Source organism: Candidatus Fusobacterium pullicola (assembly GCA_018883725.1).
In the GTDB taxonomy this organism is placed as follows: domain Bacteria; phylum Fusobacteriota; class Fusobacteriia; order Fusobacteriales; family Fusobacteriaceae; genus Fusobacterium_A; species Fusobacterium_A pullicola.
On record JAHLFN010000019.1, the window covers coordinates 1 to 57671 of the forward strand.

General features: G+C 30.1%; 57 protein-coding genes and 6 tRNA genes (1 of these 63 running past the window's edge). 61 read left to right on the forward strand and 2 right to left on the reverse strand.

Translation table 11 applies throughout. The annotated features are described in order from the left end of the window. The 10 genes from IAA47_02355 to IAA47_02400 all read left to right on the forward strand — a co-directional run. Positions 1 to 252 (forward strand): transporter substrate-binding domain-containing protein (locus tag IAA47_02355; protein MBU3841823.1); only part of this gene is annotated, 252 nt, incomplete at its 5' end. 274 nt (positions 253 to 526) lie between these two features. Beyond that, positions 527 to 1396, forward strand: coding sequence for a DUF4402 domain-containing protein (locus IAA47_02360; GenBank protein MBU3841824.1), 870 nt, complete (start codon positions 527 to 529; stop codon positions 1394 to 1396). 15 nt (positions 1397 to 1411) lie between these two features. Beyond that, positions 1412 to 2149, forward strand: coding sequence for a fimbria/pilus periplasmic chaperone (locus IAA47_02365; GenBank protein MBU3841825.1), 738 nt, complete (start codon positions 1412 to 1414; stop codon positions 2147 to 2149). A 16-nt stretch (positions 2150 to 2165) separates the two neighbouring features. Beyond that, entirely contained in the window at positions 2166 to 2648 is a 483-nt protein-coding gene (locus IAA47_02370) for a hypothetical protein (GenBank protein MBU3841826.1), read from the forward strand. Positions 2649 to 2669: 21 nt separating this feature from the next. After that, complete coding sequence (locus tag IAA47_02375; GenBank protein ID MBU3841827.1) at positions 2670 to 3167, forward strand: spore coat protein U domain-containing protein; 498 nt, start codon at positions 2670 to 2672, stop codon at positions 3165 to 3167. Positions 3168 to 3235: 68 nt separating this feature from the next. Then, positions 3236 to 3709, forward strand: a complete 474-nt coding sequence (locus IAA47_02380; GenBank protein ID MBU3841828.1) for a hypothetical protein — start codon at positions 3236 to 3238, stop codon at positions 3707 to 3709. A gap of 274 nt (positions 3710 to 3983) precedes the next feature. Then, positions 3984 to 6605, forward strand: a complete 2622-nt coding sequence (locus IAA47_02385; protein MBU3841829.1) for a hypothetical protein — start codon at positions 3984 to 3986, stop codon at positions 6603 to 6605. Between the two features lie 25 nt (positions 6606 to 6630). Beyond that, on the forward strand, positions 6631 to 7539 hold the full coding sequence (locus IAA47_02390) for a toxin-antitoxin system YwqK family antitoxin (protein MBU3841830.1): 909 nt from the start codon (positions 6631 to 6633) through the stop codon (positions 7537 to 7539). 13 nt (positions 7540 to 7552) lie between these two features. Further along, positions 7553 to 7996, forward strand: a complete 444-nt coding sequence (locus IAA47_02395; protein MBU3841831.1) for a hypothetical protein — start codon at positions 7553 to 7555, stop codon at positions 7994 to 7996. After that, positions 7993 to 8736 carry a molecular chaperone gene (locus IAA47_02400; GenBank protein MBU3841832.1) on the forward strand — a complete coding sequence of 248 codons (744 nt, stop codon included), beginning with the start codon at positions 7993 to 7995 and terminating at the stop codon, positions 8734 to 8736. Before IAA47_02395 ends, IAA47_02400 begins: the two co-directional genes overlap by 4 nt. Positions 8737 to 8741: 5 nt before the next feature. Here IAA47_02400 and IAA47_02405 read toward each other — a convergent pair whose 3' ends face one another. Beyond that, entirely contained in the window at positions 8742 to 9206 is a 465-nt protein-coding gene (locus IAA47_02405; protein ID MBU3841833.1) for a transposase, read from the reverse strand. Between the two features lie 209 nt (positions 9207 to 9415). Between IAA47_02405 and IAA47_02410 the strand changes: the two genes are divergently transcribed. Then, on the forward strand, positions 9416 to 11497 hold the full coding sequence (locus tag IAA47_02410; GenBank protein MBU3841834.1) for an HD domain-containing protein: 2082 nt from the start codon (positions 9416 to 9418) through the stop codon (positions 11495 to 11497). 22 nt (positions 11498 to 11519) lie between these two features. Beyond that, positions 11520 to 12908, forward strand: coding sequence for a hypothetical protein (locus IAA47_02415; GenBank protein MBU3841835.1), 1389 nt, complete (start codon positions 11520 to 11522; stop codon positions 12906 to 12908). A 335-nt stretch (positions 12909 to 13243) separates the two neighbouring features. On the opposite strand, the gene IAA47_02420 is transcribed toward IAA47_02415, so the two are convergent. Then, entirely contained in the window at positions 13244 to 14122 is an 879-nt protein-coding gene (locus IAA47_02420) for a mechanosensitive ion channel family protein (protein MBU3841836.1), read from the reverse strand. Between the two features lie 295 nt (positions 14123 to 14417). Between IAA47_02420 and IAA47_02425 the strand changes: the two genes are divergently transcribed. The 49 genes from IAA47_02425 to ugpC form a co-directional block, all read left to right on the forward strand. Continuing rightward, positions 14418 to 15341, forward strand: a complete 924-nt coding sequence (locus IAA47_02425; protein ID MBU3841837.1) for an ABC transporter substrate-binding protein — start codon at positions 14418 to 14420, stop codon at positions 15339 to 15341. Between the two features lie 15 nt (positions 15342 to 15356). Then, complete coding sequence (locus tag IAA47_02430) at positions 15357 to 16208, forward strand: ABC transporter permease (GenBank protein ID MBU3841838.1); 852 nt, start codon at positions 15357 to 15359, stop codon at positions 16206 to 16208. After that, the gene (locus IAA47_02435; protein MBU3841839.1) at positions 16201 to 16992 is read left to right on the forward strand and encodes an ABC transporter ATP-binding protein; all 792 of its coding nucleotides are present in this window, start codon (positions 16201 to 16203) and stop codon (positions 16990 to 16992) included. The genes IAA47_02430 and IAA47_02435 overlap by 8 nt, the downstream gene beginning before the upstream one ends. Before the next feature lie 126 nt (positions 16993 to 17118). Next, positions 17119 to 17964 carry a WYL domain-containing protein gene (locus IAA47_02440; protein ID MBU3841840.1) on the forward strand — a complete coding sequence of 282 codons (846 nt, stop codon included), beginning with the start codon at positions 17119 to 17121 and terminating at the stop codon, positions 17962 to 17964. 246 nt (positions 17965 to 18210) lie between these two features. Next, positions 18211 to 20400, forward strand: coding sequence for an anaerobic ribonucleoside-triphosphate reductase (nrdD, locus tag IAA47_02445; GenBank protein MBU3841841.1), 2190 nt, complete (start codon positions 18211 to 18213; stop codon positions 20398 to 20400). 21 nt (positions 20401 to 20421) lie between these two features. Further along, on the forward strand, positions 20422 to 20928 hold the full coding sequence (gene nrdG, locus IAA47_02450; protein MBU3841842.1) for an anaerobic ribonucleoside-triphosphate reductase activating protein: 507 nt from the start codon (positions 20422 to 20424) through the stop codon (positions 20926 to 20928). A gap of 204 nt (positions 20929 to 21132) precedes the next feature. Beyond that, a complete protein-coding gene (locus tag IAA47_02455; protein MBU3841843.1) occupies positions 21133 to 21357 on the forward strand; it encodes a FeoA domain-containing protein in 225 nt (74 codons plus the stop codon). Between the two features lie 96 nt (positions 21358 to 21453). Further along, the gene (locus IAA47_02460) at positions 21454 to 21684 is read left to right on the forward strand and encodes a ferrous iron transport protein A (protein MBU3841844.1); all 231 of its coding nucleotides are present in this window, start codon (positions 21454 to 21456) and stop codon (positions 21682 to 21684) included. Between the two features lie 21 nt (positions 21685 to 21705). Then, the gene (gene feoB / locus IAA47_02465) at positions 21706 to 23904 is read left to right on the forward strand and encodes a ferrous iron transport protein B (protein MBU3841845.1); all 2199 of its coding nucleotides are present in this window, start codon (positions 21706 to 21708) and stop codon (positions 23902 to 23904) included. Between the two features lie 40 nt (positions 23905 to 23944). Beyond that, positions 23945 to 24139 (forward strand): FeoB-associated Cys-rich membrane protein, encoded by a 195-nt coding sequence (locus IAA47_02470; protein ID MBU3841846.1) that lies wholly within the window; start codon positions 23945 to 23947, stop codon positions 24137 to 24139. A gap of 232 nt (positions 24140 to 24371) precedes the next feature. Further along, the gene (locus tag IAA47_02475) at positions 24372 to 25616 is read left to right on the forward strand and encodes a TolC family protein (protein MBU3841847.1); all 1245 of its coding nucleotides are present in this window, start codon (positions 24372 to 24374) and stop codon (positions 25614 to 25616) included. Beyond that, positions 25613 to 26728 (forward strand): efflux RND transporter periplasmic adaptor subunit, encoded by a 1116-nt coding sequence (locus IAA47_02480; GenBank protein MBU3841848.1) that lies wholly within the window; start codon positions 25613 to 25615, stop codon positions 26726 to 26728. The genes IAA47_02475 and IAA47_02480 overlap by 4 nt, the downstream gene beginning before the upstream one ends. Continuing rightward, entirely contained in the window at positions 26703 to 27380 is a 678-nt protein-coding gene (locus tag IAA47_02485; protein MBU3841849.1) for an ABC transporter ATP-binding protein, read from the forward strand. Before IAA47_02480 ends, IAA47_02485 begins: the two co-directional genes overlap by 26 nt. After that, entirely contained in the window at positions 27377 to 28606 is a 1230-nt protein-coding gene (locus tag IAA47_02490) for an ABC transporter permease (GenBank protein MBU3841850.1), read from the forward strand. Before IAA47_02485 ends, IAA47_02490 begins: the two co-directional genes overlap by 4 nt. 89 nt (positions 28607 to 28695) lie before the next feature. Then, complete coding sequence (locus IAA47_02495) at positions 28696 to 30804, forward strand: transpeptidase family protein (protein MBU3841851.1); 2109 nt, start codon at positions 28696 to 28698, stop codon at positions 30802 to 30804. A gap of 11 nt (positions 30805 to 30815) precedes the next feature. Beyond that, complete coding sequence (priA, locus tag IAA47_02500) at positions 30816 to 33125, forward strand: primosomal protein N' (GenBank protein MBU3841852.1); 2310 nt, start codon at positions 30816 to 30818, stop codon at positions 33123 to 33125. A gap of 28 nt (positions 33126 to 33153) precedes the next feature. Beyond that, the gene (gene def / locus IAA47_02505; protein MBU3841853.1) at positions 33154 to 33663 is read left to right on the forward strand and encodes a peptide deformylase; all 510 of its coding nucleotides are present in this window, start codon (positions 33154 to 33156) and stop codon (positions 33661 to 33663) included. Positions 33664 to 33673: 10 nt separating this feature from the next. Continuing rightward, positions 33674 to 33955 carry a septum formation initiator family protein gene (locus IAA47_02510; protein ID MBU3841854.1) on the forward strand — a complete coding sequence of 94 codons (282 nt, stop codon included), beginning with the start codon at positions 33674 to 33676 and terminating at the stop codon, positions 33953 to 33955. 10 nt (positions 33956 to 33965) lie between these two features. Continuing rightward, complete coding sequence (gene glpX / locus IAA47_02515; GenBank protein ID MBU3841855.1) at positions 33966 to 35018, forward strand: class II fructose-bisphosphatase; 1053 nt, start codon at positions 33966 to 33968, stop codon at positions 35016 to 35018. A 93-nt stretch (positions 35019 to 35111) separates the two neighbouring features. Next, positions 35112 to 35594: a hypothetical protein gene (locus tag IAA47_02520; GenBank protein MBU3841856.1), complete on the forward strand. Its 483-nt coding sequence runs from the start codon at positions 35112 to 35114 to the stop codon at positions 35592 to 35594. Positions 35595 to 35873: 279 nt separating this feature from the next. Further along, positions 35874 to 36872: a bile acid:sodium symporter family protein gene (locus tag IAA47_02525; GenBank protein ID MBU3841857.1), complete on the forward strand. Its 999-nt coding sequence runs from the start codon at positions 35874 to 35876 to the stop codon at positions 36870 to 36872. Positions 36873 to 36893: 21 nt separating this feature from the next. Next, positions 36894 to 37979, forward strand: a complete 1086-nt coding sequence (locus IAA47_02530) for an iron-containing alcohol dehydrogenase family protein (GenBank protein ID MBU3841858.1) — start codon at positions 36894 to 36896, stop codon at positions 37977 to 37979. Positions 37980 to 38068: 89 nt separating this feature from the next. Further along, positions 38069 to 38144 (forward strand) — tRNA-Gly (locus IAA47_02535). 10 nt (positions 38145 to 38154) lie between these two features. Further along, positions 38155 to 38229 (forward strand) — tRNA-Glu (locus IAA47_02540). Positions 38230 to 38232: 3 nt separating this feature from the next. Next, positions 38233 to 38308, forward strand: a tRNA-Val gene (locus IAA47_02545). A gap of 6 nt (positions 38309 to 38314) precedes the next feature. Further along, a tRNA-Asp gene (locus IAA47_02550) sits at positions 38315 to 38391 on the forward strand. Between the two features lie 10 nt (positions 38392 to 38401). Beyond that, positions 38402 to 38477: transfer RNA gene (locus IAA47_02555), tRNA-Thr, on the forward strand. A 19-nt stretch (positions 38478 to 38496) separates the two neighbouring features. After that, positions 38497 to 38580, forward strand: a tRNA-Leu gene (locus IAA47_02560). Between the two features lie 211 nt (positions 38581 to 38791). Next, entirely contained in the window at positions 38792 to 39901 is a 1110-nt protein-coding gene (locus IAA47_02565; protein MBU3841859.1) for a M20/M25/M40 family metallo-hydrolase, read from the forward strand. Between the two features lies 1 nt (position 39902). Beyond that, entirely contained in the window at positions 39903 to 40748 is an 846-nt protein-coding gene (gene mreC / locus IAA47_02570; protein ID MBU3841860.1) for a rod shape-determining protein MreC, read from the forward strand. After that, complete coding sequence (locus tag IAA47_02575; protein ID MBU3841861.1) at positions 40735 to 41265, forward strand: hypothetical protein; 531 nt, start codon at positions 40735 to 40737, stop codon at positions 41263 to 41265. Before mreC ends, IAA47_02575 begins: the two co-directional genes overlap by 14 nt. Further along, positions 41258 to 41974, forward strand: coding sequence for a DNA repair protein RecO (gene recO / locus IAA47_02580; protein ID MBU3841862.1), 717 nt, complete (start codon positions 41258 to 41260; stop codon positions 41972 to 41974). The genes IAA47_02575 and recO overlap by 8 nt, the downstream gene beginning before the upstream one ends. Beyond that, positions 41967 to 42440 (forward strand): PTS sugar transporter subunit IIA, encoded by a 474-nt coding sequence (locus IAA47_02585; GenBank protein ID MBU3841863.1) that lies wholly within the window; start codon positions 41967 to 41969, stop codon positions 42438 to 42440. Before recO ends, IAA47_02585 begins: the two co-directional genes overlap by 8 nt. Positions 42441 to 42449: 9 nt before the next feature. Continuing rightward, the gene (gene nrdR / locus IAA47_02590) at positions 42450 to 42914 is read left to right on the forward strand and encodes a transcriptional regulator NrdR (protein ID MBU3841864.1); all 465 of its coding nucleotides are present in this window, start codon (positions 42450 to 42452) and stop codon (positions 42912 to 42914) included. Next, positions 42915 to 43847 carry a methionyl-tRNA formyltransferase gene (gene fmt / locus IAA47_02595; protein ID MBU3841865.1) on the forward strand — a complete coding sequence of 311 codons (933 nt, stop codon included), beginning with the start codon at positions 42915 to 42917 and terminating at the stop codon, positions 43845 to 43847. A 13-nt stretch (positions 43848 to 43860) separates the two neighbouring features. Beyond that, positions 43861 to 44712, forward strand: a complete 852-nt coding sequence (gene folD, locus IAA47_02600; GenBank protein ID MBU3841866.1) for a bifunctional methylenetetrahydrofolate dehydrogenase/methenyltetrahydrofolate cyclohydrolase FolD — start codon at positions 43861 to 43863, stop codon at positions 44710 to 44712. Between the two features lie 16 nt (positions 44713 to 44728). Further along, positions 44729 to 45178: an ACT domain-containing protein gene (locus IAA47_02605; protein ID MBU3841867.1), complete on the forward strand. Its 450-nt coding sequence runs from the start codon at positions 44729 to 44731 to the stop codon at positions 45176 to 45178. Positions 45179 to 45207: 29 nt separating this feature from the next. Further along, positions 45208 to 45660 carry an acetyl-CoA carboxylase biotin carboxyl carrier protein gene (gene accB / locus IAA47_02610; GenBank protein ID MBU3841868.1) on the forward strand — a complete coding sequence of 151 codons (453 nt, stop codon included), beginning with the start codon at positions 45208 to 45210 and terminating at the stop codon, positions 45658 to 45660. 81 nt (positions 45661 to 45741) lie between these two features. Continuing rightward, positions 45742 to 47034 (forward strand): hemolysin family protein, encoded by a 1293-nt coding sequence (locus tag IAA47_02615; GenBank protein ID MBU3841869.1) that lies wholly within the window; start codon positions 45742 to 45744, stop codon positions 47032 to 47034. Then, positions 47018 to 47689: a DUF502 domain-containing protein gene (locus IAA47_02620; protein MBU3841870.1), complete on the forward strand. Its 672-nt coding sequence runs from the start codon at positions 47018 to 47020 to the stop codon at positions 47687 to 47689. The genes IAA47_02615 and IAA47_02620 overlap by 17 nt, the downstream gene beginning before the upstream one ends. Next, positions 47679 to 48458 carry a tetratricopeptide repeat protein gene (locus tag IAA47_02625; protein ID MBU3841871.1) on the forward strand — a complete coding sequence of 260 codons (780 nt, stop codon included), beginning with the start codon at positions 47679 to 47681 and terminating at the stop codon, positions 48456 to 48458. Before IAA47_02620 ends, IAA47_02625 begins: the two co-directional genes overlap by 11 nt. 50 nt (positions 48459 to 48508) lie before the next feature. Then, positions 48509 to 49021 carry an adenine phosphoribosyltransferase gene (locus tag IAA47_02630; GenBank protein MBU3841872.1) on the forward strand — a complete coding sequence of 171 codons (513 nt, stop codon included), beginning with the start codon at positions 48509 to 48511 and terminating at the stop codon, positions 49019 to 49021. Between the two features lie 131 nt (positions 49022 to 49152). Beyond that, positions 49153 to 51336 (forward strand): bifunctional (p)ppGpp synthetase/guanosine-3',5'-bis(diphosphate) 3'-pyrophosphohydrolase, encoded by a 2184-nt coding sequence (locus tag IAA47_02635; GenBank protein MBU3841873.1) that lies wholly within the window; start codon positions 49153 to 49155, stop codon positions 51334 to 51336. Positions 51337 to 51348: 12 nt separating this feature from the next. After that, complete coding sequence (gene tgt / locus IAA47_02640) at positions 51349 to 52515, forward strand: tRNA guanosine(34) transglycosylase Tgt (protein ID MBU3841874.1); 1167 nt, start codon at positions 51349 to 51351, stop codon at positions 52513 to 52515. 224 nt (positions 52516 to 52739) lie between these two features. Beyond that, positions 52740 to 54095 (forward strand): CehA/McbA family metallohydrolase, encoded by a 1356-nt coding sequence (locus IAA47_02645; GenBank protein ID MBU3841875.1) that lies wholly within the window; start codon positions 52740 to 52742, stop codon positions 54093 to 54095. A gap of 3 nt (positions 54096 to 54098) precedes the next feature. Beyond that, positions 54099 to 54968: a sugar ABC transporter permease gene (locus IAA47_02650; GenBank protein ID MBU3841876.1), complete on the forward strand. Its 870-nt coding sequence runs from the start codon at positions 54099 to 54101 to the stop codon at positions 54966 to 54968. A gap of 1 nt (position 54969) precedes the next feature. Next, positions 54970 to 55809 (forward strand): carbohydrate ABC transporter permease, encoded by an 840-nt coding sequence (locus IAA47_02655; GenBank protein MBU3841877.1) that lies wholly within the window; start codon positions 54970 to 54972, stop codon positions 55807 to 55809. 38 nt (positions 55810 to 55847) lie between these two features. Beyond that, positions 55848 to 57140, forward strand: coding sequence for an ABC transporter substrate-binding protein (locus IAA47_02660; protein ID MBU3841878.1), 1293 nt, complete (start codon positions 55848 to 55850; stop codon positions 57138 to 57140). A 43-nt stretch (positions 57141 to 57183) separates the two neighbouring features. Then, positions 57184 to 57671, forward strand: the beginning of a protein-coding gene (ugpC, locus tag IAA47_02665; GenBank protein ID MBU3841879.1) for a sn-glycerol-3-phosphate ABC transporter ATP-binding protein UgpC. It continues 643 nt past the right edge of the window; the window shows 488 of its 1131 coding nt (coding positions 1–488); the start codon lies at positions 57184 to 57186; its stop codon lies beyond the right edge, outside the window.

Consider the following 57671-nt stretch of genomic DNA (forward strand, 5'->3'; position numbering starts at 1 on the left):
TTAAATCTGGTAAATGATGTTGCTAAACGTTTATCTGATGCTTGTTTTGAAGATAGTGTATTTATAAAATATAATATAGCAAATGGTGTTAATGTAAAAACACCAATAAAAGAAGAGAAAATAAAAGAGTGCGGAGTAATGGTTTTAAAAGGAGAAAATAAAGAGTTAATTGAGAAAATAAATAATGGTTTAGTTAACTTAAAAGCAAATGGAGTATATGATAAAATTATTGCTAAGTATTTAAATAATTAACAGATTTAAAAGAAAAAAATAAAAATTTCAAATTATATTATAAAATTAGTTAAGATTATGAAAAATAGCCAACTTTCATAATCTTTTTTTTATTCTCTGTTTTATCATATATATATTAAATTTATCATATATATTAAAGCTTGACTTTTTTTTTTTTTTGATACACTAAGTAAGTCGAAATAAGATTATAAAAAAAAATACAAAAAAATTTACATGGTATATGAGAGGGCATATTTTCAATTGGGAATTACTTTTGAAATTTAAAAAGGTGGGAGTGATAAAAAGCGTGAAAAAACAGTTGATTATTTTTTTCCTTTTTGTTTTTAACTTGTTAAGTTATTCCAAAATATATAAAAGTGAAGTTGTAAATATTTCAACAAATGAAAGCTTGATTATTGGAAAAACAAGTAGATTAAATTTTAATATGGTTATGCAAGTAGAAGGTGAAAATATTACACAGGATGATTTTTGCTCTTTTTTTAAGGAGCAAGGGAATGATTTTGTAAAAATTAGTAACTTAGAAATAAAGAATAATAAGTATAAAAAAAGAGGGAATAATATTTATTTTTCAGAAATAAATGATCGTTTAAGTGAAAAGTTAGAGTTACCTATTACAGGAACGCTTATATTTAACTGGAACAAAAATACACGAAGTGTTGTCAATAGAATAGAGGAAATAAATATAGGATATGTTAATAGCGAACAGAACCCTATCCTTTTGTCTATAAATCTTTCAGATTTAGATCCAATTGCAAATATAAAGGTTGAAGTTATTGATGATATGGACTTGGGAACTGTCTTTTCTGGAGAAAAATTAAGTACAAAGAATGTAAATAGTAATGGAACTCCAGCTAAGATAAGAATAGAGGGAGAGAATAATAAAAAAATTAAAATAAGCATTCCTGAAAGTATGAGTATTGTCAATAGTAAAAACGATACCTTAGCTGTTAAATTAGGGTTTAGAGAGAATAATAGCAATGTTTTAGAAAAGACTTTAAATAGTAATACTGGAAAAATTAAAGATGACCAAACTATTATTCTTGATGATGTTTTAATAGACGGAGAGTGTCAAAGTAATAAAAATAGTAATGGGACATATGAGGGTAGTTTTGTAGTCAGAGTTGAATACTGTTTAGATAGTTAAAAAAGGGAGAGAAAGATGAAAAAGATTATAGTAGGGATATTTATAATATTAACAACTATTACAAATGCAATAAGTTTTACTGTTTATCCAACGAGATTTGAAATTGATTCAAAATCAGTAGGTATTTATGAGGCAGAGGTAGTGAATAATACAGAGGAGCCATTAAGAGTAACTATGTATACTGAAGAGGATGATAATTTTGGAAAGGAACATAATATTAATGAAAATATTGTGGTAGTTCCTAAAAATATTGCTTTGAAGCCAGGAGCTTCACAAACAGTAAGATTTAGATTTAAACCAGATAAAAATAAAACAGATGGAGAGTATAAATCTAACATTATTTTTAAGGAGATTCCTCTAGATATAAAATCAGTAAGTAAAGCAGAAAATAATGAGAATATGACAAGTAATGTTAGATTTATTACTGAAATGGCTGTACCTGTTTATGCTTTGGGAGATAATTTAATTAGAGAGGGAGAATTAAAAAATATTAAAATAAATATACAGGGTTCAGTCATGAATATCGAGGCACAAACTGTTTCAAAGGGAAACAGCAAAATAGAGTTTTCATACTCAATAAAGGAAGTAAATGGATCATATAAAACTGATGGAATACTTGGATATAGTTTAAGAAATGGGGAAAGTAAGATTTCAACTTCTATACCTTTAGAAGAAAAACTAAAAGGAAAGAAGTTAGAGATAAAAATCTATGATACACAAAAAGAATATTACAAAAACAAAGTAAACTTTTAAAATTTAAGGAGGAAGAATGAGAAAAACATTATTATTATTAGGAGCATTAGGAGTATTTGCATCTTTATCAGCAGCAAACGATATTGATGTATCAGGAAACCTAGAGATAAAAGCTGAGGTTGTTACTCCACTAAAATTAACTTTAAGTCCATTAGATTTTGGAATTGTAGCACAAGGAGGAACTAAAACAGCTTCAAATCCAGGAGCAATCAAAATAGAAGGACAAACAGGAAGAAACGTAAATATTTATTTCACATCAAATGGAGTAGATAATAACTTACTTGCAAATAATGTAACACTAAACCATGAAAGAGTAGAAGGGCAAACAATAAATTATGTACCTGATGTTACTCTTAACGGACAAAGATTAACAAATCAAACAATCGCTTTAAGTTCTGGAATTGCAGAGTTAAAAGTTGGAGGAAGCGTAACAGCTGCTTCTGATGCTGCAATAGGAAATTATAATACTGATGTTGTTGTAAGAGTAGCTTATAACTAATAGATATTTTTGGAGGTTATCATGAAAAAAAGTTTATTAATATTAGGATTATTAGCAGTTTGTGGAATAGCAAATGCTGCCGATACTACAATGGATGTTACTGCTAAAGTTGTAGGAAGTGCTTTAGAAGTAAATACAACTGCAGTAAATTTTGGAGAAATTGCTAGAAATGCAACAAAATCTCAACCAGATACTCCAGGAAGAGTTTCTATATCTGGAGATGCAAATAGCCGTGTATCTGTAACTATATTAAATACTTACAATGGAACTGCTGATGGAGCAGTTGTTTTATCAAGAGTTGCTGACCCAAGCGACTATAGAAAGTTAACATATACTCCTTACTATACAGTAAACGGAACACAAATAACAGCTGGTGAATTACAACATACAGGTATAACACTAGATGGAAATGGAAGTAAAGAGATTAATGTAGCAGGAACTTTACAAGCTCCTCAAAACATAGAAGTAGGAGATTACTCTGCTCAAATGACGATTAAGGTAGCTTATAAATTACAATAAAGGTAATTTGGCATAAAAAGCAGTAGTCTTACTACTGCTTTTTATCCTAAAAAGACTAAAGGAGACATATGAGACAAATATTATTATTAACATTGTTATCTATATTTTTTAGTAAAACTTATAGTGAAGAGGCTTTGGTTAGAGTAAGTGCTAAAATTTTAATTCCATTAAAAGTTGAGGTTACTCAACATTTAAATTTTGGAGATATATTTAAAGGCGGAAAAAATTTTTCTGCTAAAGATACTGGAGAGTTAAAGGTAAGTGGAAATGGTAGAGTTAGACTCCTTTGGAAAGATAGTTTAAATACAGAATATCAATCTATAGAAAAGGGATTGAAAGTAGCTTTAAGTAATAACAAAGGGAATAGCTTTAATGTAACAGTTTCTCCAACTTCACTTGGAAATTTACACGATTTTACTGTAACGGAAAATAATGATAAAATTGTGAAGATAGGTGGAAGGATAGATTCGTTGGATAAATCTTTACCAGAGGGAGACTACAGTGGAAGTATTCTTATTAGAGCAGAGTATTTAAATGATTGAGTTTAATATTGGGAATATATGTTGAATTATAAAAATTATGGAAAAAATATTAAGTAGAGTTTTTTTGAAATTAAATTAAGTAGAAATAATATGATTAATATAATTTATACCTTTATTTAAAAAATTTTGAAAAAATTTTAAGGATTGCTAGAAAAAATCAGCTTTACTACCTATCTATTTATTCCATTATTAAATAATTAAATTTTTAATTAGTAAAATAGGGAGACTGATATTATGAAGTATCAAATAAAAAATTTAAAGATAGATGAAAAGAGTGAGAATAAAGTTAGCTAGTATTGTATTGGTTTTACTGCTAGCTCTTGACGTAAAAACCTATTCCCAAATTGATACTGAATCCCTAGAAACAACATATATACAGATAAGAGTAAAGAAATTAAGAGATGATTTTTTTGAAGTAAAATACAATTTTTCTACTGATGAATACTATATTGGATTAAATACTCTTTTCTATTTATTAGAAATTTTTACCTTGGATATAGACAGTGCAAAGCGAGAAGTATCAGGAAATTTAGATGGTAAAAAGATAGATGTTAGATTTCCTGTTGATAAAAGCTTTGAAATGAATGGAGAGTTATATGTTGCTCCGGAATTATTAAAAGAATATTTAAACTTCTCACAAGTGAGTTACAACCCAAATATACTTTCTTTGGAATTACAGCCTAGTTTTACTTTAGCTTATGAACAAAGAGAAAAAGGAAAACTTGAGAGAATGCGTTTGGATAGAAAAGCTGGAGAAAAGGTTAAAAATTATAATTATGAGATGAAAGGGAAAATTTTAAGACCAGGTCTATTAAAATTAAACTATTCAATTCCCAATATTGATGAGCAATATTATTATTTAGATTATGAGTATGGGACAGAGCTTCTATATGGGCAATATTATATGAATGGAACCATAAAGCCAGAGAGTGAAATAGGGGATGTCAAGTTAGTATACTCTAATTTTTGGAAAAATAATACAATTACATTGGGAACTTACTCACCACAAACTCCAAATTTTATAAATCTATCTTCTAATCTGATTGGAGTTAATATAAATGCTGATTCAACCTATGCTAGAAAAGAAAACGGAGTAACCATAATAAAAGGAGAGGCTTTAAATGCTGACTCTGTTGAGATTTATAGAAATAATATACTTATAGATTACGTATCTGTAATTAATAATCAATTCCAATTTGAAATAAATGATGGAATATTAAATTCAGATTATCTCTTAAAAATATATCATAATGATGGAAAGATAGAGGAAAGATGGGTTTATTCTTTAGGAGATGAAGAAGCATTAGAAGCTGGAAAAAGTAAATTTATTTTACAATTAGGTAAAAATAGAAATGATAGTAATTATCAGAATATAGTTGGAGGATATTATGGAATTTCTGATAATATAACTGTTGGTAGTGAGTTTTATAATTTGAAATTAGATACAGAAGAAAATTTTAATTTTTTAGAAAATACTATTCTATTTAAGAGTCACGGTTTAAGCTATCCACTTTTAATAAATTATAAAAATTATTATATATTAGATGATAACGAGCTTTCACAAGAAATAGCAATACTCCAAAAATTTCATAATTTCAATTTAAAGTTTGAAAGAGATGAGTATTCAAGTATTATTACTCAGAAAAATAATACAAAGCATTCAACTTCTTTTTCGATTAATACTTCTCGTTGGAATACATCTTTTGATATCGGAATACAAAAGAAAAGAGTAATAGAAAATGGAGATAATGAAGTAGACCAAAAAAGTCTTTATGGTGCTATTTATTCATCAATACTTTCACCTGTTTCTTTAAACTTAAAGGTTGAAAAAATTCTTACTAAAGGAAGTGAAGCAACTATTTATAGCCCCTCAATAAGTTTTTCTAGGGGAGTTAATGTCATTTTAGATGGAATAATTGAAAAAAATAAAGATGAAGTAACTCAAAATTATACCTTAAAAATTGGAAAAAGACAACTTCCTATAATAAAAGATAAGATTTATGGAGATTTAAATTTACAAGTTGAATATGATCATAAATATAGAGAATTTAAGTATGGAATATCTTTTAATATAGAACTTGATAGTTTTATGAAAATGGCTTTTAGAAATACTGTTGTTATTGATGAAAATAAAGAGATAGGAAGAACATCAGGGGTTAATTTAGGAAAGGTTATAAATTTAAGCAATCCATTAGAAGAGATAAGTAATAATGCTGGAGTAAATGATTTTATTATTCAAGGGCATATTTTCTTGGATAAAAATGGAAATAGTGTATTTGATAATGATGATGAACCTATTGAAGGAGCTTCTATAGAGGTTGAAAATTACAAAGCCGTATCTAAAAATAATGGCTTCTATCTTTTAAGTGGTACTTCAGATAAAGATATTGTCACATTAAAAGTCAATAGAAAGAGTATTGATATTATGCAAAAAAATACAAATGGTGATGTTAATATAAAAGTTAAAAATTCAAGAAGTATAAATATAGATATACCAGTAGAGACAGTTTCTATGATTACTGGAAACATTTGGAATACAGATGACTTTGTTGAAAAAAAATTCACACAAAATATAGCTAGTACAGTTATTATTCTTGAAAAAAATGGGGAGCTTTATAGAGAGATTGACCCAGAGTTTGATGGAATGTTTTTCCTTGATGATATATCCCCTGGAAAGTATAAATTGAAGTTTACATATATAGGAACTGAAAATGTTACTTTCCAACCAGACGAACTAGATGTAGATATCGTATTGGAAAATCCGTATGAAGGTTTATATTTAGATTCATTAGATACTAAGATGGTATTGAAAGATATCGAAAATGTTGAGGAAACAGAAACTGACGATATAGATAATATTGTAGATGAATTTAACGATTTAATAAATTTTGATTAAATTTATAAAGGAGGAAAAATCGAAGTTGCTTAAATTATTTCAAATAAAAAAAATAAGTATACTTTTTTTAATTTTAAATTCTTTTGTTTATGCTAAAAGTTTTGATATAGCAGAAAAGATACAGAAAGATGGTATCGTTTATAGAAAAGGGGAAGAAAAAGCTTTTACAGGAGCTTTTATAGGAGACGGAATATATGAAGAGTATAAAGATGGGATAAAGAATGGAAAATTTATTGGAAAAGTCACTATTGAGAAAAATATCTACAATTATGAAGGAGTCTATATCGAAGGAGTAAAAAATGGTGAATGGAGAATAAGATATCCAGATGGAAAGATAAAGGCTATTCTTAATTATAACTATGATTTACCAAGAGGACAGTGGACATATTTCTATGAAAATAATCAAATAAAAGGATATGAGAATTTTAATAACGGAGTTATTTATGGTGAGAGTATTTTCTATCAAGAAAATGGAAATATTCTTAAAAGAGGAACCTATAAAAATGGACTGATTGATGGAGAGTTAGTTCTATATAGAAAAAATCATAACTTAGATTCTATTGTAAATTTTTCTGTTGGAAATTTAGATGGAAAGATTGAGGTATATTCACAAAATAATATTCTTCAGCTACAAGGAAGTTATAAAAATAATAAAAGGGATAACCTGTGGAAACTTTATTATAATAATGGAGATTTAAAAATGATAGTTTCTTACTCTCATGGCTTAAAAAATGGAAGAATGGTAATTTATGGAAAAGCTGGAGAGATAGTACAGACAACAATATATAAAGATAATAATGAAATTGATAATACAGGACAAATTATCTTGAAAGGTCCAGCTGAAGTAGAAGATAATATAGCTAATCGATATCAAAAATTAGTTTATAGTTTTGAGTATATGAAATATAATAAAGCTTTAAATGACTTAAAGTAATAGGAGACAGCATATGAAGAGAATATTAGTTATTTTAGTAGTAGTTTTATGTAGTACTAATTTATTTGCTCTTAGTTTTTCTATAGCACCTACAGAATTTGATATATCTTTAGATAAAAATCAATTACATGAAGCTTACATTATGAATAATACTTTTTCTCCACTGAGAATAGAGATATACAAAGAAGATGTAAAAGGATATGAAGATAAGAGTATAACAGAGGATATAATAATATTTCCAAAGATTATATCTATTCGTCCTGGAGGAAAACAATTAGTCAGATTCAAAGTAAAGCCTAATCCCTCAAGAGAAAAAGGGGTTTATAGAAGTTTATTAGTTTTTAGAGAGAGTCCAAACAATGTAAAAACAATTTCAAAAAATGAAAATGGAAATTTTGAAACAAAATTAAATTTTATAACAGAGATTGCAATTGGAGTAAAAGGAGAAAAGAAATGAAAAGAGTTTTATCAGTATTATTTTTTCTAGTAGTTAATTGTATAGGATATAGTTTAAACTTTAAATTATATCCAACAAGCTTTAATTTAGATATAAATAAAACAAGTGTAAATGAAGTAACAATCATAAATGAGACATTAAATCCATTAAGAGTTACGATATATCCTGAGAAAGATATTGAGTTTGGAGAGGATTACAATTTAAATAATAATATCACAATTGTGCCTAAAAATATATCTTTAAAACCAGGGGGATCACAAGTTGTTAGATTTAGAATAAAACCTGATGCTACTAGAAAAGTAGGAGAATTTAGAAGTTATTTAACATTTAAGGAGATATTACCTGAGATAAAAACAACTGCAACTACAAATGCAGATGGATTAATGAGTAATATTCAATTTATAACAGAGCTATCTATTCCGGTTTCAGCTTCTGGAGATTCTTTAGTGGTAGATGGAAGTGTAAAAAATGTTAAATTAAAATATAATGGAGGAAACTCAATATTAACAGCTACTCTTACATCAAAGGGAAATACAGCTATGAGATTAAATTATGATTTAGAAGTAATTGGAAAAAATATAAAAAGAACAGGTTCTATAGGAAGTAGTAAAAGAGAGGGAGTGTCAGAATTAAAGACACCAATTGAATTAGGTAAGAAGTTAGATGGAAGTAAAGTAAAATTAATAATCAAAGATCAAAATGGTAAAGAGTATTACAATAATACTTTAATATTACAATAATTTATTTAGCTATTATATTGAGTAGAAAAGTCACTTGCTGAAATTTCAATATAACTTCTCATTGAGAAAAAATATTCGCTTGGTATTTTGCGATATTTTCTACTTTCTAAGGGAATCCAAACTCTATGAGAACATGATTGAGAACATTCTTTATCATAACAACGATAATTTATCCTATTTTGATGTTTATTATAACCGTTTCGATTATCAGCAATGAGATAAATAGGGGTATTTAAATCAGCAAAGATAGGGGCTATTGTGGAAATTAATTTTCTTAAAATAGGACTGTCATGATGATTCGCTGGAGTAAAGTCAAAAGATATAGGCAAAATAAAAGGATAAACGATACTCAAAGTATGAATTTTAATCCCTAATTTGCCATTGAGGTATTTATTGTAAGAATATATAGTTCCTTTTGGATATAAATCATCAGTAGCAATAGGTTTAGAATCTAAGGAAAAAATCCGCATAATCCAATTAAATCTTTAGATAAATCAAGTTTCGGACTATGTGAAGAGTAAGAAAAAGAACTTCTAAATTACATAAAAAACCTCCAAAGATGATGTTTTTATAGAATACACGATTTTGGAGGAAAAGTAAAATGAAAAAAATTTTAATTTATAAGAGTTTTAATAAATTGAATCAACAATTTAGCTATTATATTTTTAGGGGGGAAATTTTGAAAAATATATTTATTTTATTCTATCTATTAGTAAGTACTTTACTACTGGGAGAAAATATAACCATATCATATCCTAAAAATAAGATGAGTTATCATTTTTATAAAGATTTAACAACAAATAAGTATTCTGGAAACTATGCTTATTTATTTAATGAAATAAATAAAGATAATAGATATGAATTTAAATATGAACTAGAAAATGATGTGTATAATGAAGATATTCAGATTAGAAAGATTGGAAGTTTTAGTACAAACTACTATTATCTTGAAACTCCATATACACAAAAAGTTTTTATAATAGGAAATGATGATGTAAATATAGATGATATTAAAAATAAAGAGCATTTACGAATAGGATGTTTAGGGCTTGGAATTGAAGATTTGAAAAGAGTTCAAACTATATATAATTTAAAAGCTTATGAAACAGTTACGTTTTTTAGAAATGAAATGGATGCTATGTATGCTTTAAAAAATAGTAAAGTTGATGTTCTTTTTATATTAAATTTTAAAAAAAATAACAAATTTGATGGACAAATTTTAGGAGTTGCTAATCTAAGAGAGTATATAGGGATTAGAAAAGATCAAAGTGAATTACTAGATAGAATAAAGCCTCAATTAGATTTATTGTTCGAAAATAATGATAAGTTATTAAAATTAAATATGAAAAATAAAGAAAATTATTTAAAATATCTTTATGCTGATTTAAATGATTATGAAGAGATAAGAAAAGAGTATAAAAAGTTAAAGGTATTGGTACCAAATAGAAATTATATTCCTTACTATAAAGAAAAAAGATTCAAAAAAATTGGAATAGTACCATTTATTATGAAGAATATCGAAAATTTTTTAGGAATTCCTGTTGAATATGTTTTTTCAGAAGATGAGGATTGGGATATAAAGGCAGTGGATTTTTCTAATAATGATAAGAGTATAAGTAAAGAGTACTATAGAACAAAAATAGTAGGAATTAATCACATATATGATAATAAAATTACAAATTATGATCAATTAGATGATTTAAGAATTATAAAGTTAAAAGGAATAAATTTAGATACTCTCTTAAAAAAAGTTAAGACAAAGGAAATTATTGAGGTTGATTCATTAAAGGAAGCGTTTAAACTATTAAAGGATAGAGAGGGGGATATTCTTATAGGACCTTATTCTCTATTAAATAGTTATATGAACACTTATAATTATAATAAATATTTTAAACTTTCTCTATCGCAATTTGAAGTAGTAGTTGAGATGACTTTTAAAGATGAGAGATTAAAGAATATATTAAATGACCTGCTTCAAAGTTATTCCGTTGATGAGATAGAATATGTTTCAAATAGGGCTATACTTTTAGATAAACCAGTGAATATTTGGTTGATTATAACAGATATATTAGTGGTTGTTTTTATCATATTTAGTATAACTTTTATTAGAAAGCATATAATTAAATGTAAATTGAATGAGTTTTTAAAACTATTTATAAAAATAGAGGATATAAACTTAATGAAGGACGAACGTTCTTTATATCATATTCAAAATGTGGCAAAAATTTCAAAACTTATTGCTCAAGAATTAAAGTTTAGTAAAAGAAGGATAATTACAATTGAAAAATTGGGACTTTTACATGACATTGGTTTAATTTTTATTCCAAGTAAAATTATTTTAAATAAGAAAATAGGAACTTTATCTGAGAGGGAAGAAGAGATATTCAGAGAACATATACAATTGGGAGAGCTTTTATTAAAAGGAATAGGAATAAGAGCAAGAAAAAGAAGGATAATTGAATACCATCATGAAAATCTTGATGGTAGTGGTTATTTAGGGATTTCAAGAGAGCATTTACCTATTGAAGCAAGGATTTTAAGGATAGCTGATATGTATGATAGAATAGTGGGATGGCAAAATAACTCCCATGAGAAAGCAATGGAGTTTTTAGAAAAATATAAGAATATATATTTTGACGAGAGATTAGTAGATATTGTATCTGGATTAGAAAAAGAGTTAAAAGCTATATATACTTATGAAAATCAAAATAAGGATAATGATAGATTATTAAAGGAATTTGGAGATATTTTAACAAAATAATTGATAGAAAGAAGGTAGAAAATTGATAAATATTATAACTAGATTTTTAATTTTTTTTACAATTACTACATTTAGTTTTTCTATTTATGAAGATGAAATTAATGATTTATTTAGTCAAGAGGTTGTTGAAAAAAGTAATAAATTGATTATAGAACAAGAAGTAAAGGTTGAAACAATAGACCCAATCAAATTAAGAGATACTTATTCTAGAAGAGCTATGCAATATTTTTATGCTCAATTATTTCGTTTTAATAAAAACGGTGAGATTGTTCCTTACTTACTAGCAGAGTATAAGTATAATGATAATACAGAACTTTACTGCAAATTGAGAGATGATATATATTTTTCAAATGGTGATCCAATAACTTCAGAAGATGTTAAATCATCAATTGAAAATTTCCTAAAAAATGGATATATGAATAATTTGTATGCTTCTATTAAACAGGTTAAAGTTATCAATAATAAGGAGTTTTTAATAATTTTAAATTATCCAGATTATGATTTAAAAATTGGATTAACTAATCCGTCGATGTCAATATTAAAGAGAAAAGATGGAAAAATTCTTACTAGTGGTCCTTATAGTATAGAGAGATTTGATAACAGAAAATTAAAACTTAAGAAAAATGAATATTATTTTGAAGATGATATTCCTTTTGAAAAGATGGATATAAAAGGAGAGTTAAGTAGTTATCAGAGAGTTATTAACTCTTTAAATATACCAAACTATTATTCTTATGACTTATATCAAGAGGATGTTGATAAGGCTAAAAAAATAGGATACTTAAAAGATAAAGAAGTAAGTAAAGATTCAATATTTGATATAATATCCTTAATTTTTGGAAATGAGAGAGAATATTCTCTAGAAGAGAAAAAAGCATTGGAATCTTTATTAAATCGTGATGCTACAACGATATATCCTAAGGATTTATTTGATATAAAAGTCTCTGCTTTAGAAAAAAAATATAGCAAGGAAGAGGCTGTTCAACTTCTTAAAAAAAGTGGGATATTCAATGAAAAAATTAAAATTATGTGTTTGAATACTATTCATAATAGAAACTATGTTCAATATGTAGCTTATAATTTAACTGAGAATGGATTAGATGTAGAGGTTGAAATTTATAATCTAGAGAAATTTTTAACTAAATTAAGAACAAAAGACTATAATATAGCATTATACAATGTAACTATGAATAAGGCATATCCTTTAACAAGTCTAGAAAAAATAATAGTTGGAGAAATTATTGCACCTGAATTAGAAGATGCATTACTTCCATTTTTCCAAATGTATAAAAATGAAAAAAATAAAAATAATAGAGCAAGGTTAATAGATAAGATATTTTACTTAATATATAGCAGTAGGTATATTATCCCAATAGCTCACCAGCAAACATATATTATAAAAAACTTCTAATAAAGTTATTGAAGTAAAAATAAAAAATAGAAAACTCAGAATAACCTAAAATAGGTAGTATTTCTGGCTCTTTGTCAAATGGTGTTGGTAAAAAAACAAATAAATTTTATATGGCTCCAGTGGGTTACACTGGAGTTATTTAGTTACCAATAATTTATTAGTTATTAAAATTCTTGCTCTGAAGTGATAAAAATTTTTATAACCATAAGCACTTCTTTTTTAGGTACCAACACCAAAAATTATACACCCACTTTTTATTCATAATTTAGAACAGGAAATAATCTATATTTTTTTATTAAATATAGTGATAGTAGATATTTAATAAAAATTTAAAACTATTGGGGAGTAGTATTGGAAGAGTTTTGATTTATAGTAATATCCATTTTATTTGTAGGTAGTTTTATATTATTTTCAGCTAAGTAGTCTTTAAGATTATTCATAACTTCCCAGTAAACTTGCCAATAATTTTCATTTTTAGTCCAACCTTTTAGAGCGATATTGATAAATCCCTCTTCGTAGGACTCCACATGGGAAACTATTGGAGGATCATCAATAACTAAAGGGTTATCTTTTAATAATTTCTCTAAAGATTCTCTAGCTATTTTTAGATTACAATCATAGGATACCCGAATAACAAATTTTAATCTTCTAATAGGTATTTTTGTGTAATTAATAATTTTATTTGATATTATTACTCCATTGGGAACAATTATTAAATCTCCATTATAAGTTCTTATAGAAGTTGAAAAGACATCTATTTCATAAATGAAACCAACTTCCTCATTGATATTAACCTCATCTCCTACTTTATAAGCTTTGAATACAAGAATAATAATTCCAGCAGCAAGGTTGGAAAGATTATCCTTTAAAGCAAGTCCTACTCCTATTCCTAAAGTACCAAAGAAAGCTACTAAACTACTTCCTTTTATACCCAGTATTAAAAGACAGATTGTAATTAAAAAAAGATGAATTCCTATATTTAGGATAGATTTAATAAAACTTTTTAAAGATTGATTTCTAATAATCTCCTCTTTATTTTTAGAAAGTACAGGAGATAATTTTTTTATAATTCTAGTAGCTATATAATAGATTAGGACACAAGCTATTAGTTTCATCATAAAAATAATAAAATCAGCAAAAAAATTCAATAAAACTTGCTTTCCAAAAATTTTTTTAAAAAGCTCATTAATAAATAAGTATGTATGTTCTAACATTAATTCAACTCCTTTTTTTGATAAGAATATTATACTAAAAAAATAAGTTTTATAAAAGAAAATCTTAAAAATTCCAAGTTAGATAGGAGAAAGTGATAATAAAATATAATTCTAGTTCTATTTTGATAAGAAAGATACGAACAAAAAAATAAAAAACACCTGTTATAAAACCTAGAAAAAATAGGATATATTCTCTTTAAAAAGGGAACAAATATTAAAAATAATTGTTATCTACACAAAATGGGGATTTAGTAGTATCATTATTCTATAAATAAGATGTCGGGAGGGATTTATAATGAAGAGATTAGCAATGGCACTACTACTATTTTCAACAATGGCGATGGGGCAAGAGGTTAAAGAACCTAGAGATATAAAAATTGGAGTTACACAAATAATGGAGCATCCAGCTCTTGATTCAGCAAGAGTAGGATTTGAAAAAGCCTTAAAAGATGGAGGATATGGAGAGGCAAAAATAGATTATCAAAATGCTCAAGGGGATTTTGGAACAGCTCAAATGATAGCAAACTCTTTTGTACAAGGAAAAAAAGATATGATATATGCTATATCTACTCCTAGTGCTCAAGCAGCTTATAATGTTACAAAGAAGATACCAATACTTATCACAGCAGTAACAGATGCTAAGGCGGCTGGTTTAGTAGGAGAGAATATTACTGGAACAAGTGATGCTACTTCAATCTATAAACAGTTAGAAACAATAACTAAGGTATTACCAAAAGCTAAAAAAGTTGGAATAATCTATAATACAAGTGAACAAAACTCGCAAGTACAAGTTGCAAAGGCTAAAGAGGAGAGTAAAAAGCTTGGATTAGAGATTGTAGAAGTTGGAGTAACAAACGTAAACGATATGGCAATGGGGCTTGACTCACTACTTGATAAGGTAGATGTACTATACACACCAACAGATAATTTAGTTGTTTCAGCTACACCACTTGTACTAGATAAGGCTAATAGAAAAAATGTACCAGTGGTTGGTTGTATTGAGGAGCAAGTTATTCAAGGGGCTTTGATTACTGATACTATTGATTATGAAAAATTAGGATATCAAACTGGAGAGATGGCTATAAGAGTTTTAAAAGGTGAGGAACCTAAAAATATGCCAGTTGAAACATTAAAAGATACTCAACTTATAGTAAATAAAAAGGCAGCAGAAAAATATGGAGTGGACTTAGGAGCTTTAGAGGGAGCTAAGTTATATTAAGAGAGGTAGAGAGAGATGTTATTAGGAACTATTGAACAGAGTTTTATATTTGCAATAATGGTATTGGGAGTCTATATCTCATATAAGGTATTGGATTTTCCAGATATGACGGTAGATGGAAGTTTTCCATTGGGAGCAGCAGTGAGTGCGGCACTGATAATAAAGGGGGTAAATCCATTATTAGCTTTAGTTGTGGCTATGTTAGCTGGAGCTATAGCTGGGCTTATTACAGGAATGATTCATGTAAAACTAAAGGTAACTAATCTACTTGCTGGAATTATAGTTATGACAGGGTTATACAGTGTAAATTTAAGAATAATGGGGAAATCAAATATACCACTTTTTATGTCAAACCATCTATTTAATGGAACAGTACCAGCGATAGTAGTTATAGTAATCTTTCTATTAGTTGTAAAATTTGCAATAGATTTCCTATTAAAAACAAAATTTGGATTTGTTCTAAAAGCTCTAGGAGATAATGAAAGTTTGGTAACATCTTTAGGACTTGATGGAAATAGAATAAAGCTTTATGGGCTTATGATAGCCAATAGCTTGGTAGCCTTATCAGGAGGAATACTTGCCCAATATCAAGGGTTTGCTGATGTAGGTATGGGAACAGGAACTATTATAACAGGACTTGCTTCTATAATAATAGGTGAGGCTGTAATAGGTAAGAGAAAATTTATAAAAGCTACGACTATGGTTATAATAGGAACTTTAATATATAGAGCAATAATAGCTCTATCTTTAAAACTAGGAATGAATGCTAGTGATTTAAAACTTATAACATCTATATTGGTAGTAATTATTATCTACTTAAAAATTAAAAAGGAATCATTGAGAAAAGGAGGAGTTGTAAATGCTTAATATAAAATCTATTGAAAAGAGCTTTGTTACTGAATTGGGAACAGTGAAAAAAGTATTTAGAGGGTTAAATCTTCAAGTTGAAAAGGGAGATTTTATCTCAATAATAGGGAGTAATGGAGCAGGTAAATCAACACTTCTTGATACAATTACAGGGAATATCGTAGTAGATAAGGGAAGTATAGATATAGATGGAAGGGATATTACAAAGTTACCTAAATATAAAAGAGGAAGTTTTATCTCTAAAGTTTATCAAAATCCCTCTATGGGAACAGCTCCATCTATGACAGTGTTTGAAAATCTATCTATGGCAGATAATAAGGGTAAGAGATTTGGTTTTACTATGGGGCTTAATAAAAAGAGAAAAGAGTATTATAGAGAAATTTTAAAGGAGCTTGATTTAGGGATAGAAAATCAAATGGATACAGAGGTAGGTTCTCTATCTGGAGGGCAAAGACAGTGCCTAGCTCTTATAATGGCTACACTTAATAAACCGGAGATACTACTATTAGATGAACATACTGCAGCTCTTGACCCTAAAACTTCTAAGATTATAATGGATAAAACTAGAGAGATAGTAGAGAAAAATCAGATATCTACTCTGATGATAACTCATAATTTACAAGATGCTATAAACTATGGAAATAGACTTATTATGTTGCATAATGGAGAGATAATTATTGATATAAAGGGAGAGGAGAAGAAAAATCTTACCCCTGAAAAACTTTTGAAAATATTCAATAATAGAGAAGCTTACTTAAAGGATAGTGAACTTTTCTCAGCTTAGCTATATAAAACAATTTATTATAAAAGGGATTTTGGAGCAGTAGTTGTTCTGAAGTCCTTTTTTATTGTTTAAATATTTTTATTTCTATGATATAATGTAAAAATAGATTGGAATGGGGGAAAAGCTATGAAGAAGATAAGAGTAACTGTTCCAGAGGATATATGGCGTTTGATGAAAAATGATACTGAGGAGTTTGGTATCAATAACAATAAGTTGTGTAACTATATTTTAGAAAGATTTAAATATAATAGAAAGATGGAAGTTGAAAAACTACTTGAAACACAAGGGCGTCCTCTGAAAAAGATAATACAATTTGATTTAAATGTTTCAAATAGAGAGATATACTATGATGTTTTAAAAGCTAATGAGGTTGATGTAGAGGCAGAGTATTTTAGAGAGTTATTTGAGCTATATACATCAAAATTTAAATATCAAAGAGAGCTTTTTATTTTTGAAGATAGAGTAAAAGCTATATTAGAAGCAATAAAAGAGAAGAAAAAATTAAAAATAAAATATTTAAAGAGAGTTTTTAGTGTAGAGCCTTACTTCATAAAGAGAGAGGAAAGAGGAGATGAAAACTTTCTCTTTTGTTATGATGAGGAGAAAAGGGAGTATGCTAACTTTAAATTAAAGGAGTTAGAGATAGTTTCTATTTTAGAAGAGAAGATAAAAGGTAAGGATAAAAAATATATAGAGAATATGAGAAAAAACTTTGACCCTTTCTTAGGAAATGGAAATATAGTAAAGGTAAGATTGACTGAGGAGGGAGAGAGTCTACTAAAAAGTTTGACAAACTATCGTCCTAAAATGATAAAAAAAGAGGGAGATATCTACTATTTTGAGGTAGCTAATGAGAATGCCAAGCTATATTTTAGACAGTTCTCTAAGGAGGCTGAAATTTTAGAGCCAAAACAGCTTCGTGAGGAGATAAGAAGAGAGTATTTAGAGATTTTAGAGCTGTATAGGGATTAAAAATTCTCTAAAAATGAAAAAATATTAAAAATTTTAGAAAAAATACTCTAATATATATAAATTATATTTGACAAAAGGGGAAAAAATTTTTTGAGCCTCTAAAAAGGGAAATAAAAGAAAAAATAGACTCAACACTATATGGTGTTGAGTTTTTTAGTTTTACCACTATATATTGTATATATTTTTATTTTTTAAGAAAAGATTGTATAATAGTCTAAGTAAAAAATATGAACGAGGTTGATATAAATGAAAGAAGTTATAAAAAGAGATGGAACTGTTGTTGAGTTCGACAGAGATAGAATAGTAAGAGCAATTACAATGGCTTTTAAGCAAAGCTCTGGAACAGTAAACAACGAATTGGTTAATAAAATAGCCTCTCAAATAGAGAATATGGACAATAAAAAGATGCATGTAGAGGATATACAAGATATAGTAGTAAAAAAACTTATGGCTTCTAGTGAAAAGGATATAGCTATAGCTTACCAAAGTTATAGAGCAATAAAGACAGAGATAAGAAATAAGGAAAAGGGAATATACAAAAATATAGCTGAACTTGTAGATGCCTCTAATGAAGATATAATGAGTGAAAATGCTAATAAAGATGCTAAGACAATCTCTGTACAAAGAGACCTTTTAGCAGGGATATCTTCAAAAGATTACTACTTGAATAAAATTTTACCTAAGCATCTAAAGAAAGCTCATGAAACTGGAGAGATTCATATTCATGACTTAGACTATCTTCTATTTAAAGAGACTAACTGTGAATTAGTAAATATAGAGAGAATGTTAAAGGGTGGTTGTAACATTGGAAATGCTAAGATGTTAGAGCCAAACTCTGTAGATGTAGCTGTGGGACACATAGTGCAAATTATAGCTTCTGTTTCATCTAATACATATGGTGGATGTTCAATTCCATATCTAGATAGAGCATTAATACCATATATTAAAAAGAGCTTTAAAAAGCACTTTGCAAAGGGATTAAAATATGTAGAGAGAGTAGATGAGGCTACAGCTAAAGAGATTATAGAAAGAGGGAATATAGAGTATTCAAACATGGAGTTAAAGGAGAAGTATCCATTAGCTTATGAGTACAGTTGTGATTTGACAAGAGAGTCTGTAAAACAAGCTATGCAAGGGCTAGAATATGAGATAAACTCTCTATCAACAGTAAATGGACAAACACCATTTACAACAATAGGTATAGGAACAGAGACATCTTGGGAAGGAAGACTTGTACAGGAGTTTGTATTCAAAACTAGAATGGAAGGGTTTGGAGCTAAGAAAGAGACAGCAATTTTCCCTAAGATAGTTTATGCTATGTGTGAAGGATTGAATATGAATGAGGAAGACCCTAACTGGGATATAGCTCAACTTGGATTTGAATGTATGACAAAATCAATCTATCCAGATATTCTGTTTATAACTAAAGAACAACTTGAAAAGGGAACAGTTGTTTATCCAATGGGATGTAGAGCTTTCCTATCTCCTTGGTTCAATGAAAAGGGAGAGGAGATATACTCTGGAAGATTTAATATTGGAGCTACAACTATCAATCTACCTAGAATAGCTATAAAAAATAAAGGTGATGAGGCTGGATTCTATAAAGAGTTAGATAGAGTATTAGATATGTGTAAGGAAAACTCAATATTTAGAGCTCACTATCTAGAAAAAACTCAAGCTGAGATGGCACCTATTCTTTGGCAATCTGGAGCTTTAGCAGAAAAACAACCTAAGGAAACAATAGAGGATTTAATCTGGGGAGGGTATGCTACTGTATCAATAGGATATATTGGACTTAGTGAAGTATCTCAACTTCTTTATGGAGAGGATTTTGCTTACAATGAAGAGATTTATGAGAAAACATTTAATATATTAAAATACATCTCTGAAAAAGTAGCACAATTTAAAGCTGAAACAAATTTAGGATTTGCACTATATGGAACTCCATCTGAATCACTATGTGATAGATTTGCAAGAATAGATAGAGAGGAGTTTGGAGATATAGAGGGAATTACAGATAAGGGTTACTATGATAATTCATTCCATGTATCTTCTCATATAAATATAAATCCATTTGAGAAATTAAGACTAGAAGCTTTAGGGCACCAATACTCTAAAGGTGGACATATAAGTTATATAGAGACTGACTCTCTAAAAAATAACTTAGAAGCTATTCAAGAGATATTAAGATATGCAAAAGAGTTAGGAATACATTATATGGGAATAAATCAACCAGTTGATAAATGCCATGTGTGTGGATTTAAAGGGGAATTTTTAGCAACAGAGAGAGGATTTGAATGTCCTCAATGTGGAAATCACGCTAATGATAAGATGAGTGTAATAAGAAGAGTGTGTGGATACTTAAGTCAACCAAATGCAAGACCTTTTAATAAGGGAAAACAAAAGGAGATAATGAGTAGAGTAAAGCACAACTAGAAGCACAAATAGGAGAGAAAAATGAATTATTCTGGAATTAAATACTCTGATATGATAAATGGAAAGGGTATAAGAGTTAGCTTGTTTGTCAGTGGGTGTACTCATAGATGTAAGGGGTGTTTCAATAGAGATACTTGGGATCCCGAGTATGGAGAGCCTTTTACACAGAAAGAGGAAGATGAGATATTTTTATACTTTGAAAAATATGGAAGAACAGCAAAGGGATTATCACTTTTAGGTGGGGATCCAACTTACCATAAAAATGTAGAACCACTGATAGAGTTTTTGAAAAAATTTAAAGAGAGATTTCCAGATAAAGATATATGGATGTGGTCTGGATTCACTTGGGAACAATTGGAAAAGGATAAAAAAAGACTTGAGTTAGTATCACTTTGTGATGTATTGATAGATGGTAGATTTGAGATAGAGAAAAAGGATTTGAATCTTAAATGGAGAGGAAGCAGTAACCAAAGGGTGATAGATATACAAAAAACTATATCACTTGGTGAGATAGTAGAGTACCATTGATAGGATAAGAGAGGTGTTATATGAGAGGTAACATCTCTCTTTTTATTTTAAAATATAGAAGAGATTAAATTTTAACCTTATAAAATTAAAAGAAAATTTAAAATAATATTTTTATATTCAAAGGTTTTTTGTTGACAAATTTTTATTTATATTTTATAATTATTATGTAAATTAGAGGATTATGTTTCTTAGGGAGTGATTAAGATGGTACCTTTATGTTTTGCTCAATTAGATAAAGATTTCTTAATAAAAGAGATAAAAGGACAAAGAGGTTCTAAATGTTGTCTGTTAGACAAGGGACTCTGTGTGGGAAATAAGATTCGTGTGATGAATGGAACAAAGGATTGTTTCGTAGTAAAAGTTAATGATAAAATTAAATATGCTCTAAATTTTGGAGTAGCTAACAAGATAATGTTACAAGAGATATAGAATAAAATTATAAACAGCCTGAAAGGGCTGTTCTTATTTAAAGTAAAATTTTGAAAATCAAAGCATTTAAGATAAGGAGTAGGGAGGCACAGTATTATGAAACTATGTGATTTAAAAAATGGGGAGAGAGCTAGAATAATAAAAATAGGCAGAATAGGAGAGCTAAAAAAGAGATTAGTTGATATGGGAGTTACAGCTGGAGAGATAGTGAAGCTTGAAAGAAATGCTCCACTAGGAGACCCACAAGAGTATATAGTGAAGGGAACAGGGATAGCAATAAGGAAAGAGGATGCAAAAAATATAGAAGTGGAAAGAGTTGAAGAATAATTATTGAAAGGGAGAAAAAATATGATAAAATTAGCATTTACAGGAAATCCAAATGTTGGTAAATCAGCTTTGATTAATGCTATAGCAGGATCGAAGTTGAAAGTTGGAAACTGGCCAGGGGTAACGGTAGAGAAGAAGGAAGCAACTTTTACTTATAAGGGAGAGGAGATAGAGCTAGTAGACTTACCTGGAGTATATAGTTTAAGTCCATATACACTAGAGGAGAAGATAACAAGAGACTTTATTCTTGAAGAGAATCCAGATGTTGTTATAAACGTTGTAGACTCAACAAACTTAGAGAGAAACTTATATCTTACATACCTTATAAAGGAGTTAGAGAAGCCAACAATTATGGCTCTAAATCTGTACGATGAGTTTGATAAGTTAAAGTATAAATTGAATTTAAAAGAGTTTGAACACTTTATAGAGATGAGTGCTGTTCCAGTTTCTGCGTTAAAGGGAACAGGGATTACAGAGCTTATGGATAAGGCTTTAGAGTTAGCTAAAGGAAAGAAAAAGGAGAAGTTTTCACTTCCTTTTGATGATGGAACAACAGCCTTAGTAAATGAGATTGTTAAAGAGATAAAAGCTGATAAATCTTTTGAAGAAGCTTTAAAGGTTTACTCACCAGAGTTTTTAGCTATAAAGTTAATAGAGAGAGATACACATATAATAGAGAAGTTAAAGACAAAGTTTAATATAGATGCTGATGGAAAATTTGAAGATAAAATCTTAAAATTAGAGGATAAGTATGACAATGACAGTGAAACTATATTAGCAGAGCAAAGATATGGAAGTGTAAATGGAGTCTTAGCAAAAACATTTACAACTTCAATGAAGTCTAGATTAGATTTTACTGATAAGGTTGATAAGATACTTTTAAATAGAGTTTTAGGATTACCACTATTTTTCTTAATTATGGCTGGAGTGATGGCTTTCGTATTCAATGGAAGTGCTCCTTTTATTGATTGGGTAGATGGTTTCTTTGCTGACTTTGTTGGTAAATATGTAGGTATATTAGTAGAGGGAACACCAGATTGGCTACACTCTCTAATCATAGATGGAATAGTAGGAGGGGTAGGAGGAGTTCTTACATTCGTTCCTGTTATGGTATTCCTATATTTCTTCTTGGCAATTCTAGAAGAGAGTGGATATATGTCAAGGGTAGCTTTCTTAATGGATAAAATAATGAGAAAACTAGGATTAAATGGTAAATCTTTTGTACCTATGGTAGTAGGATTTGGATGTACAGTACCAGCTATCTATGCTACAAGAACTATGGAAGATGAAAGTTCAAGAAAGATGACAGCGGCAATGACACCGTTTATGTCTTGTGGAGCTAGACTTCCTGTATATGGACTTTTTACAGCGGCTTTCTTTGGAGCTAAGGGAGGAATAATAGTTGTATCTCTATATCTATTAGGAATAGCTATAGCTATCTTAGTAGGACTTGTATTGAAGAATGTAAAGGGATTTAAACCTGAAAATAGAGCTTTATTAATAGAGTTACCTCCATATAGAATACCTAGTTTAAAGGTTATATTAAACTCAACTTGGCTTAGAGTTTTTGATTATATAAAGAGAGCAGGAACTGTAATACTAGGAATAATGATGATATTATGGGCTCTTACATACTTCCCTAACCACGGGGATTCAAACTCATCATATATAGCTAAGTTTGGGCACACTTTTGCTCCTATTATGAAGCCTACTGGTTTTGGAGATAGATGGGAGACTGTAGCAGCAATTCCACCTAGTATAGCAGCTAAAGAAGTAGTAGTAGGATTCTTAGCACAAGCTTTACCACTTGATGGGGGAGAAACTCAAGAGAGTGATGAGACAGTTGAAGAAACAACTTTTGGACAGGATTTAGTAGAGCAAGTAAAAGGTTTAGGAGTAGCTGTAAAGGATTCTGTAAAGGGAATGTTAAGTTTAAATGTATCAGGATTATTCTCAACTCCTGAAGCTGATGAGATAGAGGAAGAGGGAACAGGAATAGTACAGGCTACAGCAAATCTATGGCCAGATGACGAATTAGCACCATTAAGAGCTTACTCATTCATGGCATTTATCCTTCTAGTAGTACCTTGTGTAGCAACATTAGGAGCTATCAAACATGAGTTTGGTTGGGGATATCTAGGAAAGATAATAGGAATAATGTTAGTAGTACCATATGTAGTATCTACTCTTATCTTCCAAATTGGAAAACTTTTTTTCTAAGGTTTTAATTTTAAATTTTCTCTATGAAAGGAGAATAGATATGAAAACAGTAATATTGATAATAATTGTAGCTATAATAGCTTTCTTTGCCTTAAGAAGTGTTATAAGAAGCTTTAAAGGAGAAGGGTGTAGCTGTGGTGATGGTGGAAAATGTAGTTCAGGTGGGTGCTCTTGTGGTTCTCATAAGCATGATGAGAAAGAGCATGGTTGTAACTGTGGACATCATCGTAAGTAAAAATTAAAGTCAAGGTAGTTAAATTGTAGAAGAAGAGAGAGTTTTACTTTAGATTATCACTACTTATTAAGTAGTTGATATAGTAAAACTTTCTCTTTTTTCTTTTTCCATTTCCTTTGACATAATTGTGACACAAAAGTGATAGATAATATAGTAAAATTTTTAAATATATAGTAAAATAATTTAATAGCAAATATTATGCTAAATAAAATTATTGTTGGAAGGGAGTAAAATGAAAAAGGGGATTTTCTTGTTTTTCCTATTGGGATTGATGAGTTATGGGAAAGAGATAAGTTTAGATAATATGCTTAATGACTTAGATGAAAAATCGTATGAAAAACAAATTTATGAGGTACAAAAAAAGATAAATAGTGATAAGGAGAGATACTATAAGTTAGATGATTTTAATGGAGTAGATACAAGTGTAACATCAAATTATAGTAATAGAGAGGATGCCTTTGAAACAATGGGAAGAGTACAGTATGGACCACTATATTTTGAAGGAACAAGAAACTATAATTCAGAGGATGAGGCTGTATATGGTATTGAAAAGAGCTTAAAGGATTTAATTTACTCAGGAAGTAAAAATCAATTAAAACAGTTACAATACACTAAAGAGATAGATAGGATAGATTATGAAAAAAATCTAGAAACTCAGAAAATAAATCTACTAAATCTTTATAAAGAGTATAAAAATAGTGAGTTGGAGATAGAGATAAAGAAAAGTGGAATAGAAAAATTAAGGATTGAAGAGAAAAAAATGAAAAAATCTCACGAGTTAGGTGCAGTTGCTAGAATAGAGTTAGAAAGTATACAATATAGTATAAAAAATATGCAACTAGAGATAGAGGTATTAAAAAGAAATCTATCAAAATTAAAAGAGAAATTTAAATATGATTTTGGTATAGATATAGGAGATGACACTTTAAAGACTATAACTCCTCCAGCTAAGGATTTCACTCTATATGTAGATAGATATGGTAAAAAAGATATTGAACTTTTGGAGTATCAAAAGATGAAAACTCAAGAGAGTATAAAGTATCTGAACTATGACAACAAGATGCCAGAGGTAACTTTAGGAGTGGAGCATAGTACAAAATACGATGAAAATAGAGTAGTGCTTAAATTTTCTAAAAAATTATTTGATTTAAATATAGATTTAGAAAATGAAAAGGATAATCTAATTCAACAGGAGATAAATTTAAAGCAGAAGATAAATGAAAAAGAGGGAGAGAAACTTCAGATTTTAAATAACTATGATAACTACGTAAAAGAGTATGAGTTAAATAAAAATAGTGCAGAATTAGAGCTTTCAAAATATAATATAAAAAAATTAGAGTACTCTTTAGGTAAGAGTGATTATGTAGAGGTAATGGAGTATTTTAACTCTTATATCAATTATGAGGTAGCTAAGGAGAAAGCTAAGAACAATTTAAATGGATATATTTATGAGATAATGATAAGGGGAGAAAAATGAAGAAGATAAATTTTAAAACAGTAGGGATTGTACTTGTTATATTGGTGTTACTAGGATTAGAATTTATAAGATATAGCAATAGTAAAAAAGCTAAGGAAAACTTGACAACATATAGTGCTATGAGAGTAAATAGTGGTGATGTAAAAGGGTATATAGAGGTAAATGGAAAGGTAGAGGTAAACGATACTAAAAAAGTTTTCGTAGATAAAAAATTAAAGGTTGATGAGGTGTTTGTACAGGAGGGGGATTACATTGAAAAGGGACAGCTCCTTATGACATTTGATGAGACTGAAAGAAATAATATAATAAGAAATTTAGAGAGGGAGAAACTCTCTTTAGCAAAGTTAAAGAGAGATTATACTGTAGAAAAGGAATTATATAAAATAGGAGGAAGCTCTGCTAACAGTGTAAAAGAGCTAGAAGAGGAGATAAGAAGAGTAGAGATAAATATAGAGGAGTATGAAGAGGATTTAGCTAAGACAGCACAGAAAATAGTGAGTCCAGTAAGTGGAACTATTACATCTTTAACAGCTCAGGAGAACTATCTAGTAGATACAGATTCACCACTTATGGAGATAGCAGATTTATCTGATATAAAGATTGTTCTAGAGGTACCAGAGTATGATGTAAAAAATGTGTATATTGGACAAAAAATACTTTTAAAGCCTGAAGCTTTTGAAAAGAAAAAGAGTTTTCCAGGAAAGGTAACAAAGATATCTAAGATATCAGAAGTATCTGACACAACATCAGAGAATGTATTGGAAACTGAGGTAAAACCAGATGAGGTAATCCCATATATTGTTCCAGGATTTAAAGTAACAGCTACGATATATTTAGATGAAAAGGATAATGAGATAATCATACCTAAGACAGCTCTTTTAGAAAAAGATGGAAAGTACTTTGTAGTGGTAGCAGATAGTGAAGGAGTTGTAAAAAGACAGGAAGTGGAGATAGAGAACTTAGAAGGGGATAACATAATAATTAAGAAGGGATTAGCAGGAAATGAGATTGTACTTATAACTCCAAATGAGAACTTGAAAGATGGAGATAGAGTAATACTACAAATGAGAATTAGAGGTAATCAAAATGCTAAGAGTGGAAAAGTTAAATAAATATTACATAAATGGTGATATGAAGTTACATGCTTTAAAGGATATAAGCTTTGAAATAAAAAAAGGTGAGTATGTAGCTATAATGGGAAGTAGTGGAAGTGGAAAGTCTACTATGATGAATATCTTAGGGTGTCTAGATAGAGAGTTTCAAGGTGAGTATATATTAGATGGAATAGAGATATCTAAGATAGAGGAGAAGGATATATCAAAGATAAGAAATCTAAAGATAGGATTTGTTTTCCAATCCTTTAACCTTTTACCTAAGCTATCAGCTTTACAAAATGTGGAGTTACCACTTGTATATGCAGGTGTTCCTAAGAGTGAAAGGGAGAAAAGAGCTATAGAGATGCTGGAGAAAGTAGGACTTGGAGCAAGGATACATCACAGACCCAATGAATTATCTGGAGGACAGAAACAGAGAGTGGCAATAGCCAGAGCTTTAGTAAATAATCCAGCTATAATTTTAGCTGATGAGCCGACAGGAAACTTAGATAGTGTTTCAGAAAAGGAGATAATGGAACTTTTTACAGAGTTAAATTCACAAGGAAAAACTATAATAATAGTTAGTCACGAGCCAGAAGTAGCTCAGTATGTCAGAAGGATACTACTCTTCAAAGATGGAGAGATAATAAGAGATGGTGATAGCAGATGAATTTTGTAGAGAGTTTAAAAAGTGCTATTCAAAGTATAAAGGGTAATAAGATGAGAGCCTTTTTGACAATGTTAGGAATAATAATAGGTATCTCATCAGTAATAACTATGTCTTCTATTGGAAAGGGTGGACAAGAGAGTATAACTGGAGACTTAAAAGAGGGAGGATATGGAAAATTTAATATCACAATAGATAAAACTGATGAGAATTTTAGATGGAAGTACCTTTTAAATGAAGATATAGTAAAGAAGTTACAAGAGAGTAATAAGTTTAAAGCTGTCAGTCCAAAGATAAGTAGCAACTTTGGGATAAAGATTGATGGAGATAGTAGAAGACAGATGGTAATATTCAATGCCACTACTCCAGATTATGAAGAGATAGATAAGGTAAAGATGTTATATGGAAGAAATCTACTTCCCTTTGAGTATGAAAATAGTGAAAAGGTAATAACAATAGATAATATAACAGCAAAAGACCTATATGGTAATTCCAAGGCAGCCTTGGGGCAAAAATTAGAAATTTTTAAAGGAAGATTTGGAAATCCTCAAACATATAAGATAGTTGGTGTGTATCAAAATCCTTTAGAGCAGATGATAAAGGTTATGGGTGGAAGGAGAGTACCAAGATTTGGAAGAATGCCTTTACCTACATACGAAAAATTATATGATAGCTCTCAGACAGGGTATACAACTATAATTTTAGAATCTAAAACACCTGAGGATATGGCTCTTAGTATGACAGAGGCTAGAGCACTTCTAGAGACAATTACAAATGAAGCGGAACTGTATGATATAAATGTTGAAAATAATGGAGCTGCCTCTTTTGATAGTATCTTAAGTACACTTAATATATTTGTTACTTTCGTGGCTGGAATATCTCTTTTTGTAGGAGGAATTGGAGTGATGAATATTATGTTGGTAAGTGTTGTAGAGAGAACTAAGGAGATAGGAATAAGAAAAGCTATTGGAGCAACAGATTTTGATATTTTATCTCAATTTTTAATGGAATCTATTATCTTAACAGGTATAGGAGGGGTATTAGGTATAGGATTTGGTGTAGTATTGGCAATAGTTATAGGATATTTTATAAATATAGAACCTTTATTTTCACTATTTACTATACTGGTTTCTCTGATTGTTTCTATGGGAATAGGAATAATATTTGGAGTAACTCCAGCAAAAAAAGCGGCTAAATTAAATCCAGTAGATGCTCTTAGAGCTGAATAGAAAAAAATAGTAATAATATAAAAAATATGGTAACAAGAATTTAAAAAATTTGATATAATGAAGTAAATGAAAAATTATGGAGGAGAAAAGTGAAATACCTAAAGATAATTACTCTACTTTCAACATTAGTGGGAATAGGGGTTTCAGTTTACTATAAATTGTATCTACTTACAGTTTTTTTTATCTTGTTACTTTTTTATTTTTTGCATATTTTTATGAAAAAGAAGGAGTATCAACGGGCAAGTAACTTTAATAAAAGGGTAATACTTGCTTCAAATATAATACTCTTTGCTATTATGTTAATAGTACTTAGATTAACTCAGGTACAGCTTTTTAAATATGAGGAGTATGATAAAAAAGCTATAGACCAGATAAAGAAAAATGATAAAAGTTATGGAAATAGGGGGGAGATTTTTGATAGTAATGGAAAGAGTCTTGCCTTTAATAAAAATATATATATGTTAGGAGTAAATCCAAGTGCTATATATGATGATGAGCAAACAATCATAGGGATAGAAAAGATTTTAGATGAACCTTATATAAGAAAAAATAAAGATAAACTTCTAAAGGAGATAAAAGAGGGGTATGAAAATAATAGAAAGTATAAGGTTGTAGCTAGAAATTTGAGTGAAAAACAGAAAGAAAGAATACAAGAGATAGTAAAAAAATATAAAATTACACAAAATGTTATACAGTTTGATAGAAGTATTGAGAGAACTTACTATAAACCAGAGGTTTATAAAAATCTAGTTGGATTTATAGGATATACTGCCACTTCAAGTGCCCAGAAAGTAGGGGTCTTTGGGATAGAAAGACAGTATGAAAGATACTTGAAGGAGAAGGTATTAGAGAGACAAAATCTGTATACTAAAAATAGAGGATTAAAGCTTCCTTTTTCCAAAGAGAGTGTAAAGATTAGTTTGAATGGAAAAAATATTTATACTACGATAGATAGTGATGTTCAGTTTATTTTAAATGATGAATTGAGAAAGAAATTTATCTCCTCAGGCTCAGAAGAGGCTTATGGAATTGTAATGGACCCAAATACAGGAAAAATATTGGGAACTTCATATCATACAACTTCAAAAAATAAGGCTCTTAGAAATCCAATTTTTCAAAACCAATTTGAGCCGGGGTCTATTTTTAAACCGATAATAGTAGCTTCTGCTTTAGATGCTAGGCTTATAAATAGATATACAAAATTTGATATTGGTGAAGGTAAGATAAAGAAATATAACCATACGATAAAGGAAGCTAGTAGAAGTACAAAGGGAATACTTACAACAGAAGAGGTATTAAAAAAGTCAAGTAACGTAGGAATGGTTATGATAAGTGATAGATTTACTAATCAAGAGTTTGAAGAGTATCTGAAAAAATTTGGATTTTATGATAAGACAGGAGTAGATTTTTCTGGAGAGATAAAACCATATACAACACCATATAAGAGATGGGATGGATTAAAAAAGAATACGATGTCCTTTGGACAAGGTATAGCAGTTACTCCAGTTCAGATGATAACAGCTTTTTCATCATTAGTAAATGGTGGAATATTATACAGGCCATACTTAGTAGAAAAGATAACTGATGAAAATGGAAGTGTGGTAAGAAGAAATCTTACTACTCCAGTAAGAAGAGTTATATCTGAGGGACTTTCCAGAGATATGAGAGATATGCTAGAGAAAGTAGTAAGTGAAGGAACAGCTAAAAGAGGAGAGGTACATGGATATAAGGTTGGAGGAAAGACTGGAACAGCACAGTTAAGTACAAAGGGAGGATATTTAAAAGAGAACTATCTATCATCTTTTATTGGATTTTTCCCAGTTGATAAACCTAGGTATGTAGTTCTAGTAATGTTTTTAAAACCAAAAGGAGAAACTGTGTATGAGAAGTATGGAGGAGCTACAGCAGCACCAGTATTTGGTGAAATTGTTAAGAGGATAACAAAAACAAAAAATATACTTTCAGAAAATGTATCTAGTCTTTCTCAAGTAAAAAAATTCCAAGGAGAAGAGAAGAAAGAGTTAACAGATATACTGATGCCAGACTTGAAGGGACTTAATCCAAAAGATGTAATACATATCTTTAAGAATACAGATATAGAGGTAAAGATAAAGGGAACAGGTATGGTAAAGGAGCAGTATCCTAAACCAGGAACTTCACTACAGGATATAAAAGAGATTAGAATAGTCTTAAATTAGGGAGAAAAAATATGAGGTATTATAAGATTTATGTGGATAATACAAGAGAGCTATACACCTATGAGGATAGAGAGAATAAGTATGAGATAGGGGATAGGGTAATTGTATCCTTTAGAGGAAAGCAAAGAACAGGACTTATAATAGCTCAAGATACAGATGAAGAGAGAGCTTACAAAGTACTACCTATTCAAAAAATAGTTGAAAATTCAATAAAGCTTAGTGAAAGCTATATTAAGCTACTAGTTTGGATAAAAAATTACTATATGAGTAGTTATGAGCAGGTAATTACAGCAGCTATTCCAAGTGGCTTGAGTATCAAATATGAGAGTTTTTATTTTCCTAGAGATATTGAAGAGTTCCTAAAAACAGATATAATTGATGGGGAGTTAAGAGAGTATTTTAAAAAAAGAGTAACAGTAACAAAGGGAGCTCTGACTAAAAATTTTGGACTTGATCTGATAAATGCTTTAATAAAAATGGAGTTATTACTTAGAGAGGGAAAGGCAAATATCACTTTAAACTACTCTAAAAAAGAGGAATTAGAAGAGAAGGAAAAAAGTGTTTATGAGTATTTTAAGAAAAGGGAGAGAGTAAAAGAGGAGAGTTTAGAGAAACTCTTTTCTAAAAAGGTGTTGGAAAAACTTCTAAAATCTGGAGATTTAAGACTTGAAAAATTGATTAAATCTGAAGAGGAAAAAGTAGTTGAAGATATAGATGAAGAGATAGAGAGTAGAGATAAGCAATTAAATGAGGAGCAGGAAAAAGCTAAAATGGATATCCTCACAGGAAAAGAGAGTTTTTTTCTTTTGAAGGGTATAACTGGTTCTGGAAAGACAGAGGTATATATAAGTATCATAAAATCAGCCTTTAATGAGGGAAAGGGGAGTATATTTTTAGTTCCAGAGATATCTCTTACCCCTCAGATGATAGACAGATTTAAAGGGGAGTTTAAAGAGAATATAGCCATTTTACATAGTAAGCTAACTCAGAGTGAGAGAGCAAAAGAGTGGTATGATATATATAGCGGAAGAAAAAAAGTTGTATTGGGTGTTCGTTCTGCCATATTTGCTCCAGTTCAAAATTTAGGATATATATTTTTAGACGAAGAGCATGAGACAACTTATAAACAGGATAATAATCCTAGATATAATGCCAAACAAGTAGCTATTAAGCGGGTGGAATTAGAGGGAGCAAAGCTTGTCTTAGGTTCTGCCACTCCCTCTATTGAAAGCTTTTACTTTGCCCAAAAAGGAATTTTTAAGTTAATTGAACTAAAAAATAGATATAATAATGCATTCTTACCAGAAGTAGAGATAGTGGATATGAAGGGAGAGGAGAGCCTATATTTTAGTAAAAGACTCTTAGATGAGATAAGAAAGACTCTTTTAAAAGGTGAGCAGGTACTTTTACTGCTCAATAGAAAAGGGTACTCAACCTATATTCAATGTAAAGATTGTGGGCATGTAGAGGAGTGTTCACACTGTTCTATAAAATATAGTTATTATGCTAGCCAAGGAGTTCTAAAGTGTAACTACTGTGGAAGAGTTAAGAGGTATACTGGACAGTGTAGCAATTGTGGAAGTAAAAATCTAATCCATAGCGGTAAGGGAGTAGAGAGAGTAGAAGAGGAGATAAAAAAATATTTTGATGTGAGAGTTATTAGAGTAGATTCTGAAATGTCTAAAGATAGAGAGTTTTTTGAGAAGATGTACTATGATTTTTTAGATAAAAAATATGATATAATGGTAGGAACACAGTTAATCTCAAAGGGATTACATTTTCCAGATGTAACACTTGTAGGGGTAGTAAATGCTGATACAATTCTGAATTTTCCAGATTTTAGAGCTGGAGAGAAAACTTATCAACTTGTTACACAGGTAGCTGGAAGAGCTGGAAGAGGAGATAAGAGAGGAAGAGTAATAGTTCAGACCTACCAAAGTGAGCACCCAGTATTTAAAAGAGTGAAAACTAATGATTATGAGGGCTTTTATAAAGAGGAGATATATAACAGGGAGCTTTTAGAGTATCCACCTTTTTCTAAAACTATAAATATTGGAATATCATCTAAGTATGAGAAGTATTTAGAGGAGTTTGTAAAGGATTTTTTTAGGGATATAAGATATGAAAATGTAGAGATGTATGGACCTATGAGAAGTATGGTTTACAAGGTGAAGGATAGGTTTAGATATAACATTTTTATCAAAGGAAATATCAAAGAGATAAATATTTTTAAAAAGAAATTAAAATTAAAGCTTACAAATTATGAAAAAAATGATAAAATTAGAATAGTGGTAGATGTAGACCCTATCAATTTAATTTAGAAATAAAAATTTATATAGAGGTGAATAGATGATTTACGAAATAAAGAAGTATGGAGAGACTGTACTTAGAGAGATAGCTCAAGAAGTAGATAAGATAGATGATGAGATTCTTGAGATATTAGACAATATGGTAGAGACTATGCACTCGGCAAAGGGAGTGGGACTTGCTGCTCCACAAGTTGGAATAAGCAAGAGAATATTTGTTTGTGACCAAGGAGATGGAGTTGTAAGAAAAGTTATAAATCCAGTAATCACTCCACTTACAGAAAAGCTTATGGATTATGAGGAAGGGTGTCTAAGTGTTCCTGGAATCTATAAAAAAGTGCAAAGACCTGAAAAAATTAAGATAGAGTACTTAAATGAAAAGGGAGAGAGTGTAACTGAAGAGGTAGAAGGATTCTTAGCTATAATAATGCAACATGAGTATGATCATTTAAATGCTGTATTGTTTGTTGATAAGGTATCTCCAATGGCAAAGAGAATGATTAGTAAAAAGTTACAGCTGTTAAAAAAAGAGACATTAAAAGAGAAAAAGTAAGGTGTAGTGTGTGAAAGAAAATAGGGTTGGTAAAATTTTATTATTTGGTGTAATCCTTTTGAATATTTACTTTTTTGTACCTTATATGTATAGAAGTTATGTAAAGATAAATAAATTAAAAAAAGAACAGATAGATATAAAAAATAAAATTGAACTAGCAAAAAATAGGATAGAGGATTATAATAGACGTATTGAAAAGTTAGAAGATGATTTTCAAAGAGAGAGAATTGCTAGAGATAAACTTCAAATGGTAAAAGAAAAAGAAGAGATATATAGATTTATAAATAAATAAGGGAGGAAAAATGAAAAGAGAATTAGCACTAGAATTTGCTAGGGTAACAGAGGCGGCAGCTTTAGCGGCTCACAAATGGGTAGGAAGAGGAGACAAAGAGGCAGCTGACCAAGCGGCAGTAGATGCTATGAGAACTATGTTAAATAGAATCTCGATAGATGGAGAGATAGTAATAGGAGAGGGAGAGATAGATGAAGCTCCTATGCTTTATATCGGTGAGAAAGTAGGAAGAGCAAATCAACCTAAATCAGAATTAGAAGAGGGAGAAACTATTGATGGATGTTCAGCTGTAGATATAGCTGTAGACCCAGTAGAGGGAACAAGAATGACAGCTCAAGGACAAGCGAATGCAATAACAGTTCTAGCTGTAGGAAATAAAGGAAGCTTCTTAAAGGCTCCAGATATGTATATGGAGAAGTTAATAGTAGGACCAGAAGCAAAAGGGGTAATTGACCTAAATAAACCTCTTATAGAGAATATTCACAATGTAGCAAAGGCTCTTAAAAAAGATTTAAGAGATATGATGGTAGTGGTTTTAGATAAACCTAGACACTCACAAATTATAAAAGATTTACAAAAATTAGGAATAAAAGTATATGCTTTACCAGATGGAGATGTAGCAGGGTCTATACTTACTTGTATTGTTGACTCAGATGCAGATATCCTTTATGGAATAGGAGGGGCTCCAGAAGGAGTTATATCAGCGGCTGTAATTAGAGCTCTAGGTGGAGATATGCAAGCTAGATTAAAACTTAGAAGTGAAGTAAAAGGTGTAACTTTAGAAAATGATAAGATTTCTAACTTTGAAAAACGTAGATGTGAAGAGATGGGACTAAGAGTTGGAGATGTCTTAAAAATGGATGACCTAGTAAAAGATGACGAAGTAATATTCTCAGCTACAGGAATTACTAGTGGAGATCTATTAGAAGGTATCAAAAGAAAAGGGAATATTGCTAGAACACAAACTCTAGTAGTAAGAGGAAAAAGTAAAACTATTAGATATATCAATTCAGTTCATAATTTAGATTATAAAGATGAAAAGATAAGCCATCTAGTTAAATAGTTAATATAGGAACAGTAAGAATTCAAGAATAACTTTTATCCTTTTAGAGTTTGTTATTCTTGAATTTTTTATTTAAAAAAGGAGAATAGAGAAATGGTATTTTATGATGAGTTTTTAAAAAAGATAGATGAAGGAAAGTTTGAAGCGAAGGATATTGAGAGATTTTCTCCAGATATAAAAAGATCAGTAATAAGTCTAGGAATAGCTATTCCTATGTTTATAATTGCTTTAGCACAATTATATATGGCTAAATTAGATGGAAACTTAATAAGGGTAGCCTTTGCAATAGGATTTATATATATGGGAATAAGACAGCTAAGAACAACTTTTTCATATAAAATTCAAATTGATGTAAAGAATAAAAAGATGAAGTTTATGAAAGTAGATATAGATTTAACGAGAGTTGAAAGTTGTACTTTAAAAGAGGGAAAAGTTGGAAAAAGATTGGAAGTGGTATTGGATATAATAACTTTTGATAACCAGCAGTATATTATTCCACTTTATATGAATAGAAAATTAAAATTTGTGTGGTTGATGAGAGAAATTTTGAAAAAGAGTTTTATAATAAAAAAATAATTAAAATTTCTTGACAATTACATAAAAAAAGGGTAGAATTAGTAAAAGTATAAAAAGGGGAGAAAGATTCATGATTATGACTAATAAAATGATAATATGTTCAATAATTCTGATAATAATGCTAATAATTAAGCATTGTAATTTTGACATATTTAAATTTATTAGGCATATAGAGAATTAAATGAAGAGTGTTAGTAGAAGTATAACTAGCTTTTATCAATTAAGTTTTTAACAGCCTAATAGGCTGTTTTTTTTATATATAACATCAAGGGGGATTTTATGAGAGAAGAGAGAAATTTTTTTAACAGAGTGAGTGAGTTTTTAGGAAGGTATTTTGTAGCTTTAGTTGTTATTATTGCTTGTCTTGCTTTAATAGTTCCAAATCCTTTTTTAATTTTAGGAAAAATGAGGTTTGTGGGCCAATCTTTAGTAAGCTTATGTTTAGGAATAATTATGTTTGTCATGGGACTTACACTAAATAAAAGAGATTTTCAGGTTGTTTTAACTAATCCAAGGGATATCTTTATAGGATGTTTAGCTCAATTTACAATTATGCCTTTAGGAGCTTTTTTCCTAGCTAAAATTTTTAATTTACCAAGTGAATTGGCTGTAGGTTTAGTTTTATTAGGAACTTGTCCAGGTGGTACAGCAAGTAACGTAATGACATATCTAGCAAAGGGTGATGTAGCACTATCTATAGGGATGACGACGGTATCAACTATCTTAGCACCAATACTAACCCCATTACTAACTTATCTACTAGCAGGACAATGGGTTGATATAAATGTTACTTTAATGGTATTAGACATTATAAAAGTTGTAATTATTCCCATTATTTTAGGATTAATTTTTCATAAGATTTTTAAAGAGAAAATTGAAAAAATAACTAAAGTTTTAGTAATTATACCAATTTTAACAATTTTACTCGTAATGGGAATATGTGTAGCCCCAAATAGAGCTAATTTAATTAATTCAGGGATAATTCTAATATTAGTAGTTTGTTTGCATAATTGGTTAGGATTTATTATGGGATATTTAGTTGGAAAACTTACAAAAATGAATGAGAGTAAGAAAAGAGCTTTAGCAATAGAAGTTGGACTACAAAATTCAGGATTGGCAGTAGGACTTTCGGCACAGTTTGGAAATCCAATTTGTGCTTTACCAGCAGCAATTGCAACAGTTATTCATCAAATTTCTGGTTCTTTTTTAGCTAATTTGTTTTCCGGAAATATTAACTTTACTAAATTAAAAATAGGTAAAAAAGTTGTATCAAATTAAAATTATTTATGGAGGAAAGATATGTTAACAAAAAGTTTATTTTTACCAAGCTATACAATAGGTGATGAGGCATATAAAGAGGTTTTAAATATTTGTAAAAAATATGGAAAGAAGATTGTTTTTATCGGAGGAAAAACTGCTTTAGATGTAGCTGAAAAAAAGTTAAGAGAAGTTTTAAAAAATAGCTCTTTTGAGATTTTAGGAAGTTTTTGGTATGGTGGAGAAGCAGCATACGAAAATGTAGAAAAATTAAAGGAAAAAAAGGAAATTTTAGAAGCGGATATGATATTTGCTGTTGGTGGAGGAAAGGCTTTAGATACATGTAAAGTGTTATCATCACAATTAGATAAGGCTCTATTTAATTTTCCTACAATAGCTTCAACTTGCGCAGCTACAACTTGTGTATGTGCTATGTATAATGAGAATGGCTCATTTAAAGATTTGTATTGGAGAAAAAGGCCAGCTGAGCATGTATTTATTGATACTGAAATTATAGCTCAAGCTCCTACTAAATATCTATGGGCTGGAATTGGAGATACTTTAGCTAAAGGGTATGAACCAGAGTTTTCAGCAAGAGGAAGAGAGTTAGATAATAAAAATTTAACTGGAATAACTCTATCATCTCTATGTAGTGCACCATTGATAAAATATGGAAAAAAGGCTTTAGAAAGCTCTATGAATAAAAGTAGCAGTATGGAGTTAGAGGAAGTTATTTTAAGTATAATAGTGAGTACAGGGCTTGTTTCTAACTGTGTAGATAATGATTACAATAGTTGTGTAGCTCATGCTGTATGTTATGGATTTTCAATGTTACATGAGGTAGAAGAAAAACATCTCCATGGAGAGTTGGTTTCTTATGGAGTATTAGTTCAATTAGTTCTTGATAACAAAATTGAAGAGTTAAAAAAATTATTAGAATTTTATAAAGAGATAGGTCTTCCAACTACTTTTAATAAATTTTCTGTAACTCAAGAGGAAATAAATAATGTTGTATTGAAAAAAGCTAGTGAGGTAAATGATATAAAAGTTGCGGCAGTTACAGTAAATTATGAAGTTTTAAGAGAGGCTGTATATAGATTAGAAAGTTTGATAAATAATGGTTTTTAGTAGTTTGAAAAAAATAAATAAAAAATTATAAAAAAAATTAAAAAAATATTTGACAAGAAATGATAAATGTGGTATTATTATTCTTGTCTGCGGGAATAGCTCAGTTGGTAGAGCGTCAGCCTTCCAAGCTGAATGTCGCGAGTTCGACCCTCGTTTCCCGCTCCAAATAAAAGATGCCCCGTTCGTTCAGTGGTAAGGACATCAGATTTTCACTCTGGAAACAGGGGTTCGATTCCCCTACGGGGTACCACTAGGTCTCATAGCTCAGTTGGGAGAGCACCTGCCTTACAAGCAGGGGGTCACAGGTTCAAGTCCTGTTGAGACCACCATATTATGGGGGTGTAGCTCAGTTGGTTAGAGCGCATGCCTGTCACGCATGAGGTCGCGAGTTCGACCCTCGTCACTCCCGCCATATTAATTGTGCCGCTTTAGCTCATCTGGTAGAGCAACTGACTTGTAATCAGTAGGTGATTGGTTCGACTCCGATAAGCGGCACCATTTTTTTAAACTGAATAGTGCGAGGATGGCGGAATTGGCAGACGCGCTAGACTTAGGATCTAGTGTCCCAGACGTGAGAGTTCAAGTCTCTCTCTTCGCACCACTTTGTAAATAACACTCCACTCAATGTGGAGTTTTTTTTATATCTTATTACAGAGTTAGATTAAATATTTGAGTGTTTTAAAAGGCAAAAAGTTAAAATTTAAAGAGATAAAATTATAGAATTGTCTATTTTTTTGTACTAGTAGTACTTTACAAAACCACTAAAAATATATTATAATTAAGAGAAAAGAGATAAATTAGGAGGACAACTGATGGTTAATGTAGAAAGAATGGTAAAGAATTTTGTTAATATGGCAAAGATATCTTCACCATCATTAAAAGAAAGAGAAGTTGCTGATTATATAAAAAGAGAGTTAGAAAGTATAGGATTAGAAGTATTAGAGGATAACGCTGGGGATAAAACAGGAGGAAACTCTGGAAATATAATTGGAATTTTAAGAGCACCAGGAAAGAAAAAAGTTTTATTAAGTGCACATATGGATACGGTATTACCTTGTGATAAGGTAACACCAATCATTGAAAATGGAGTAATAAAAAGTGATGGGACAACTGTTCTAGGTGGAGATGATAAGGCAGGAATAGCTAATATAATAGAGGCTATTAGAGTTATAAAGGAAAATAATATAGATCATCCAGAGATAATAGTTGTGTGTTCTATAGCTGAAGAGATAGGATTATTGGGAGCGAAAAATTTTGAAATAGAGAAATATTCTCCAGATTATTCATTTATATTAGATTCAAGTGGTAAACCTGGAATAGCAATAGTTCAAACTCCATATTCAGCAAAGGGGCAAATAAAAATAATAGGAAGACCAGCTCATGCAGGAATAGCTCCAGAAAATGGAATAAATGCTTTAACAGTTGCGGCTCATGCTATTACAAAACTAAAACTTGGAAGAATAGATAGTGAAACAACTTCTAATATAGGAGTAGTAAGAGGTGGAGAAGCTGTTAATATAGTTATGCCAGAGGTAACTCTTCAATATGAAGCAAGAAGTTTCTCAGGAGAGAAATTAGATAATTTATTAAAAGAGACAGCTGATATTTTTGAAACAGTAGCAAAGGAGTTTGGAGCTAGTGTTGAAAATGGAGTAGAGAAGGGATATTCGGGATATCATTTAAAAGAAGATGATGAAATATTAAGATATTTTGAAAAAGCTTGTTCAAATGTAGGAATGGATTATGTAACAAAATCTACAGGTGGAGGAAGTGACTCAAATATATATAATGAAAAAGGATATAAAGCTTTAACATTAGCAATAGGAATGACAAAGGTTCACACTAAAGAGGAATACATAGAGATTCAAGATATGGTAAATACAACAAAATTAGTTGTAGAAATTTTAAGGGAAATAGCATAAGATGTTACGTAAAAACAAAAGCTCTAGAAGTGCTAAAAGAAGAAAAGTGTATATAGCGGTAGCTTGTATATCTTTTCTGCTTTTGATATTTAAAGGGGCTATCAACCATGGTGTTGAACTAGTAAGTTATGTTGTTTTTCCTATTCAAAAAAAAATATATGAAATAGGGGATTATATAAAAAGAACAAAGGAAGCTATTGTAAGTTATCAAGAGATTTTAGAGGAAAATCAAGTATTAAAAAATGAGCAGATAAAGTATGATATCCTGCTGTCTTATAATGAAAAAATATTAGAAGAGAATAAAAGATTACAGGAGATTTTAAAAATTAAAGAAGAAAAGAATTTAAATTTAAGAGTTACCAAGGTTAACTTTAGAAATCCAAGTAATCTTTATACGAGATTTTATATAAATTTAGGTAAAAAAGATGGTGTAAAGAAAAATATGATAGTCCTATCAGGAGAAACCTTGATAGGGAAAGTTGGTAGAGTATATGAAAATTACTCTATTGTTGATATGATAACTTCTGAAAATTTTAATGTTAGTGCTTTAACTGAAAGTCAGATGCTTGGAATCGTAAAGGGTAGTGATGAAGAGGATGGAACTCTATACTTTGAAGCAAATACATTCCAAAACAATATTGAGATAGGTGAAAAAATATATACCTCTGGAATAAGCGAGATATACCCAAAGGGATTATATATAGGAAAAGTATCAGAAATAGATGAAGATAATGGTGAATTATTTAGAAGTATCAAAGTAAAAAACGATATAGATATTCTTAATATGATGGAGGTATTAATTTTAATGCCAGAGGATAAAAAAGAGGTAAAAAATGGAAAAAATTAAGTATTTTCTTTTGTTTTTGATAATAAACCTAATTACTTTTGGAAAAAGTATAGATAGTATAAAGGATATAACCTTTGAAGTAGAAGAAAAGCTGTATATGAATAATGATACAAAGAAAAGTGAATATGTCATAAAATATATTAAGCCTGATTTTATAAGAAAAGAGGTATTGAAACCTGAATTAAATAAAGGGGAAATATATATTTATAGTGAGGGAAAAAAAATAGTTTATCTTCCACTTTTTGACCAAATAAGTGAAGAGAATATAGTTAATGGAGAAGATAATACATTAGAGAGTTTAAACTATATTATGAAAGAGAAAGAGTTAAAAGATGGAGAGATGACTTTAAAAAATGGTATAACTTTGAAATTGGAGAAATTAAAAAAAGTATCAGGGTATACTTTACCAGAAAGCTTAACTATATATGATGGAAAGATTAAAGTAGCAAGTTTAAAAATAAAGAATTATAGGATAGATTCAAACTTAAATAGAGAGGAGTTAGCACTCCATGATTAAGTTTATCAATGACAACGGCATTGTGATAAATAAAAGGGATTTTGGAGAGGCTGATAGATATATAACTGTATTTACTGAAAATTTTGGAAAAATCGTATTTCTTTTGAAAGGGATTAGAAAGAGTAAGAAAAGAGAGCTAAACTCTGTAGATGTACTTACTCTTTCTAAATTTACTTTTTATAAAAAAGGTGAGGTATATACAGCATCTAACTTTCTAGGAGTAGATTCTTTTATGGAGATAAAGGGTAACTTAGAGAATTTGAGTTTATCACTTTATATTCTAGCTATTTTAAATGATATTTTGGTGGAGAATAATAGAAAAAAATCTCTATACCAAATTACAATAAAAACATTAAATTATTTAAAAAGTAGTGTGGATAGAAGGAATAACTATATTCTGTTGGGATACTACTTATATTATTTGATAAAGGACGAAGGATTGAAGATTGATATGGGAGTAGGAGAGAATTTCTCCTATGAAAAATCAAGGTTTTTACTAGAGAACGAAAGATATACCTATAAGATTTCTCGCGAAGAGAAAGAGATAGTGGAGTTGTTTGTTGCAGGAAAGGTAAGAAATATTATAGAAGGTAGATATTTATTTGAAGATATAGAAAGGGTTGTAACTCTATTTGAAAAATATTTAAGTTTTCATTTAGGAGTTCAATCTAAATTAAAAAATTATATTATGGGGGTAGAGAATGATTAATATAGTAAAAATAACTGACTATATGTCAGAAGAATTAATTTCTCTTAATCTAAAAGCTAAAACAAAAGATGAAGTATTATTAGAATTATCAAAATTGATGGAGACTTCGCCAAATATTTCAAATGAGAGCAACAACATATATAAATCTCTAGTGGAGAGAGAAAAATTAGGAAGTACAGGAATAGGAAAGGGAGTGGCAATTCCTCATGCTAAAACAGAAGCAGCTAAGGAGTTAACAATAGCTTTTGGTATAAGTAAAGAAAAGATAGATTTTAAATCTATGGATAATGAGGGAGTAAATATATTCTTTGTTTTTGCTTCACCAAATAAGGATAGTCAAATCTATCTTAAGGTATTGGCTAGAATATCTCGTTTAATCAGAGAGGAGAGCTTTAGACAAGGCTTATTAGAGTGTAAGAGTGCAAGTGAGGTAATAGAGTATATTAGTAAGAAAGAATCAGTGTAGGTGATAGTTATGAGATGTCCATTTTGTGGGTCAGAAGATACAAAGGTAGTAGATAGTCGTTCATTTATGGAGGGTTTTTCTATAAAGAGACGTCGTGAGTGTATCCAGTGTGAAAAGAGATTTACTACATATGAAAAAGTGGAAGAGACACCTTTATACATCGTAAAGAAGGATAAAAGAAGAGAGAGATTTGATAGAAATAAACTTTTAAATGGTCTAATAAGAGCTACAATAAAGAGAAACATAAGTAGAGAAGAGCTGGATACCTTTGTTTTGGAGATAGAAAAGTACATTCAAAACTCACTAAAAAATGAGATAACAAGTCAAGAGTTAGGAGAGTTAGTGATGGAGAGACTTTTAGAGATGGACGAGGTAGCCTATGTTAGATTTGTTTCTGTATATAAAGAGTTTAATGATATAAAATCTTTTATAGAATTAGTTGAAAATATAAGTAAAAATAGGAAAGGTGAGTAGATGAGAATACTTTTTATGGGAACTCCAGAATTTGCAGTACCATCTTTAGATGTATTAAATTCTGAATATGAAATAGTTGGAGCTTTCACAAAAATTGATAAGCCTAATATGAGAGGGAAGAAGATTAAATTCACTCCAGTAAAAGAGTATGCTTTAGAGCATAATATACCAGTATATCAACCAAATACTTTAAAAAGTGAGGAGACTCAAAATTTAATAAAGGAGTTAAATCCAGATTTAATAGTAGTAGTAGCTTATGGAAAGATATTACCAAAAGAGATAATTGAGATGCCAAAGTATGGAGTAATCAATGTTCACTCATCTCTACTTCCAAAGTATAGAGGGGCAGCTCCAATAAATGCAGCTCTTATACATGGAGAGGAAGAGAGTGGAGTAAGTATAATGTACATAGCTGAGGAGTTAGATGCTGGAGATGTAATACTTACTGTTAAAACAAAAATAACAGATGAGGACACTTTCTTAACTTTACATGATAGATTGAAAGAGTTAGGAGCAGAGGGGTTAATAGAAGCTGTAAGACTTATAGAGAAAGAGGAGGCACCAAGAACTCCACAAAATCACTCTGAAGCTACTTTTGTAAGACCATTTTCAAAAGAGGATTGTAGAATTGATTGGAGTAAAAGTGAAAGAGAGATTTTCAACTTTGTAAGAGGAATGAATCCTTTCCCAAGTGCCTTTACAACTTGTGAGGATAAAATATTTAAGATATATGGAGTAAAGGAAAACTTCAAGACATATGAGAATGGAGTGTGTGGAGAGGTAGTAGATGTAAAAAAAGGTGAAGGGGTAGTAGTAAAGACTGGAAATGGAAGTGTAATACTAACTCAAGTAAAACCTGAAAATAAAAAGCTTTTAAATGGAGCGGATATAATCAACGGTGGAATGTTAAAAGTTGGAGATATCTTAAAATAGAGAGGGTAAAATGATAAAATTAGATGGAAAAGATTTGGCTCAAAGGATAAAATTACAACTAAAGGAAGAGACTTTAGGGCTTAAGGAAAGCTTGGGAAAAGTTCCGGGATTAGCAATTATTCTTGTAGGAGATAATCCAGCTTCAAAGATATATGTAAACTCTAAAATAAAGGGGTGTAGTGAGTTAGGATTTGAAAGTTTTGCTCACTTTTTACCTGAGAATACAAGTGAAGAGAGGGTTTTAGAGTTAATAGGGGAGTTAAATGAAGATGAGAGAGTAAATGGAATACTTGTTCAACTTCCTCTACCAAAACATGTAGATGAAAAGAAAGTGATAGATAAGATAGCACTAGATAAAGATGTTGATGGATTTAAACCAGAAAATCTAGGATTATTAATGTTAGGAGATAAAGACTCTATGCAACCATGTACTCCAGCTGGAATAATGGAGCTGTTAAGAGCTTATTCAATAGAGTTAGTTGGTAAAGATGTAGTAGTAGTAGGAAGAAGTAACATAGTGGGAAAACCTATGGGAAGTCTTTTAATAAATGAAGGTGCTACAGTAACTACATGTAATAGTAAAACAAAGGATTTGAAAGCTAAGACAAGTCAGGCTGATATGGTTATAATGGCAATAGGACAAGCAAAATTTTTAACTGAAGATATGGTAAAAGAGGGAGCTATAATAGTAGATGTAGGGATAAATAGAACAGAAGATGGTCTGTTTGGAGATGTAGATTATGATGGTGTAAGTAAAAAAGCCGCATATATAACTCCTGTACCTGGAGGAGTAGGACCTATGACAGTAGCTATGTTATTTGCTAACACTATGAAAGCTTTCAAAAAAGTTAATAATATAAGATAGAAGCAAGGGAGAAATTATGAAAAAAAATGAGAAAAGAGAGTACTATATAGTTGATAAAAGAATACTTCCAAACTCTATTCAAAGTGTAATTAAAGTAAATGATTTAGTACAACACACAAAAATTTCAAAGTATGAAGCTATAAAAAAAGTTGGAATAAGTAGAAGTACTTACTATAAATATAAGGATTATATAAAACCTTTCTTTGAAAGTGGAAAGGATAAGGTATTTAGTATTCATATGTCACTAGTAGATAAACCTGGAATATTAGCAAGTATTTTAAATATAATAGCTGGTGAAGATATGAATGTACTTACTATAGTACAAAATATAGCTGTAGATGGAATAGCAAAATCTACTATCTCTATTCAAACAACAGAGAATATGTTGAGAAAGATAGAGGGAATGTTAGAGAAAATCTCTGAAGTAGATGGAGTTAAAGATTTAAGAATAATAGGTAGTAACTAATATATAAAACATTATAAAGGAGAAAAACAATGAAAATAGATATAAAAACTATAAAGGAATTAGCAGAGAATATTGAAAAATATAATTTAAATGAGGTAACTTTAGAGAGTGAAGGAGTAAAATTAGTATTAAAGAAGGAAAAGCCAGTAAAGGTTGAAGCAGTTCAAGTTCAACAACCAGTGGTGCAACAATATGTTGGAGTTCAAGAAGAGGTAGAGGTAAAAGAGGAAGTAGTAGAAGTTGGAGAGAAAGAGTGTATAACAGCTCCTATGGTAGGAACTTTTTATAAATCATCAGCTCCAGGAAACCCAGCTTTTGTAGAGGTAGGGATGAATGTTTCAGCTGGAGATACTCTATGTATAATTGAGGCTATGAAGCTTATGAACGAGGTAAAAGCTACTAAAAATTGTAAAATCACAAAAATATTAGTAGAAAATGGACAAACAGTTAAAAAGGGAGATAAGTTATTTGAAATAGAGTAGAATTTGATTTTTTATTCTATTTTATGGTAAAATAGTATTACATAAATTTTAGAATCTTAAGAAGGAGAGTGTAGAAGAAAATTGGACACGTACCAAAATATTTTGTTGTTAGTTGTATTAATTATGTTATCTGGATTTTTTTCGGCTTCTGAAACAGCTTTGACATCATTTAGAAGTATTCATTTAGAGAAATTTGAAGATGGAAAAAATCATAAAAAAGTGGAACTTTTAAAAAAATGGTTAACAAATCCAAACGAGATGCTGACAGGTCTTTTAGTAGGAAATAATATTGTAAATATTTTAGCTTCATCTATAGCTACTGTTGTAACGATTAACCTTTTAGGTGGGACTTCAAGTTCCTCAATAGCGATAGCTACTATCGGAATGACAATAATTATACTTATTTTTGGAGAGATTACTCCAAAGATTATAGCTAAAAATCAATCTGTAAAGATTGCTGGGATAGTAGTTACAATAATCTATTACTTTGCTTTAATTTTAAAACCTATTATAAAAATACTTATGATGATATCTAAGTTTATAGGAAGATTATTAGGTATAGAGATAAGAGATGAAGGGCTTATGATTACGGAAGAGGATATAATCTCTTTTGTAAATGTAGGGGAAGCTGAAGGTATTATTGAAGAAGAAGAAAAAGAGATGATACACTCAATAGTAGGATTTGGAGAAACAACAGCAAAAGAGGTAATGACTCCAAGAACATCTATGTTTGCTCTTGAAGGTGAAAGAACACTAGATGAAGTTTTGGATGAGATCATAGAAAAGGGATTTTCAAGAATTCCTGTATATGAAGATACTATTGATAATATTATAGGGGTACTATATTTAAAAGATGTATTAGGGATTATAAAAGATGGAAAAACAGATACACCTATTAAAAACTTTATAAGAAGTGGATATTTTGTACCTGAAACAAAATCTATTATTGAAATTTTACAAGAGTTTAGAAGTATGAAAGTACATATAGCTCTAGTTTTAGATGAGTATGGTGGAATAGTAGGAATAGTAACTATTGAGGATTTAATTGAAGAGATTACTGGAGAGATTCGTGATGAGTATGATACTGAAGAGGAAGAGTTGATCCATAAGATAGATGAGAATAGTTATGAAGTAGATGGTATGATAGATATAGAAACTTTAGATAAAGAGTTAGCTATAGGATTGCCAGAGTCTGAGGATTATGAGAGTCTTGGAGGATTAATTGTTACTGAGATGGGAAGAGTAGCAGTAGTCGGAGATGAAATAATGATAGATAATGTTAGATTAAAAGTTTTAGAAGTAGATAAGATGAGAGTGTCAAAAGTATTAATTGAACTAAATGCGGGAGATAAAGTGGATGATCAAAAAAGTTAAAGCTTATTTTTATACAGGTTTAATAGCCTTACTTCCAATAATCTTAACTGTATATATATTTAACTGGATAGTTAGTATTATGATGAGTTTATTGGGAAATTCTTTTGTAACTATAATTATACAAAAACTTCTTCTCAAATTTGTAGAGGAGAGGGATATGGATTATTATTTTCAACTTTTAGTATATTTTATTTCGTTGGTAACAATGATAGTAGGAACATGCTTAGTTGGATTTACATTGAAGATAGTTTTTTTTGCAAGAATTATAAAAAAGGCTAAGGAACTGTTTATAAAAATACCTTTAATTAAACAAGTCTATACTACAATTAGCCAAATAATAGATTTGACTATGTCTGATAGAGAGAAATCATATCAAAAAGTTGTAATGGTAGAATATCCGAGAAAGGGAATATACAGTATTGGATTTTTAACTTCAGAGGATAACTTTTTAATTAGTGAAGTTATTGGAGATGGAAAAAAGATGTGTAATGTCTTTATACCAACATCTCCAAATCCAACTTCTGGAATGTTTATTATAGTACCTGAAGATGAAGTAAAAATTTTAGATATTAAAATAGATGATGCTGTAAAATTAATAATATCTGGTGGAGTGATATTACCAGAGAAAAAGGAGATAGAGAGGGTTGAAAAATAGCCAAAAAATACTATTTTTAGGACTGTCAATATTTTTACTTGGATGTAGTAACACACAAAAAGATAATAAGGAGATAGAGTACTCGATATTACGTGGAGTGAACTTATCTAAACAGCAACAGTATGAGAAAGCTATGGTAGAATATCAAAAAGCTTATAGTTTAGACCCAGAGAATTTGATCCTCTTGAAGGAGTTGGGATATTGTTACTATCAATTTGGAGATTATAACAGAGCTAAAGAATTTTGGACAAAAGCTTTAGAAATATCTCCAAAAGATGATAATACAATAAAAAATTTGGCAATTCTTTATTATAAAGAGAGGGATTATGATAAAGTTTTTGATGTTGTAAGTCAAAGTTATAATCCTAATAGTGATTACTATTTAAAATTAAAGGCTTTAATAAATTATGAAACTGGAGATAAAATTGAAGCTTATGAGCTATTTAGGAAAATGAAAAGAGAAAGCTTTGATGAGGAGTGTACTTTAAAAAATATGGAGCTTTTAAAAGAGTTAGATAAAAAGATGGAGTTATACTCTTTTATGAGAGAGAGTTATCCAATTTTTATGGATAATAAAGAGTACACATTGAGATATACTCAAAATTTAGTAGAGCTTTATAATATGAATAGAGAGGCTCAGGAGATACTTTTAGATTACATTGTTAGAAATGGTAATGATGAGAATATTTTGTTACAATTAAGGGAGATGTACTTAAAAGATGGAGATATTCAAAAGGCTGAAAGTGTCTACAAATTAATAGTCAGATAGAATTTGAGGGGTAAAGAGAGAAAAAGAATAAAGAAAACGGAGTGAAGAGAATGGATTTAAAAAAATATGTAGCAAATGTAAAAGACTTTCCAAAAGAGGGAATACTATTTAGAGATATTACTCCTCTAATGAATGATGGAGAAGCTTTTAAAGCTGCTACAGATGAGATAGTAAAATTTGCAAAGGAACAAAAAGTAGATTTAATAGTTGGGCCGGAAGCAAGAGGATTTATATTTGGTTGTCCAGTTTCTTATGCTATGGGAATAGGATTTGTACCAGTTAGAAAACCAAAGAAATTACCTAGAGAGGTTATTGAATTTTCTTATGATTTAGAATATGGTTCAAATACTCTATGTATGCATAAAGATGCTATAAAACCAGGGCAAAGAGTACTTATAGTAGATGATCTTTTAGCTACTGGAGGAACTATGGAAGCTGCTGTAAAATTAGTAGAAGCATTAGGTGGAGTTGTAGCAGGATTAGCTTTTTTAATTGAATTAGAGGAGCTTAAGGGAAGAGAAAAATTAAAAGATTATCCAGTTTTAACATTAATGAAGTATTAATATAGAGAGAGTGAATGGATAGAGCCTAAAACAACTTCTTATCAGACTTAAATTAACTAATTTAAGTGGGGGTTGTTTTAGCTTTTTTTTAATCACTCTCTTTAAAATTTTGGATAGAAAAGAGGAGTTATATGAATTATTGGGAAGAGATACTAAAAGAGATAGAGAAAAATAATCTAAAAGTTGATATTGAAAAGATTAAATTGGCTTTTTTCTTTGCTGAAGAGTGCCATGAGGGACAGTATAGAAAATCTGGTGAAGATTATATTATGCACCCTGTTGAAGTTACAAAAATTTTGATAGATATGAAGATGGATACAGATACTATTGTAGCTGGAATATTACATGATATAGTTGAGGATACATTGATTACTTTAGCGGATATTAAGTATAACTTTGGAGATACAGTAGCAACTTTAGTAGATGGAGTTACTAAGTTAAAAACTCTTCCTAATGGTACTAAAAAGCAAGATGAGAATATTAGAAAAATGATTCTGGCTATGGCTCAAAATTTGAGAGTAATAATTATAAAGTTGGCAGATAGACTTCATAACATGAGAACTTTAAAATATATGAAGCCAGAGAAACAGATTGCTATATCTCAAGAGACTTTGGATATATATGCTCCTCTTGCACACAGATTAGGAATAGCTAAAATAAAATGGGAGTTAGAGGACTTAGCCCTACGTTATTTGAAACCAAAGGAGTATATGCACATCAAATCTTTAGTTGACTCTAAGAAAAAAGAGAGAGAGGACTACATAGAGGAGTTTATAGAAAAAATAGTAACTTTACTTCATGAAAGTGGAATAAAGGGAAGTGTAAAGGGAAGATTTAAACACTTTTACAGTATCTATAAAAAGATGTATGAAAAGAATAAAGATTTTGATGACATATATGATTTGATGGGAGTAAGAATAATCGTAGGAACTGAGGGAGAGTGTTACAATACCCTTGGAGTAATACATAGCCATTTTAAACCAGTACCAGGAAGATTTAAAGATTATATAGCTGTACCTAAATCAAATAATTATCAATCAATTCATACTACTATAGTTGGACCTCAAGGAAAATTTATAGAGATTCAGATAAGAACAGAGGAGATGGATAAGGTAGCTGAAGAGGGAATTGCAGCCCACTGGAGTTATAAGGAGCATACTAAGGTAACTAAGAGTGATCAAGTCTATGGTTGGCTTAGAAATATACTTGAGTTACAAAATGAGACAGAGACAGCTCAGGAGTTCATAGATAGTGTAACTAAGGATATAATGAACGAGACAGTATTTGTTTTCTCACCTAAGGGGGATATAACAGAGTTACCACAAGGGGCTACTCCATTAGATTTTGCTTTTGCTATACACACACAGATAGGATGTAAATGTGTAGGAGCTAAGGTAAATGGGAAGATAGTAACATTAGATTATAAGCTTCAAAATGGAGATAGAGTTGAGATAATAACATCTAAAAACTCTAAAGGACCTAGTAAAGATTGGTTGGATATAGTTGTAACACATGGAGCAAAGAGTAAGATTAGAAAGGTTCTAAAGGATTTAGTAAGAGACCAGACTATAAAAATTGGAAGAGAAAATCTTGAAAGAGAGCTTGGAAAACTTGGTATAACTCTGAAAGAGATGGAAGAGGATCCAATTATTAAAAAACATATGGAAAAAAATAATATCACATCACTAGATGAGTTTTATTACCATGTTGGAGAGAAGAGAAGTAAGATAGATGTCATTATAGATAAGCTTAGAACTAAGATAGAAAAAGAGAGAAAGATAGAGAATATTAATATTGAAGAGTTAATGGAGAAGAAAAAAGAGAAGGAAAAGAGCTCTTCAAGTAAGAATGATTATGGAATAGTAATAGATGGAGTAAATAATACTCTAATTAGATTTGCTAGATGTTGTACACCACTTCCTGGAGATGATATCGGTGGATATGTAACTAAATTGACAGGGATAACTGTACATAGAAGAGATTGTAAAAACTTTCAAAGTATGGTGGCTCAAGACCCAACTAGAGAGATAGAGGTAAATTGGGATAGTAAGATATTAGACCAGAAAGAGAATAAATATAAGTTTACATTCAATGTGCTGGTTTATGATAAACCAAATGTACTTATGAATATAATAAACTTAATAGCAAATCATAAGATTCACCTAGTTACAATAAATAGTAATCAGATAAATAAAAATGGTGAAAACTTTATGAATTTCCAAATTACAATAGAGATTTCAAATAAAAATGAGTATAAATATCTATTGAATAATATGTTAAAAATGAAAGAGATAATATCAGTAGATAGATCATAGATAGGAGAGAAAATGGCAAGAAAATTACCTGTAACTTATGAGTTACAAAAAAAATCTGGAAAGGCTAGAGCTGGAAAGATAACAACTCCTCATGGAGAGATAGAAACACCAGTATTTATGCCTGTTGGAACACAAGCTACAGTAAAGGCTATGACACCAGAAGAGCTAGAGGCTATAGGTTCACAAATAATATTAGGAAATACTTATCACTTATATTTAAGACCAAGTGATGAGTTAGTAGCAAAGTTTGGAGGACTTCATAAGTTTATGAATTGGAATAAACCAATATTGACAGATAGTGGAGGATTCCAAGTATTTAGTTTAGGAGCTCTAAGAAAGATAACAGAGGAGGGAGTAAGATTTAGTTCTCACCTAGATGGGTCAAAACACTTCTTAACTCCAGAAAAATCTATAAATATTCAAAATAACTTAGGTTCAGATATAGTTATGCTGTTTGATGAATGCCCTCCAGGGATGTCATCAAGAGAGTATATGATACCATCAATAGAGAGAACTACAAGATGGGCAAAGAGATGTATAGATGCTCACAAAAGACCAGATGAGCAAGGATTATTTGCAATTGTCCAAGGTGGAATATATGAGGATTTAAGAGATAAGAGCTTAAGAGAGTTAAGTGAGATGGACGAGCATTTCTCTGGTTATGCAATAGGTGGACTTGCTGTAGGAGAACCGAGAGAGGATATGTATAGAATATTAGATTACATAGTTGAGAAGTGTCCAGAGAGTAAACCAAGATACCTTATGGGAGTAGGGGAGCCACTAGATATGTTAGAGGCTGTAGAGTCAGGTATAGATATGATGGACTGTGTACAACCTACTAGAATAGGAAGACATGGAACAGTATTTACTAAGTATGGTAGATTAGTAATAAAAAATGCTATGTACGCTGAAGATGATAGACCTCTTGATGAGGACTGTGATTGTTATGTATGTAGAAACTTTAAAAGAGGATATATTAGACATCTTTTTAAAGCTGAGGAGATATTGGGACAAAGACTTGCTACATACCATAACCTATACTTCTTAATTAAGCTTATGAAAAATGCAAGAGAGGCTATTTTAGAGGATAGATTTGTTGAGTTTAAAGAGGAGTTTATCAGAAATTATAATATGGGAAAAAACTCTGAATGGATAAAACCTAAAAAAATAGGTGAATAGAATTAATTTAAAATAGAGTTAAAAATAGGTTAAAATTTGAGAGAGGTTTTACTTAAAGAATTAGTGTGAATGTACTAATTATAAGGGTGAAACCTCTCTTTTTTATGTAAAAATTTATTTTACTTCTATTTTACCTTTTTTTTACTTAAAATTAATAGAGAATTAACATCTGTTGAATAGAATAATAGAGTAAAGATAAGAGAAATAGGAGGAAAGAATAGTAAATGTTAATTAAAGGAAGTTTTGATTGTACAAAAAATGTTGAAAAGCTTGAGTACAATTTCTTAGTTGAAGAGGGAGTAAAGGAGATAGAGCTGATTATAAAGAAAGGACCTTTTCAACATGTAATAATACAACTTGTAGATAGTAAAGGGAAGTATAGAGCATTGACTTCATTTAAAACTTTTGAAAAGGAGTATTACATCAGTAAAGATAATAAAAAAACTTCTAACTGCTGTATAGCTGGAGAGATTCCAGCTGGAGAATGGAAGGTAAGATTATTAAAGAATTATATAGTAGATAGTGAATTTGAGATTGAGATATTAGGAAATAAAGAGATAACAAATGGTGAAACTAAGTTTAAAGATATGGTATTAACTGAAAGATTTGCAGATAAAAAAGAGTGGTATTTTGGGGAATTACATAATCATACAAGGGTTTCTGATGGAAAGATATCTTTAGAAGAGTTAGAAAAGGAGATAGTTGAGAAGAAGTTGGACTTCATATTCCCAACAGAGCATAACAGTGTATTAACTAAGTATCCCAATATAGATATTCCTGTAATACCATCAACGGAGTTAACTTTAGATGATTTAGGGCATTTTAATTTCTTTGGGCTGAAAGAGTTTATTGATTACTACTCACTTATTGAAGAGGGAGAAGCAAAAGAGGAGAGTTTAAGGAAAATATTTGAAAAGGTGAAGAGCATAGGTGGAATGATATCTTTAAATCACCCATTTCACAATAGTCGTAGAATGCCTTTAGGACTTATGTACAATATAGATTTAGAGAATTTAGACTTTTTAGAGGTAATAAATTCACCTACAGTGGAGGGAAGAAATCCTTACTATGATAAGAAAACTTTAGAAGCTTTAGATATACTTTGGAGTAATGGATACAAGGTATTTGCTGTAGCTGGAAGTGATAATCATGGAATGGTTTTAGGAGACCCTTTGAACTATATAAAGTTAGATGAGTACTCAACAGATAATATCTTAAAGAGTTTAAAGCTTGGAAGAAGCTATGTATCGAGAATAGGGGAGTTAGAGTTAGAGTATAGAAACAATGGAAAGTTAATCTATCCAGGGGAAGAGGTAAAAGGTAAAGTAGAGATAAAAGTTAAGGGAGATAAAAACCTAATTTGGAAAGTTATAAAAAATAATAGAGTTATTGAGACAGTTGAAGGGAAAGAGCTTATCGCAGCTCATGAAGTAAATGAAAAAGAGTACCTAAGGGTAGAGGCTACTGATATAGACCATGAGATTTTTGTAGTGATAAATCCAGTTTACAACTCTATAGATAGAGTAGAGCCTCAGATAAAAAAATGGTTTGAGATAAAAGACTCAATTTGGAGGGAGTAGAGAATGAAAAATAGAACAAACGAGATAAATGGGAGGATATTTTTCCTACCAGCTCTAATAATTACAATAATATTCTATATCTATCCATTATTAAAGACAGTATTATACTCATTCTATTTTACAGGAAATAGTGGAGAACTGATTGAGTTTGCTGGGATAGAAAACTATATAGAGCTATTTACAGATAGTAATTTCTATTATAGTTTGTATGTAACCTTTAAATTTGTATTCTACACGACGATATTTAGTATTTTAGTATCTCTGTTTTTAGCAATACTTTGTAATGAAAAGTTAAAAGGGATACCGATGTTTAGAATATTTTTCTCATCTACAATGGGAATATCAGTTTCAGCTGCTTCTACTATAGTTTTATTTATGTTCCACCCAAGTGTAGGAATTATAAATTCGATTTTAGTTGAGCTAGGATTTTTACCAATTAACTGGTTTACAGATAGTAGATATACACTGATGGCAGTAATAATCTCAACTGTATGGATGAATATTGGATTTGGATTTATTGTTCTGACTGCTGGACTACAAAATATAAGTACAGAGGTAGAGGAGAGCTGTATGATAGATGGAACAGGATATTTTTCAAAGTTATTTAAGATAACACTACCTCTGATTAGCCCGAGTCTATTTTATCTTCTGATAACAACTACTTTAAAATCATTCCAAAGTTTTGGACAGATAGATATTATGACTGGTGGAGGACCAGCTAACTCTACAAATATTCTTGTATATAGCTTATATAGAACAGCTTTTGTAGATTATAGATTTGATTATGCAAGTGTAAAGGGAGTTATCCTACTGATAATAATTACAATAGTTATGTGTATAAAGTTTAAATTAGAAAGGAGAGTACATTATTAAGATGAAAAGTAAAATAAATTTTAATAGAGAGAATATCAATAAGCTAATATGTTATGCAATCTTAATTTTTATGACAATAATAGTGTTCTCACCAATCATATACGCATTTTTAACAAGTTTTATGAGCAATAGAGATATAATGGCTGGAAGATTATTCCCAGAAACTTTCAGCTTTGAGAACTACAAGGTATTGAAGGATAAGATACCAATAGGAACATTTTTCTATAACTCTCTTGTTGTCTCTATCTTAGGAATGATATTCCAAATAATAACGTGTAGCTTAGCTGCATATGCTGTGGTTTTCATAGAGTTCAAAGGGAAAAAAGGAATGTACCTACTTATATTACTATCTATGTTCATACCTTGGGAAGCGATATTTATTCCAAACTACATTACAGTGTTGAGAATGAACCTTATAGATACAAAACTAGCTATACTACTTCCATTTTTAACAAATGGACTGGGAGCTTTTCTGATGGTTCAACAATTTAAAAGCTTGAGTAAATCCTTAGTTGAGGCAGCTCAAATAGATGGATGTAGTCATATCTATATCTATTCAAAAATAGTTATGCCTCTTTCAAAATCAATACTTGGAACTTGGGGGATGTATTCATTCTTAAATCTATGGAATATGTATCTATGGCCACTGATGACATCTACAAGACCAGAATCAAGAACTATTCAAATAGGATTGAGAATGATGAATATGTCAGATGGAATAGCTGACTATGGAGTTATAATGGCAGCTGTAATAATGGTTACAATACCATCATTACTGGTTCTATTCTTAGGACAGACACAGTTACAAAAGGGAATTACAAGTGGAGCAGTAAAAGAATAAGATTAAAAATCTAGATTGAGATAAATTGGAGGAGAATTATGAGAGTAAAAACAGCGGTATCACTATTACTTTTAGGAATATCAACAATGGCAGCAGCTAAGGAAAAGATAGTATTTTGGCACGCAATGGGAGGAAATTTCCAACCAACGTTGAATAAGATAGTAGAGGAGTATAACAAGTCACAAGATGAGTATGAGGTAGAAGCTCTATATCAAGGTTCTTATCAAGAGACTTTAAATAAATTTAAAAGTGTACAGGGGACAGATAAGGCTCCAGCTCTAGTTCAATTAAATGAGATTTCAACAGAGTATATGTATAATAGTGGGGCTATTACTCCTATACAAAATTTTGTGAATAAAGATGGTTATGATTTAAGTAAGTTAGAGGATACATTGATAAACTACTATACAATAAATGGAACTCTTTATTCAATGCCTTTTAACTCTTCAGCATCAGTTTTACTATACAATAAAGATGCTTTTAAAGAGGTAGGGCTTGACCCAGAGAAAGCTCCAAGAAGTTATAAGGAGATAAGTGAAGCAGCTAAGAAGTTAACAAAGGGAACTGAGAGATATGGTTTTGCAATGATAATGGACGCTTGGTTTATAGAGCAATTATTAGCAAATGAGAATACTCTATATGTAAATGAGGAGAATGGAAGAGTTGGAAAGGCGCCAACTGGAGTGGCATATGAAGGGGATAAGATAAAAGCTATCTTCTCTTGGTTAAATGATATGTATCGTACAAATACAGCCACTTCATATGGAAAGGAGTATCAAAATACAAGAGCAGCTTTCCTTTCTGGAAAAGTTACTATGTATATGGATAGCTCATCTGGAATACAACAGTTGACTGAGTTAGCAGATTTTGAAATAGGAACAGCTTATGTTCCAAGTGAGAGTGGAGAGTTTGTAGGAGTACCTATAGGGGGAGCTAGTTTATGGGTAACAAACTCTGTACCTACAAAGCAACAGGAAGCAGCTTGGGACTTTATAAAATATGCTGTTTCAAAGGAGAGTCAAGCACTTTGGGCTTCTTCAACAGGGTATTATTCAGTTAATAAAGAAGCGTACAATTTAGACTTATTAAAAAATGACTTAGAGAAAACTCCACAAAAATTGGTTGCTGTAAATGAGATAAAAAATACTAAAAAGACTCCAGCAACTTCAGGGGCAGTAGTTGGAGTATTCCCAGAGCTTAGAAAATTAATGACAGATGCTATGGAGAAAGTATATGTTGGAAATGAAAAGTTAGATAAGGTAATTGATAAAGTTGTTAAAGATTCTGATAGAGTTATTAAAAGATATAATAGACTAAACAAGAGTAAATAGATTATAATAGAGATATATGTAGTAAGTTATAGGAGGTAGAAAAGTGGCAAGAGTTACACTAAAACAAGTTGAAAAACAGTATCCAAATGGATTTAAAGCAGTACATGGGATAAATTTAGATATTAAAGATGGAGAGTTTATGGTTTTTGTAGGACCATCTGGTTGTGCAAAATCAACTACTCTTAGAATGGTAGCAGGTTTAGAAGAGATAACTGGAGGAGAGATTTGGATAGGTGATAAACTTGTAAATGATCTACCTCCAAAGGATAGAGGAATAGCAATGGTTTTCCAAAACTATGCACTATATCCACATATGACAGTTTATGAAAATATGGCTTTTGGATTAAAGATGGCTAAGGTACCAAAAGAAGAGATAGATAGAAGGGTAAAGGAAGCAGCAGAGAAACTTGAAATTACTCAACTTTTAAATAGAAAACCAAAGGAGATGTCAGGAGGACAAAGACAAAGGGTAGCAGTAGGAAGAGCTATCGTTAGAAAGCCAGATGTTTTCCTATTTGATGAACCGCTATC

Excerpts from the sequence above, each read along its gene's own strand:
- IAA47_02365 (MBU3841825.1), top strand. The coding sequence starts at position 1,412 with ATGAAAAAGATTATAGTAGGGATATTTATAATATTAACAACTATTACA.
- IAA47_02370 (MBU3841826.1), top strand. The coding sequence starts at position 2,166 with ATGAGAAAAACATTATTATTATTAGGAGCATTAGGAGTATTTGCATCT.
- IAA47_02375 (MBU3841827.1), top strand. The coding sequence starts at position 2,670 with ATGAAAAAAAGTTTATTAATATTAGGATTATTAGCAGTTTGTGGAATA.
- IAA47_02380 (MBU3841828.1), top strand. The coding sequence starts at position 3,236 with ATGAGACAAATATTATTATTAACATTGTTATCTATATTTTTTAGTAAA.
- IAA47_02395 (MBU3841831.1), top strand. The coding sequence starts at position 7,553 with ATGAAGAGAATATTAGTTATTTTAGTAGTAGTTTTATGTAGTACTAAT.
- IAA47_02400 (MBU3841832.1), top strand. The coding sequence starts at position 7,993 with ATGAAAAGAGTTTTATCAGTATTATTTTTTCTAGTAGTTAATTGTATA.
- IAA47_02405 (MBU3841833.1), bottom strand. The coding sequence starts at position 9,206 with ATGCGGATTTTTTCCTTAGATTCTAAACCTATTGCTACTGATGATTTA.
- IAA47_02420 (MBU3841836.1), bottom strand. The coding sequence starts at position 14,122 with ATGTTAGAACATACATACTTATTTATTAATGAGCTTTTTAAAAAAATT.
- IAA47_02425 (MBU3841837.1), top strand. The coding sequence starts at position 14,418 with ATGAAGAGATTAGCAATGGCACTACTACTATTTTCAACAATGGCGATG.
- IAA47_02430 (MBU3841838.1), top strand. The coding sequence starts at position 15,357 with ATGTTATTAGGAACTATTGAACAGAGTTTTATATTTGCAATAATGGTA.
- IAA47_02435 (MBU3841839.1), top strand. The coding sequence starts at position 16,201 with ATGCTTAATATAAAATCTATTGAAAAGAGCTTTGTTACTGAATTGGGA.
- IAA47_02440 (MBU3841840.1), top strand. The coding sequence starts at position 17,119 with ATGAAGAAGATAAGAGTAACTGTTCCAGAGGATATATGGCGTTTGATG.
- nrdD (MBU3841841.1), top strand. The coding sequence starts at position 18,211 with ATGAAAGAAGTTATAAAAAGAGATGGAACTGTTGTTGAGTTCGACAGA.
- nrdG (MBU3841842.1), top strand. The coding sequence starts at position 20,422 with ATGAATTATTCTGGAATTAAATACTCTGATATGATAAATGGAAAGGGT.
- IAA47_02455 (MBU3841843.1), top strand. The coding sequence starts at position 21,133 with ATGGTACCTTTATGTTTTGCTCAATTAGATAAAGATTTCTTAATAAAA.
- IAA47_02460 (MBU3841844.1), top strand. The coding sequence starts at position 21,454 with ATGAAACTATGTGATTTAAAAAATGGGGAGAGAGCTAGAATAATAAAA.
- feoB (MBU3841845.1), top strand. The coding sequence starts at position 21,706 with ATGATAAAATTAGCATTTACAGGAAATCCAAATGTTGGTAAATCAGCT.
- IAA47_02470 (MBU3841846.1), top strand. The coding sequence starts at position 23,945 with ATGAAAACAGTAATATTGATAATAATTGTAGCTATAATAGCTTTCTTT.
- IAA47_02475 (MBU3841847.1), top strand. The coding sequence starts at position 24,372 with ATGAAAAAGGGGATTTTCTTGTTTTTCCTATTGGGATTGATGAGTTAT.
- IAA47_02480 (MBU3841848.1), top strand. The coding sequence starts at position 25,613 with ATGAAGAAGATAAATTTTAAAACAGTAGGGATTGTACTTGTTATATTG.
- IAA47_02485 (MBU3841849.1), top strand. The coding sequence starts at position 26,703 with ATGCTAAGAGTGGAAAAGTTAAATAAATATTACATAAATGGTGATATG.
- IAA47_02490 (MBU3841850.1), top strand. The coding sequence starts at position 27,377 with ATGAATTTTGTAGAGAGTTTAAAAAGTGCTATTCAAAGTATAAAGGGT.
- priA (MBU3841852.1), top strand. The coding sequence starts at position 30,816 with ATGAGGTATTATAAGATTTATGTGGATAATACAAGAGAGCTATACACC.
- def (MBU3841853.1), top strand. The coding sequence starts at position 33,154 with ATGATTTACGAAATAAAGAAGTATGGAGAGACTGTACTTAGAGAGATA.
- glpX (MBU3841855.1), top strand. The coding sequence starts at position 33,966 with ATGAAAAGAGAATTAGCACTAGAATTTGCTAGGGTAACAGAGGCGGCA.
- IAA47_02520 (MBU3841856.1), top strand. The coding sequence starts at position 35,112 with ATGGTATTTTATGATGAGTTTTTAAAAAAGATAGATGAAGGAAAGTTT.
- IAA47_02525 (MBU3841857.1), top strand. The coding sequence starts at position 35,874 with ATGAGAGAAGAGAGAAATTTTTTTAACAGAGTGAGTGAGTTTTTAGGA.
- IAA47_02530 (MBU3841858.1), top strand. The coding sequence starts at position 36,894 with ATGTTAACAAAAAGTTTATTTTTACCAAGCTATACAATAGGTGATGAG.
- IAA47_02565 (MBU3841859.1), top strand. The coding sequence starts at position 38,792 with ATGGTTAATGTAGAAAGAATGGTAAAGAATTTTGTTAATATGGCAAAG.
- mreC (MBU3841860.1), top strand. The coding sequence starts at position 39,903 with ATGTTACGTAAAAACAAAAGCTCTAGAAGTGCTAAAAGAAGAAAAGTG.
- IAA47_02575 (MBU3841861.1), top strand. The coding sequence starts at position 40,735 with ATGGAAAAAATTAAGTATTTTCTTTTGTTTTTGATAATAAACCTAATT.
- recO (MBU3841862.1), top strand. The coding sequence starts at position 41,258 with ATGATTAAGTTTATCAATGACAACGGCATTGTGATAAATAAAAGGGAT.
- IAA47_02585 (MBU3841863.1), top strand. The coding sequence starts at position 41,967 with ATGATTAATATAGTAAAAATAACTGACTATATGTCAGAAGAATTAATT.
- nrdR (MBU3841864.1), top strand. The coding sequence starts at position 42,450 with ATGAGATGTCCATTTTGTGGGTCAGAAGATACAAAGGTAGTAGATAGT.
- fmt (MBU3841865.1), top strand. The coding sequence starts at position 42,915 with ATGAGAATACTTTTTATGGGAACTCCAGAATTTGCAGTACCATCTTTA.
- IAA47_02605 (MBU3841867.1), top strand. The coding sequence starts at position 44,729 with ATGAAAAAAAATGAGAAAAGAGAGTACTATATAGTTGATAAAAGAATA.
- accB (MBU3841868.1), top strand. The coding sequence starts at position 45,208 with ATGAAAATAGATATAAAAACTATAAAGGAATTAGCAGAGAATATTGAA.
- IAA47_02620 (MBU3841870.1), top strand. The coding sequence starts at position 47,018 with ATGATCAAAAAAGTTAAAGCTTATTTTTATACAGGTTTAATAGCCTTA.
- IAA47_02630 (MBU3841872.1), top strand. The coding sequence starts at position 48,509 with ATGGATTTAAAAAAATATGTAGCAAATGTAAAAGACTTTCCAAAAGAG.
- IAA47_02635 (MBU3841873.1), top strand. The coding sequence starts at position 49,153 with ATGAATTATTGGGAAGAGATACTAAAAGAGATAGAGAAAAATAATCTA.
- tgt (MBU3841874.1), top strand. The coding sequence starts at position 51,349 with ATGGCAAGAAAATTACCTGTAACTTATGAGTTACAAAAAAAATCTGGA.
- IAA47_02645 (MBU3841875.1), top strand. The coding sequence starts at position 52,740 with ATGTTAATTAAAGGAAGTTTTGATTGTACAAAAAATGTTGAAAAGCTT.
- IAA47_02650 (MBU3841876.1), top strand. The coding sequence starts at position 54,099 with ATGAAAAATAGAACAAACGAGATAAATGGGAGGATATTTTTCCTACCA.
- IAA47_02655 (MBU3841877.1), top strand. The coding sequence starts at position 54,970 with ATGAAAAGTAAAATAAATTTTAATAGAGAGAATATCAATAAGCTAATA.
- IAA47_02660 (MBU3841878.1), top strand. The coding sequence starts at position 55,848 with ATGAGAGTAAAAACAGCGGTATCACTATTACTTTTAGGAATATCAACA.